This window comes from Paracoccus maritimus, assembly GCF_025195095.1.
Classification (GTDB): Bacteria; Pseudomonadota; Alphaproteobacteria; order Rhodobacterales; family Rhodobacteraceae; genus Paracoccus; species Paracoccus maritimus.
The window spans coordinates 1-54,998 of sequence record NZ_JANAVZ010000010.1; the positions used below are offsets into that span (position 1 = coordinate 1).

The following is a 54,998-nucleotide window of genomic DNA, read 5'->3' on the forward strand; positions in this document are numbered from 1 at the left end:
AGAGGCCTGAAAGGCGCCGCTCCTTGTGATCTGTCTGCAATTCAGCAAACGCGACCTAAATCCTCGCGCTTAATGCCTTTGGATGCCGACATGCGCTGACGTTTCCACACAGCCTAAGCCCAAACTACTTCGGAAGGCTAGGGCATCATTTCGCAGTCGCAGAACGAAGGCTTCGGTAGGGGCGGCCCATAGCATCGGTAATTGGGCTGCCTAACCGACAAGGTCGAGCTCCTGTTAGGATCGAATGATCCGGATGAAGGGAGTGAACCATGGAATACTATGCTGGACTGGACGTTTCGTTGCGGAGCTGCGCGCTGTGCATCATCGACGAGAAGGGGACTGTCCGCCTCGAGCGGGAGCTTCCCTGTGAGGTCGAAGCGATCGCCGATGCCTTGGCGAGGTTCACCAATCTGGTAACCCGGCTAGGCTTCGAAGCGGGGACGATGAGCCAGCATCTCTACTTCGGACTGCGGGACCGATCCGCCAACACGCCCTCAAACGCAACCTCATTGTGGAATATGCCGCTCTGGATCATGTGGGCGATAATCAGCGTCAGAAACAGAAAGATCGGCGGGCTAAGGGCGTCTGTGAATTGGTCTTCGGGTGGGCGCGTCAATTGCTGTTCCGCATATGTAATCATGGACATCGGATGCCTGATGCAGCGCCATAATGTTAAGGGATAAAAGACCAACCACGATACCACCTCATACAGCAACAGTTCCGCTGAGCGGAGAAGGTTCATGAAATCCATATGACGTCCGCTATTCCTTTGGCACATGTCTTGCACAGCGGCATGCACGAAGCCATTCCCCAGATCATCTGCGGCTGAAGGTCAGCGAGACGCAATGATCCGAAGAAACTGGATTCGGCGAAAAGATGCCGAGAAATGAAATCCCGCCCACCTGAGTGAGGCGGAGAGTTCGCGACACCTATTAGCCTCATTTCAGCTCCATCTCGCCCTCGACAAAAAAACGTTCGGAAGGTGCTGGCGGTGCTCAGCCTGAGTATCCCAACTCCGCAGTGTATATAATTCGGATATACACGCCACCTTGAGCAACGAACTTGCCGCAACCGCTGCCTGTTTCACAGCTTCGTGAAGCCAAGCTCTTCCGCAACAATGAGAGCCAACCCGTCCGCACTTCGGCAGGCTTCAACATGCCGGTGGACCCGGAGAAGATCTATTGTGATGGGGATCGGATTCTCATCGGGCCGGTGCATCGGGAGACTCTGCTTGAAGTGCTGCTTGGGGCCAGAACCGCTTGGCCCAGAGGATCAGCTTCGTGGCGTGGACGAGACGCTTCTCCCGCCCAGGAAAATCAAACTTTGAGCCTGTATTTGCTGGACATCAATTTCGTGTTCAATCTGTTAGCTCGGTAGGTTGCATGAGTTTGGATTGTCGTAGGCTGCACTATTGCTGCCGCTGGTGCATGGCGCAGCGAGCGGCCGCTTGCCGCCCACCTTCCGGGTGACTTCGCCAATGCAGCGTAAATTGAGCACGCGCGGCGAAAGGCGGGAAGGTCCCGCACTGCGGGCCTTCGGACCCCGCCGGGGTTAGCAAGTGCGGCGAACGACTGCTTTGGTGGTCCGCGCTGCAGCATTCTGATCCGAGGCTGAATGTCGGCAGTGGGCCGCTTGCGCTCTCATCCGTTGATCCCGTTTTCAGTGCGCCGTGACAGTTGCGCGCTTTGGCGAGACGCCGAGCGCCGCGGCCTGGTGTTGCAGGCGCACGATCACCTCGCGATAATCGGCATTGTGGCTATAGGCTTCGATCGCACGAAGAATGAGCCGCAGATCCTCTCCGGAGACCGAAGCGCGCAAGCCTTTCCGTTGACTGTCCAACATTGGAACCTCCTACTGGTGAAACACACTCAGCGAGTTCTACCAGAGGCCTATCGAGCGAATAGATGGCTTTCTGTATATGCCTATCGCGCAGTCCCTAGCCGTCCGCGGACCCGGACCAATAAAGTCGCCGGGAGTGCCTAAGTTACCAACCCCAACCGCCGCACTGTCGCGAGTCCGCGCGAGCCCTTCCACAGAGATACTGCAGTGCGGTGATACTTTTACCCCTTCAAAGTCGCAGCTTCCGCAACGTTCGGCATCCTGAATGTGAATACCGTCTTGGCGTCGTCAGATACGACATTCAGTGTGCCCCCGTGGCCCTGCGCGATCTCCGACGAGATAAAAAGTCCAAGACCTAGCCCTTCTCGGCTGGGCCTGTCATCGCCTCGCTCGAACGGAAGGAAGAGTGTCGGCAGCATCTCTTCCGCGATCTTCTTCCCGGAGTTTGCGACAGAGAGGACGAATTCCTTCTCGGTGGCTTGCGCTGTCACATGGATTGGCGCGCCCGGCGCACCATGCGTCACCGCGTTCGCAAGCAGGTTCGACAACAACTGTGACACGCGGGGTGGATCGCAATTGACCGGAACTCCCAAGTCGATCTCAAACTCGATTCGCTGGTCCCATGCGACGGCCTGAAGCTCGGCACCGATCTGGCGCAGCGAAGCTCCAAGCTCGGTGGTCCAGTTACGCTCGATGACTATTCCTGCACCAGTCCGCTTGCGAGCCTGATCCAGCAGATTTTCGATCAGAAGTCCCATGCGATTGACGGAAGCGCGCATGAGACTCACCAGCTCCTGATCTGCACTGCCGCCGACCCCACGCTCTAACATGCGCAGCCCTGAGGTTAGTGCGCTTACCGGATTGCGCAGATCATGCGCCAGGATGGCGATGAATTGTTCCTGGACGCCCGAGAGTCTGCGCTCCTGTGCCAAGCTGTCCTTGCTTTGTGAAAGCTCCTCATCGACATCCAGTATTTCGCCGATCATCTTGGCGAAGAGCCGAAACATCCCAAATACACGTTCGTTCTTCAGTTGCCGTGGCTCCGGATCGATGGCGCAGAGGGTCCCGAAAAATGACCCGTCCGCCTTGCGGATCGGAACCGACACATAGCTTCTGAATCCGTACCGGGCCGGGCAATGGTGACTGACATAGACAGGGTCATCGTGGACGTCGTCGATGAAGATCTCGTGGTCCAATTTCCTGACCTCGTGGCAAAGTGTACTTTCCACGTCCAGCTCGTCACCCGGTTTAAGGCCGAATGAGATTTGATCGACAGCGCGGCATGTGACCCAGCGGGATGGGGTCACCCGCGCAATGGCCGCAAAGCCCATTCCCGTCGCCAGTATGACCGTTTCAAGGAGTGTTGGCACCGTGCTGCTGCGACTGATTGCATCGATGTCCTCCTGGAAGTCATGCTTGTTATGCTCGGCAGCTATGGTCTTGCCCTCGTCCCAACGTGACCTCTGATATGCACACAATCAAAACCGGATACCGCTGACAAATGAATAGTCGGTTCGGCGATCTCGGCGATACTCGCGCCCTCTGGCGCCTGCAGCATGGCGATCAGCTGGGCCTGTTTCGTGCCGGGGCGCTGGGCGGCTGCGATGGCCTCGGGCTTGGCGTCCCGCAGCCCCGCCATGGTCTTGACCACGACCGGGTCGATCCCGACGGCCGCAAGGCCCTCGGGCGTCGCGATCAGCGTGGTGCCATGCCCATCGCCGGTCTCGCGCCAGATCGGTTCGTAGCGCGGGAGATTGGCCTCGACCTCTTCGATCCAGCCGAGCTTGATCATCCGGCCGATGGCCATTTTCGCGGCGGCACCATGCAGGCCCTCGGGCATCGGCAGGGCGAGATTGCCGGGCCGTGCGCTGGCGCGGGTCAGGATCAGTGTCTGTGTTTCGGTAAGTTTCAACATCGTTGGCTCCGTGCATCGCCGCCGCAAATCGCGGTCGGCTTCTACGGAGCCGGGCCCCGCTGCGCGGGGCTTGGTGGGTGTCAGTTGCCTGCCGGTCAGGCGGCGTGTTCGCCCTCGCCGAAGGCAAAATCGCTGATCTGCTTCAGCAGGTGGGCCTGATATTCGAGGCTGCCGACGTGGCTCCAGTTCACCCGCTCGGGATCGGCGCCGAAATGATCCGCGCTGAAAGCCTGCAGCCGGGAGAGCATGGCATCGATCTCGGCCTTCTTCGCGATGAAGGCAGCGAGGGCGGCGTCGTTGGTGTGGGCGGTCTGGCGGGTCATTCCGGTCTCCGGGTGCATCGTTTCGTTGATGCAGCATCGCTCTGCCGCGCCGTGAAGTGTAGATAATTCGGAGCAATAACATTGCCTTCTGATTGCGATCACCATCATATCCGGAGCGTCCCATGCAGGGCATGAGTGAGCGCGCCTATGCGGGTCATGCGGGCCTGTCGCGCGGGGCGATCCAGAAGGCGCGCAAGAGCGGCAGGCTGGTCTTGTTCGCCGACGGGTCCATCGACGCAGCGGCGTCCGATGCAAGGCGCGCGGCCACGACGGACCCGGATCAGCAGAACCGGGCGAAGGGCGGCACCGCGCGGCAGATGACGACACCGGAACGGGCCTCGCGCCCCGCCGACAGCCTCGCCGCGCCCTCAATCTCCGGCCCCGCCGACAGTTCCTCCTATCTGAAGGCGCGGACGGCGCTGACGGTCTATCAGGCGCAGGAACGCCAGATCGCCATCCAGAAGAAGAAGGGCGTGCTGGTCGACCGGGCGCGGGCCGAGACGCTGGTCTTCCGCCTCGCCCGGCAGGAACGCGATGCCTGGGTGACCTGGCCCGCCCGCGTGGCCGCGATCATGGCGGCGGAGCTCTCGGCCGAGATGGAAAAGACCACCGGGGAAGCGATCAGCATCGGCACCGGGGTGCTGCAGAGGGTGCTGGAAGCCCATGTCCGAGACCAGCTTGCCGCCCTCGCCGATCTCAAGGTCGCGCTTGACCCATAGCGATGGGACCGATGATGAGGATATCGCACCCGATCTGAGTTTCGACGGCGCCGAGGACATGTTACGCGCCTGGTCGCGCGGCATCCGGCCCGATCCCGATCTGACAGTGTCCGAATGGGCGGACAAACACCGCTGGCTGTCCTCGCGGGCGGCAGCCGAGCCCGGCCGCTACCGCACGGCGCGCACGCCCTATCTGCGCGAGATCATGGATACGCTCTCGCCCGGCCATCCGGCACAGCGGATCAGCTTCATGAAGGCCGCGCAGGTTGGCGCGACCGAAGCCGGCAACAACTGGATCGGCTTCGTCATCCACCATGCGCCCGGCCCGATGCTGGCGGTGCTGCCGACGGTCGAGATGGCCAAGCGCGCCTCGCGCGGGCGGCTCGATCCGCTGATTTCTGACAGCCCGGCCTTGCGAGAGAGGGTCAGCCCGGCGCGGTCCCGCGATGCCGGGAATTCGATGCTGTCCAAGGAATTCCCGGGCGGCATTCTGGTGCTGACCGGGGCCAACAGCGCGACAGGCCTGCGGTCCATGCCCGCGCGCTATCTGTTTCTGGACGAGATCGACGCCTATCCGCCCTCGGCCGACGAAGAGGGCGATCCGGTCACGCTGGCCGAGGCCCGCAGCACCACCTTCGCCCATCGCCGCAAGGTGTTTCTGGTCTCGACGCCGACCATCCGGGGGCTGAGCCGGATCGAGCAGGAGTTCGAGGCCTCCGATCAGCGGCGCTATTTCGTGCCCTGCCCGCATTGCGGCGCGATGCAATGGCTGGAATTCGAGCGCCTGCGCTGGGACAAGGGCCGCCCCGAGACCGCCGCCTATGCCTGCAACGCCTGCGATCAGCTGATCGCTGAGCATCACAAAACGGCGATGCTGGAGGCGGGCGAGTGGCGCGCAACGGCTGTTGCCGCCGATCCGCATCATGTCGGCTATCACCTCTCGGCGCTCTATTCGCCCATCGGCTGGAAGAGCTGGGAACAGATCGCGAGGGAATGGTTGGCGGCGCAGGGCAATGACGAGATGCTGCGCGCGGCGCGGAACACGCTTCTGGGCGAGACCTGGGTGGAACGCGGCGAGGCGCCGGAATGGCAGCGGTTGGCGGATCGGCGCGAGGTGTTTGCGGCGCAGATCCCCGAAGGCGGACTGTTCCTGACCGCCGGGGCCGATATCCAGAAGGACCGGATCGAGGTCGATATCTGGGCCTGGGGGCGCGGGCTGCAAAGCTGGCTGGTCGATCACGTCGTCATCCCCGGCGGGCCGGACAGCCCGGCGGCATGGGCAGAGCTGACGAGGCTGCTGTCGCGCACATGGCAGCACGCCAATGGCGCGGTGATGCCGATTGCGAAGCTGGCCATCGATACCGGCTATGAGGCAGCAGCGGTCTATGCCTGGGCCCGGGCCCAAGGCTTCGATCAGGTCGTGCCGGTCAAGGGCCTCGAAGGTTTCAACCGGGCCACGCCGGTCTCGGGGCCGACCTTCGTCGATGCGACCGTGGGCGGCAAGCGGTTGCGTCGCGGCGCCCGGCTCTGGTCGGTGGCCACGGCCACCTTCAAGATCGAGACCTATCGTTTCCTGCGGCTGGAACGGCCGACGGATGAAGAACGGGCGGCGGGCCAGCCCGATCCACCGAGCATGATCCATCTGCCGGACTGGGCCGACAGCGAATGGCTGAAGCAGCTGGTGGCCGAGCAGCTGGTTACGGTCCGCAACAAGCGCGGCTACGCCCGTCAGGAATGGCAGAAGCTGCGCGAGCGCAACGAGGCGCTCGACACCCGCGTCTATGCCCGCGCCGCCGCCTGGATCATGGGCGCCGACCGCTGGGACGAGCGCATGTGGCGGCAGTTGGAGGACCAGGCCGGGGTGGTGACGGCAGTTCCGGATGTCGGCGGCGGCGGTGCCAACGCCGCAGGTGCACAAGCACCGACGCCTGACCCGCCCGCGCGGCAGGCGGGCGCCCCGCCAACCACGCCACGCCGCAAGCGGCAGAGTTACACACCGCGTTTCATGAGGTGAGAGATGGACATCGACCGGATGCGGGCGCTTTTGACGGCGCTGCAGGAGGCCCGGTTCAGCGGGCTGCGCAGCGTCAGCTATGACGGCAAGACCCTGACCTATGGATCGGACATGGAACTGGCAGCCGCGATCAGCGATCTGGAATCCCGGATCGCGCGGGCGTCTGGTGCGACCCGCCGTCGGCGCTGGGGCATTGTCGCGACGAAGGGGCTCTGAGCCATGGCATTCGACGGCATCCGCCAGCGCCTCGGCGCGATCATCGGCGGGTTCGACGCGGCGCAGTCCCATCGTCGGTTGCGGGGCTTCAGGGCCAGCCGCGCGCATGTCAACACGCTGATCGCGGGCGCGGGCGAGACCATCACGGCACGCGCCCGTTGGCTGGCGCGCAACAATGGCTATGCCAGCGGCGCCGTGGAAGCTTTCGCCAGCAATGTCGTCGGTGACGGGATCAAACCGTCATCGTCGATTGCGAATGCGGCGCAGAAGGAGGCGCTGCAGAAGCTGTGGCTCGCCTGGACCGACGAGGCCGATGCCGAGGGTCTGACGGACTTTTATGGTCTCCAGCGCCGCGCCGCGCGGGAACTGTTTCTTGCGGGCGAGGTCTTCCTGCGGCTGCGCCCGCGACGCCCGGAGGACGGTCTGTCGGTGCCGCTGCAGCTGCAGATGCTGCCCTCGGAGATGCTGCCGATGGACCTGAACCGGGAATTGCCCGGCGGTGGGACCATCCGTCAGGGCATCGAATTCGACGGCATCGGGCGCCGCGTGGCCTATCACCTGCTGCGGCGCCATCCGGGCGATATGACCGATCCTGGGCTTGTGGGCGAAACGGTGCGCGTCCCCGCGCCCGAGATCGTCCATGTGCTGGACCCGGTCGAAGCCGGGCAACTGCGCGGCGTTTCCCGTTTCGCGCCTGCCATCGTGAAACTCTTCACGCTGGACCTCTATGACGATGCGGAGCTGGAGCGAAAGAAGACGGCGGCGATGTTCGCGATGTTCATCACCTCGCCCGCCCCGGAAACACTGCTGGAACCGGCGGAGGAGGATCTGGAGGTCGAGCCCGGTCAGGTCGTCCGCCTCGATCCGGGCGAGGATGTCTCGACACCCGCGACACCGGATTCCGGCTCGACCTATGAGCCGTTTCAATACCGGACAATGCTGCAGATCGCCGCCGCGCTGGGCATTCCCTATCCCTACCTGACCGGCGATGCCGCGCGCGGGAACTTTTCCAATACCCGCGTGGCGCTGCTGGATTTCCGCCGCCGGGTCTCGGCGATTCAGCACAGCGTGATCGTTCACCAGTTCTGCCGCCCGGTCTGGCAGCGCTGGCTGGATCTGGCCGTTCTGTCCGGCGCCGTCGATCTGCCGGGCTATGACCGCGACCGGCGCGCTTACCAGTCCGTCAGTTGGCTGCCGACGCGCTGGGACTGGGTCGATCCGATGAAGGACGCCTCGGCCGAGATCCTGCAGATCGAAGCGGGTCTCAAATCCCGCAGTCAGGCCATCTCCGAACGCGGCTACGACGCCGAACAGGTCGACCGAGAAATCGCGGCGGAACGCAAGCGCGAAGCGGCGCTGGGCCTCGATTTCCGCCGCCCCGGATCGCCCGCGCAGGGCCCGAAGGGCGAGGCTGATGGCGATGCTGGGACCAAGGATGACCGCGACGACGATCAGGATGACGCCGACACCACCGACGATGATGATGCCAAGGAGGACCGCTGATGCATCATGCCCAGATCGCCCAGCGCGCCTTCGATACGCCGCTGATGATCGCACCCGCCAAGGCGCTTGCCTTTCTCTCCGGCCTCGGATCCCGCATCACAGGGCAGAAGATCAGCTTTGAAGGTGTGACCGCGCCTGAACCCGATCTGTCGGCCGCGCGGCAAGCTGCCCGCCCCTCGCTGATCGGCGGCGATCTGGTCGGGCGGTATGGCGATGATGCTGATGCGCCCTTCCCGGTCATCGACGGTGTGGCGATGATCGCCATCGCCGGAACTCTGGTCCATCGCGGCGCCTGGATCGGCCAGAGTTCCGGCCTCACCTCCTATGAAGGCCTCGCCGCCCAGATCGACGCGGCGGTTCATGACTCCGCCATTCGCGGCATCGCGCTGGAGATCGACAGTTTTGGCGGCGAGGTGGCCGGGGCCTTCGATCTCGCCGATCGCATCCGCGCCGCACGGAATACGAAGCCTGTCCATGCCTTTCTGGCCGAACATGCGCTCTCGGCGGGCTACGCACTGGCATCGCAGGCAGATCGCATCACCCTCCCCCGCACCGGGGCGGCGGGCAGCATCGGGGTGATCACCATGCACACCGACATGTCCGGGGTGCTGGCGCAGAAGGGCGTCGCGGTGACGCTGATCCATGCCGGCGCGCGGAAAGCCGATGGCAATCCTTATGCCGCCCTGCCCGAGGGCATTCGCGAGAGGCTGCAGGCCGAATTGGAGGATCTGCGCATCCTCTTCGCCGAGACGGTGGCGGCAGGACGTGGCACAAAACTCAGCAAAGATGCGGCGCTGGCCACCGAAGCGGCTGTGTTTCGCGGCGCGGCTGCCGTCGAGGCCGGCCTCGCCGATGCCGTGGCCGATCCCCGTGCCGCCTTTCGCGCCTTCACTGAAAGCGTGAACCGCCCGGCTGTGCAGATCGGGCGGACACCAGCCACCCAGACCCTTTCTAACCCTCACCCTCAACAGGAGATGATCATGAGTGATCAGACGGATGAAGATGCCCGAACACCGGACCAACAAGCGCCGAACGCCGCCGCCCCCGGCGCAGAGGCCGCGCCGACGGCACAGGAACCGGCGGCAGTGCCGCCCGCGCCCGGCACCGCAGCTGCTGGGGCCCCGACCGATGCTGACGCCATCCGCGCCGAAGCCGCCGAAGTGGCCTCGATCTGCGCGCAGGCGGCAAAGCTGGGCGTCACCCTGGACGCGGCCGACGCGGTGCGGCGCGGCATAAGCCCCGACGCCCTGCGCGGCCAGATCCTCGACAGCCTCGCGGCCAAGAGCGACGCCAGCGGCATTCTGGCCACCGCGCCCGCGCCGACAAACAAGCCGAGCCCGCTCGTGGCTGCGGCCCGCAAATCCGCCGACAGCGCCCAGCGCTGATCGCCTGACCTCTTCCGGAGACCAAGATGCCCGTCCTGACCCAGCCGCCCTCCATGGGCGATGCCCTCAAATATGAGCTGAACCCCAATTATACCCGCGAGACCGTGACGCTGGCCGCAGGCACCGAATACCCGGCCGGTGCGGTTCTGGGCCGCGTCACCGTTGGCGGCCACTACACCTTCGCCAACCATGGCGGCAGCGATGGTGCAGAAACGGCCGCAGGCATCCTGCTCTATCCGGTCGATACCCGCCTGTCTGAGGCCACCGGCATCCTTCTGGTCCGGGGCCCGGCGATCCTGTCCCGCGACGCGCTCTTCTACGATGGCAGCGTCGATGACGCGGCCAAGATCGCAACCAAACATGCAGAACTGACCGCGCTGGGCATCGTCATCCGCGACAGCGCCTGACCGGCGGCTGCGACACTCTCTTTCTTATCCTTCCTTCCGACAAGGCTTCACCATGACCATCATCCGCAATCCCTTCGATGCCGGCGGCTATTCGCTGGCCGAGATGACGCAGGCCATCAATATCCTGCCGAACCTCTATACCCGCCTCGGCGAACTGGGCCTCTTCCGCTTCGAGGGTGTCTCCCAGCGCAGCGTCATAATCGAACAGATCGAGGGCGTGCTGAACCTGCTGCCCTCGGTGCCGCTCGGCGGTCCCGCCAGTGTCGGTTCGCGCGAAGGCCGCGCCATGCGCAGTTTCGCGCTGCCCTGGATCCCGCATGACGATGTCATTCTGCCCGCCGATATTCAGGGGGTTCCGGCCATCGGCGCAATTGACGAGGCCGATCCGCTGGTCGCGGTGATGACGCGGAAGCTCACTTTGATGCGCCGCAAACATGCCCAGACCCGGGAATATATGGAGATGAACGCGCTGCGCGGCATCGTGAAGGACGGCGCCGGGACGACCCTCTACAACTATTTCACCGAATTCGGCATCGCGCAGATCAGCGTCGATTTTGTTCTCGGCACCGCTGGCACAAACATTCAGGGCAAGGTCCGCGAGGTGTTGCGAGCGGTCGAAGACAATCTGCTGGGCGAAAGCATGTCGGGGGTCCACGCGCTGGTCAGCCGCGAATTCTTCGACAAGCTGATATCGCACCCGAAGACAGAGGAGGCCTACAAGTTCTACGCCGCGACCGGCGCCCAGCCGCTCAGGCAGGATGTCCGGCGCAACTTCCCCTTCGCGGGCATCCTCTTCGAGGAATATGCGGGCGCGGTGACACTCTCGACCAAGGCCAGCGAACGGCTGGTTCCGGCGAACGAAGGCATCGCCTTCCCGACCGGCACCATGGACACCTTCACCACCTATGGCGGGCCTGCGAACCTGCTGGAAACGGCAAACACCATCGGCCTGCCGCTCTATGCCCGTCAGCATCTCGATCCCAAGGGTCGCTGGATCGATCTGATGACCGAGGCCTCGATCCTGCCGGTCAACAAGCGCCCGCGCCTCGCGATCCGGCTGCACACATCGAACTGATGAACGCTTTTGCCGCGGCCATGGACCGGATCTTCGGCCATCCCGATATGGGCGTCACGGCGGTCTGGATCGCGGGCGGGACCAGCGAGGAACGCCAGATTCGCCTCATCCGCCGCGCGCCGGACCGGATCAACGAATTCGGATCGGCGCGCATCCTGTCCGAGACGCTGACCGCCGATATCCGGATCAGCGATCTCCCCGATCCCCGGCCCGGCGATCTGATCGTCATCGGCACTGAGAGCTTCGCCATCCAGGGCGAACCGATCCGCGACCGCGACCGGCTGATCTGGACCGTGGAGCTGGTGCCTGCGTGAAGCTGCGACTCGATATCGATCCCGATCTCGTCGCCATGATGCAGGCCGAAATCAAGGCAGGCGAAAAGGCCGTGACCGGCGCCATGCGCGAGGCAGGCGCGGGCCTGAAAACCGCATGGCGCGGCCAGATCACCGGGGCCGGGCTGGGGCGCAGGCTGGCGAATTCGATCCGGAATGCCACCTATCCGAAAGCGGGCGAGAGCTTGAACGCCACCGCGCTGGTCTGGTCCAAGGCCCCGGTGATCATCGGCGCCCATAACGCCGGGCCGCTGATCCGCTCGCGTGACGGCTTCTGGCTGGCGATCCCCACGGAGGCCGCCGGAAAATCCCTGCGCGGCGGGCGTATCACACCGGGCGAATGGGAGAGGCGCACCGGGCTGCGGCTCCGCTTCGTCTATCGCAGGCGCGGGCCAAGCCTGTTGGTCGCCGAAGGGCGGTTGAACACCAAGGGCCGCGTTGTGGCGTCACGGTCGAAGACAGGGCGCGGGCGGACCACTGTTCCGATCTTCCTGCTAGTGCGGCAAGTGACGTTACACAAACGGTTGTACCTACTGAACGACATCAACTCTTCAGTGGCCAAGATCACAAGAATCATAGCAAACAGCTGAGATCGTGGCAGACTGACTGCCACGCGACGAAAATCAAAGCCAGCCCATGGAGCATTGGATGTACAAGTTGATGCCACTTGTCTTGATCGCAGCTCTTTGCCCTCCAACTGCCGCGACGTCACAAGACATCACCACTGACACGCCGTTTCAATCTTTACCCAGAATGTTTGGCGAGAGGATCGACGAGCTACAAATCCACACAACGAACATGGGCATCCAGAATAAAGGAAATGAAGATTCGGGACTGTTTAGCGCGATGCCTTTTGACAGCGATATTCCCTCGAAAATCAATGCTTCAGAGTTTGCCCCGGTAATAGTTGCCGAAGGCGACATGATTCAGACAAAGGGGATTTTCCCCGGTCGCGAATTTTTCTACATTACGGACACTGGCAAGGACTCGCTGCGCAATGAATCTGGTAGAATATGGAGATTTGACCCTCGAACCAACGATATCGTGAAGTTCTTCGAGTCCTCCGATTTAATAAATCCAAAGTGGATTTTCTATCATAGTCGCGAAGGTAGTCCGGACCTTCTTATCGTGTCAGACTTGGGAGAAGAACCTATACCGAGAGCTCCGGGAACAGGGAGAGGTGCAAAAATTATTTCAATCCCGATTGTTGGTCAAGGGTTAGCAGGAGAGCCGACTATTCTCTTCGAAGGACCACCCTTTCGAAGCCCAGAAGGCGTAACGGTCATAGGCGAAACAGTTATTGTCTCTGACTGGGCTGCGGGTTCATTGACGACACGCCCGGAGGCCCCTGATGATGAATTCAATCAGGGTGCGGTATTCAAGCTTCCGCTTAATGGCGGAGAGCCAACAAAATTGTTCGAGGAACATAAGTGGGTGACGGTCATCGGAGCATGCCAATTTTTTGATGCAGATGGCAAGAGATACCTAAGAATAATCGATATTGACGGCGGAAGAATTCAAGGGATTGACCCGACGTTCCCAAGATCTGGAACTGTGAAGTACTTTATTGCAGAAGTTCTGAGTGAAGATCCGCTTTTACTTGGCCCTTTGACGGAGGCCGTGATGCTCGAAGATACCCCCATAGATCTTCGAGAATTTGTTGTCGATGGGAGCGAGATCCAATCGGTGTCGTCATCAACACCGGCCCGGGTGCTTGGGCGCATCGACGACCAGTCACAAAGCAATACGAGCGAACTAATCAAGACTGTACGCAGTCCAAACTCGCTTGAGAGAGTAGACCTCATAATCGAATATAAGGACCCAGAAACAGCATCGAATCGCATCTTGACTGTCTCCATCCCAAAAGGTCAACTTTTCGGCGCTGTACCACAAGACAACAAACACGCTGGGGCGCGGGTCGTTCAATTCTCAGGCGTGGAACGGAGCTTGAGCGCAAGCGCAGACGGGACCAGCCGCTCAGTATTTATCTTCCCGTCCATGGGCGGAATACCGGCGGTTCTATGGTCCGGCAATCCTTTCCAGCAACCAATGGGCGTACAATTTTCATCTGATGGAGAAAGCATTTACGTAACCGACCAAGCAGCGGGAGAAAATGGGATGTCGGTACTGTTCAAAGTGCCCTTGCCAAGGACATCAAGCCTAGAGATAATGTTTGCTCCGTGAATTGAGTAGGGATCACACACGATGTTTCTCTCCTCTATTTTGCTCTACGTTTCATCTATTGAAGAATCAGCCAAATTCTACAGCACCTTTCTTACCACTCCGCCACGTTTCGTTGAAGACGGTCCAGTGATTTATGCGATAGATGGGTTTGAACTAATTCTTCACCGAGAACCCGAGCCTGTTCCGGTTTCGCTATCCGGCTTTCGAAATGCTAAGTTTCGAGGTGCAGGTGTCATAATACACTTTTCGACACCAGACGTGATGCTTGAATATGATAAACTGGTCTCTGCAGGTGTGCATATATCAGCTCCGCCAACACTTACGAATTTTGGCAGGAGGCAGCTGTATTTTTACGACCCTGACGGATACAATATTTGCATTGAGCAGAACTTGCGCAAATAGAGCACGCACGGCGCTATTAAAATTCGAGATATCATGCCCTCCACCCGCGAGACAATCCTTACTGCGCTGCACGCGCGTCTTTCAACGCTGCCCGCCACGGCCCTACGCAGCGACGTACTGCCCGAACGTTTGCCACCTGATGGCCTGCTCATCCTACGCGATGGCGAACCTGGCGAGCCCGAGGTGACGCTGTCCCCTCTGAGCTATCACTACCAGCACCGCGCTGAGATCGAGGCGGTGGTTCAGGGCACCGACCGTGACATTACCTTCGACGCCCTCTGCGCCAGCATCGGAACGGCAATCGCCGCCGACCGCACCCTCGGAGGTCTCTGCGTCTGGGTCGAAGCGGAAGCGCCGCGCCCGGTCGATCTGCCTGTCGAGGGCGCGGCCAGCCTGAAGGCGGCGGGGATTCCGGTCATTTTGCATTACACCACCGCAGACCCGCTGGCATAAGCGGCTCTCAGCAGGTGCCGTAATAATTGCCCGAGAAGCGGCAATATTCGCGCGCGGAGCCACTGGCGATCATCGCGGCCCCGATGTCGCGACCGTCCGGCAGCCAGCATTGCCCGACGATGCGTCCGTAGCGGTCGACATCGCGGATGCGGCACTGGACAGACCGCCCGGAGACCAGCCCAGCCAATTGCGCCGTCGCGGCCGATCCACCGGCCCGTCCGATCTCCGGCGCATCCAGCCCCCAGACCCTGACACGGCTGCTTTGGGAGTTGATCCAGAACGTGTCGCCATCGACAACCCGCGTCACCTGACCGGCAAAATCGAACCGTGATGGCGTCGCGGGTGCCGCAACCTCCGTCGGCACGCATCCTGTCAAAACCATAGCCGCTATGACCGCGATGGTCGCCCGCCCTCCGGACAGCCAATCCGCCGCTCGCCGCAATCCCAACCCTACCATCCCGCTCCTCACGACCATTATCCAGACTCCGACCCATTCTGCGGCGCAGCGCCCGGACCCGCAACCGCGCGCCGCAAACCTCTGAACATGACACCTACCGAAAGGATCTTTCATGGCACGAGCCCAGGGGGCGCGGGCGCAGATGGCGCTGGCGTTCGAGACCGTCTATGGCACGCCGCCTGCGGGCGGCTTCACGAAGATGCCCTTTGCCAGCACCACGCTCGGGGCGGAACAGCCGCTGCTGAACTCCGAACTTCTGGGCTATGGCCGCGACCCGCTGGCGCCGATCAAGGATGCAGTGACGGCCGATGGCGATGTCGTCGTTCCTATTGATGCGGAGGCGTTTGGCTTCTGGCTAAAGGCAGCCTTCGGAGACCCGGTCACCACCGGCACCGGGCCATGGACGCACGAGTTCCGGTCCGGCGCCTGGTCGTTGCCCAGCCTCTCGATCGAGACCGGCATGCCCGAGGTGCCGCGCTTCGCCATCTATTCCGGCTGCGTGCTGGACCAGCTCAGCTGGCAGATGCAGCGCTCCGGGCTGCTGACAGCGACCGCCCGGCTGGTCGCGCAGGGGGAGACGGTCGGGACCGTCAGCGGCGCAGGCACGCCCGCCCCCATCGATCTGAAGCGCTTCGGCCATTTCAACGGCGCGATCACCCGCAATGGCGCGGCGCTGGGCAATGTCGTCTCGGCCCAGATCAGCTATGCCAACAATCTCGACCGGATCGAGACCATTCGCGCCGATGGCCGCATCGATGGCGCCGATCCCTCGATCGCCGCGCTGACCGGCTCCATCGAGGTCCGGTTCGCTGACAGCACGCTGGTGACGCAGGCCCTTGATGGCGATCCCTGCGCGCTGGAATTTTCCTATGCCCTGCCCTCGGGAGAGAGCTTCACCTTTACCGTGCATGCCGTCTATCTGCCGCGCCCCCGGATCGAGATCTCTGGACCGCAGGGCGTGCAGGCAACCTTCGACTGGCAGGCCGCGCGCGACAGCACACTGGGCCGCATGTGCACCGCCACCCTGATCAACGACCGTGAGGAATACTAATGCTGACACTGGACCTGACCAACGAACCCCGCTGGCACGATCTAGCCCCCGGCGTCCGGGTGCAGCTGCGCCCGCTGACCACCGCACTAATGGTCGCCACCCGCAGCGATCCGGATGTCGAGGCAGCGCCGGACGCGATCAGCGATGAGGAACGGGCGCTGATCTTCGCCAAGGCGCTGGCGCGACGCGCGGTGCTGGCCTGGGAAGGCGTTGGCGATGCGAGTGGCGACGTGATCGACCCGCGCCCTGAGGCCATCGATGCGCTCCTGGACATCTGGCCGATCTTCGAGGCGTTCCAGCTGGTCTATGTCTCGAAAGGCCTGCTACTGGAACAGGAAAAAAACGTCTCCGCGCCCTCGCCGACTGGTCCTTCGGTGGGGGCGAGAGCTACTGCGCGGCCTGCACGCAAAGCTGCGACGACTGCCCAGGCCGCGCAAACGAGCCGCTGACCTTCGAGGGCTGGCAGATCTGGGATCTGGCCGGCCGACTTGGCGGCCAGCTGCGGGTGCTGCCGGGCGCGGTGATCGGCTGGGATCTGAATGCCGCGCTGGGGCTGGCGGCGGCGCTGAGCATTCCAGCCCCAGCCGCCGCCGAACTGCTGCCCATCGTCGAGGCGGTGATGGTCCGGAAGATGAACGAACAGATGAAACGATGAAATGGCAGAGAAACGTGTGAGCGTCCGCCTCGCGGCGGTGGGCGGACGGCAGGTGCGCGCCGAGCTGGAAGGTGTGGGCGAGGCCGGATCGCGCGGCTTCGGGCGCCTGTCGCGCGAGATGGAGGCGGCGAATGCCCGCATGGCCGGGTTCACGCGGAAGGTCGGTGTCGCGGCTGCCGCAGCCGTCGCCGCTGCTACGGCCGCCGGCATCGCCATGGTCCGGTCCGGGCTCCAGACCGTGGACGCGCAGGCGAAGCTGGCTCAGTCGCTCGGAACGACTGTGGCCTCGATCCAGACGCTGGAGCGCGCCGGCGAACTGGCCGGCGTGTCGATGTCCGGCATCGAACAGGCGACCAAGGATCTGACGCGGCGTCTGAGCCAGGCAGCGGCGGGCGGCGGCCCGGCCGCCGATGCGCTGGAACGGCTGGGGCTGACCGCGAACGATCTGCTGGCCCTGCCGCTCGACCAGCGCGTCGGCGCGATCAATACCGCCATCGAAGCCTTCGTGCAGGTGGCCGAGCGTGCGGCCGTCGCGGGCCAGCTCTTCGGTGAAGAGGGTTCCATTGCCATGGCGCGCATCGACACCGCGACCTTGCGGCAGGCGACGGAAGATGTCCGAGCCTTCGGGGTCGTGGTCTCGGAACAGGATGCCGACCGGATCGAGCGGACGAACGACGCGATCTCCCGGCTGGCTCTCGTCTGGCGGGGTCTGTCGAACCAGCTGGCGGTGGCTGCCGCACCTGCCCTCGAAGCCGTCGCCGATGCCATGGCAGCGCTGGCCAGACGCACCGGGACGCTGGGGATGGCGATCTCTGGCCTCTTCAACCAGATCGGCAGGCTCTCCACCTATGCCGCTAGCTTCGCCGGTTTGATGGCGGGACGCTGGGTGGCCGGGCTGGCTGCGGCGGCACTCTCCGTTCGCGGTCTCGCCACCGCACTTGTTTTGCTGCGCGGGGCGCTGATCCGCACCGGCATCGGCGCACTGATCGTCGGGGCGGGCGAGCTGGTCTATCAGTTCACGAGATTGGTCAAAGGCGCCGGCGGTTTCGGCAACGCCATGACGCTGATGGGCGATGTGGCCAGGGCCGTCTGGGACGGCATCAAGGTAACTGCCATGTCCTTCGCTGACGATTTCCGCGCCATGCAATCGGAGATCGAGGCGATCTGGACGCGGCTGATGGCCTTCCTCGCCGGGAAATGGGCGGATTTTCTGGGAATGATCGCGCCGACCTTCAATAAGGTCGCCGAAGAGATCGGCTCGGACACGCGGATCGATGTTTTTGAAGCGCTGGGCCGGGCATCGATTCTGGAGCATTCGGCCAGTAACTCCGCCCATATGGCCGGCCGCTATCGCAACCGCGCCAGTTCCAGCCGTGCCTCGGCCTTCAATGGCGTCGGCCCGGCCATGGACGCGTTGCGCGCCGCGATGGCAGGCGGCGAGGATGATGCCGGTGGCGCGGCGCTGGAGGTGGCGACCGAAGCCGCCGGGCGTTACGAGGATGCGCTGGGCGAGGTGGAAACCGCCGCCATCGGCGCGGGCGCTGCTGCCGAGGAAGCCGGAGCCGCGAGCAAGGCAGCGGCAGAAGAGGCAAAACCTGCGACCGAGGCCACGGCCACCGGCTGGAAGGCCGTCACCGAGGCCCTGTCGGATTATGCGAAGAAAGCAAAGGACGTCGGTGCCGATATCGGTCAGGCACTGGTCAGCGCCTTTCAGAGCGCCGAGAACGCGGTCGGGGAATTCGTGAAGACCGGGAAGCTCGATTTTCGCGATCTGGTGACCTCGCTGCTGGCTGATCTCTCGAAGCTGGCCGCAAGGCGCTTTCTTCTGGGTCCGATTGCCAATGCGCTTTCGGGCGCGCTGGGCGGCGCAGGCGGGATTTTTGCCAGCATCATGCACACGGGCGGCATGGTCGGTGCGGCAGGTCCCGGCCGCATGGTCCCGGCACTGCCCTTTGCCGGGGCACCGCGCATGCATGCTGGTGGCATGGTCGGCCTCAGACATGACGAGGTACCGGCCATCCTGCAGCGTGGGGAGAGGGTGCTGTCCCGCCGCGAGGCGCAGGATTACGGCAATGGCGTCACGGTGAACATCAACACCCGCGACGCGGAAAGCTTCCGGCAGTCCCGCACCCAGATCGCGGCCGATATCGCCCGTGCCGTCTCGCTCGGTCGGCGTAGCCTCTGACACATCCACCACGAAAGAAACGCGCAAGATGGCATTCCACGAGGTCCGGTTTCCGGACACTATCAGCCGCAGCGCGCGTGGCGGGCCGGAGCGGCGCACCCAGATCGTCGAACTGGCGAGCGGCGACGAGGAGCGCAACGCCAGTTGGGCCAACAGTCGGCGGCGCTATGATGTCAGCTATGGCATCCGCCGCGCCGACGATCTGGCGGCGGTGGTGGCCTTTTTCGAGGCACGGAACGGCAGGCTTTATGGCTTTCGGTTCAAGGACTGGGCGGATCATCGGTCATGTCTGCCTTCCCGGACCCCGTCACCGACCGATCAGCAGATCGGCACAGGCGATGGTGTCACGACCAATTTCCAGCTGGTCAAACGCTATGCCTCGGGCGGGCAGTCCTGGACCCGGGCGATCACCAAGCCGGTCGCGGGCACCGTCCAGATCGCCCTGAATGGCGTCCCGCAGCCCGGCGGGTGGTCGGTCGATCATCAAACCGGCCTCGTCAGCTTCGACATCGCGCCGTCCTCTGGCATCCTCATCACCGCCGGGTTCGAATTCGACGTGCCGGTCCGCTTCGACAGCGACGCGCTGGATGTGACGCTGGATATCGAACGACTGGGCTCCATCACCTCCATTCCCCTGCTGGAGATCCGGCGATGAAGACAATCCCGCCCGCATTGCAGACCCATCTCGACAGCGGCACCACGACGCTCGCCTGGTGCTGGCGCATCGCCCGCGCCGATGGTCTGGCTTTTGGTTTCACCGATCACGACCGGGCGCTGGTGTTCGATGGCACAGAATTCGAACCGGAAAGCGGGCTGACAGCGAGCGAGATCCGGTCCGGCGCCGATCTCTCGGTCGATGCGCAGGACGCGGCAGGCGCGCTGCGCTCCGACCGGATTTCTGAGGCCGATATTCTGGATGGACGCTGGGACAATGCCGGGGTCGAGCTCTGGCGGGTCAACTGGCAAGCGCCGGGCCAACGGGTGCTGATGCGGCGTGGCGCCATCGGTCAGATAAGGCGCGGACGACATGCCTTCGTGGCCGAGATCCGGTCGATGTCCCATATCCTCGGCCAGACCGTCGGGCGGACATTTCAGGCCAGCTGCGACGCGGCGCTGGGCGATGCCCGCTGCGGCGTCGATCTGGAGGATCCGGCCTATCGGGGCGCGGGCACCGTGATCGACGGGTTGCGCGACCGGGCCTTTGCCGCCTCCGGGCTCGGTGGCTTTGCCCCCGGCTGGTTCCGCTTCGGCATGCTGGACTGGACCACCGGCCCCAATGCCGGACGGCGGGCCGAGGTTCTGGGTCATGACCGCAGCGATGGCATTGCCGTCCTGACACTGCTGGAAGCGCCGATCCGGGCGTTTGGCGCTGGTGACAGCTTCACCATCCACGCCGGTTGCGACAAGCGCGTCACCACCTGCGCCCGGAAATTCGGGAACGTCGTCAACTTCCGGGGCTTTCCGCACATCCCCGGCCAGGACACCATCCTGCGCTATGCCTCGCAGGACGGTGGTCATAACGGAGGTGTGCTGTGACCCGGCCGCAAAACGCCGCCGATCCCGACCGCATCATCGCCGCCGCGCGCAGCTGGCTGGGCACGCCCTATCACGATCAGGCCAGCCTGAAGGGCGTCGGCTGCGACTGCCTCGGGCTGGCGCGCGGCGTCTGGCGGGACGTGGTGGGCGACGAACCATTCCCGATCCCACCCTATAGCCGCGACTGGGGCGAGACGGGATGCACCGAGGTTTTGGCCGAGGGTGCGCGACGGATGATGATCGAGATCGATCCGCGCGACGCCATACCCGGTGCCCTCGTCCTGTTCCGGATGCGCCCCGGCGCCATCGCCAAACACGTTGGCATCCTGACCCCGCCTGACCGCTTCATTCACGCCTATGAGCGGCTGGGCGTCATCGAAGAACCCCAGACACCAGCCTGGCGCCGCCGCATCGGTTTCGCCTTCCTCTTCCCCAGCATCTGAGACTTTTCCATGGCAACTTTAGTTCTCGCCTCGGTTGGCGCCACGATTGGCGGCGGCTTTGGCGGCGCGATCCTCGGTTTTTCCGGCGCTGCCATCGGCGGCATGATCGGATCGACCATCGGCGCGGCCGTGGACAGCTGGATCATCTCCTCCCTCGCCCCGGCCCAGCGCATCGAAGGGGCACGGCTCGACAATCTGCGCATCACCGCCTCGACCGAAGGAGCGGTCATCCCACGCGTCTTCGGCCGCATGCGCATGGGTGGGAACATCGTCTGGGCCACCGATTTCCGCGAGGAGACCCGCACCAGCCGTCAGGGCGGCGGCAAAGGTGGCGGGCCGAAGGCCGAGACCACCGAATATCTCTATTATGCGTCTTTCGCCGTGGCACTGGCCGAGGGCGAGATCACCGGCATCGGCCGCATCTGGGCCGATGGCAAGCCTTTGGACACATCCGGCCTCACCTGGCGCTGGTATCCGGGGTCAGAGACGCAGGAGCCGGACCCCTTCATCGTCGCCACGATGGGGACTGATGCGACGCCGGCCTATCGCGGCACCGCCTATGTCATCTTCGAAGATCTGCCGCTCAACGACTATGGCAATCGCCTGCCGCAGCTGAGCTTCGAGGTCTTCCGGCCGCTGGCCGATCCTGACACGGCCGAAGGCCTGACCCGCGCCGTAACCCTGGTCCCGGCCTCGGGCGAGTTCACCTACGCAGCGGAACCGGTGCGAAAGGGAGGCGGAGGCACCACCTCGGCCGAGAACCTGAATGCGACGCCGGGCAGCCCGGACATGATCGTGGCGCTGGACAGGTTGCAGGCCATGGCCCCGAAGGTCGAAAGCGTCAGCCTCGTCGTGGCTTGGTTCGGCAATGATCTGCGTTGCGGGCATTGCACCATTCGGCCCGGCGTCGAGGTGGCCGAGAAGGCAAGCAGTCCGAAGACATGGTCCGTGAATGGCATCGCTCGCGATCAGGCGCATCTGGTCAGCCGTGACGCCGAAGATCGTCCCATCTATGGCGGCACGCCCGCCGATTTCGCGGTGGTGCAGGCGATCCGGGAGATGAAGGCGCGCGGGTTGCGCGTCACCTTCTATCCCTTCATTCTGATGGATGTCCCACCGGGCAACGCGCTGCCGGACCCCTATTCGGACCATGCCGCCGGGATGGGCCAGCCCGCCTTCCCCTGGCGTGGACGGATCACCTGTTCGCCCGCCGCCGGTCAGGCCGGAAGCGTCGACAAGACAGCGACAGCCGGGGATCAGGTGGCAGCGTTCTTCGGCAGCGCCAGTGTGGGCGATTTCACCATTAGCGGCGCCGAGGTGCGCTGGACCGGCGATCCGGGCGACCACGGGCTGCGGCGCATGGTGCTGCATTACGCCCATCTCTGCGCGACAGTCGGCGGGGTCGATGCCTTCCTGATCGGATCGGAGATGCGCGGACTGACCACGATCCGATCCAGCGGCAACAGTTATCCGGCCGTCGCGGCGTTTCGGGCGCTGGCCGCCGATGTGCGCGCCATCCTCGGACCCGCCAGGAAGATCAGCTATGCCGCCGACTGGTCGGAGTATTTCGGGCATCAGCCATCCGATGGCAGCGGTGATGTGGTCTTCCATCTCGATCCGCTCTGGGCGGACCCGGCCATCGATTTCATCGGCATTGACAACTACCTGCCGCTCTCGGACTGGCGCGACGGATTCGATCACCTGGATGCGCAAGAGGGCTGGCCCGCGATCCATGACCGGGCCTATCTGCAGTCGAACATTGCCCGTGGCGAGGGCTATGACTGGTTCTATGCTTCGAGCACGGACCGCGCGGCACAGGTCCGGACCCCGATCACGGACGGTGCCTATAACAAGCCATGGGTCTTCCGGTCGAAGGATCTGCGCTCTTGGTGGTCGAACCGGCATTACGACCGGCCGGGCGGCGTCGAGATTACGACACCGACGCCATGGCTGCCGCAATCGAAGCCGATCCGTTTCACCGAACTCGGCTGCCCGGCCATTGACCGCGGCACCAACCAGCCCAATGTCTTCTACGACCCGAAGTCATCCGAAAGCTTCGTGCCGTACCATTCGCGCGGCTGGCGGGATGACGCGATTCAGCGCGCCTATCTTGAGGCGACATATCTGTTCTGGGGTAAGGCCTCGAACAATCCGGTCTCGACGCAATATGCGGGCCGCATGGTCGACGTTTCCGAATGCGCCGCCTGGACCTGGGATGCCCGGCCCTATCCCTTCTTTCCCGCTCTCAGCGATGTCTGGACAGATGGCGCGAACTGGCGCCTCGGCCATTGGCTGACCGGACGGCTGGGTGCGGTGTCATTGGCGGCTCTCGTCCGCCATCTCTGCCTCCTCGCGGGACTGCCGGAAGCCCGCATCGACGTCTCAGGACTCTGGGGCGCCGCCGAGGGCTATGCCATCACCGCGCTGGAAAGCCCCCGCGCCTCGATCACCACACTGGCACGACATTTCGGCTTCGATGCGGTCGAGAGCGAGGGTGTCATCCGTTTTGTCATGCGCGGCCGGGCACCGGTCAATACCATCGCCCATGACAATCTGGTCGCGGGCAACACGGACGGCGAGGCGATCGAACTGACCTGGGCGCAGGAGACCGAGCTGCCGCAGGCGCTCAAATGGCAGGTGGCCCGGGCCGATGAGGATTATGACGCGGCGCTTGTCGAGACGTCCCGCATTACCGTCGACACCAGCCGCATCGCCTCTGAGAGCTTTCCGATGGCCGTGCCGCCCGAAGAGGCCGAACGCCGCTGCCGTCGGGCATTGCAGGAAGCCTGGGCGGGTCGGGAAAGCGCGGTGTTTCGATTGCCGCCCTCAAAGCTGTCGCTTGACCCGGCCGATGTCATCGCCCTGACCCACGACGGACGCCAGCAGCAGTTCCGCCTGACGGCAGTGGCCGATGCCGAAGCGCGTGGCATCGAGGCTGTGCGCCAGGATCGGGAGGCCTATGATCTGCCGCCCGGCGCCGAGCGACCGGCGACCCTGCCCCGCGCCGTCACATTCGGACCGCCGGAAGTCATCCTGCTCGATCTTCCGCAGCTTCGGGACGATGTTCCCGCGCATCAGCCCCTGATTGCGGCCACCGCAAAACCATGGCCCGGCGCGCTGGCCGTCTATCGCAGCCCCGGCGACGACGGGTTCGAATTGCTGACGACGGTGCGCCGCCGGGCCAATCTCGGGCGGCTTGCCTCGGACCTCTGGGCCGGTCCCACTTCCCGCTTCGACATGGGCAATGTCCTCATCCTCGATCTCGCAAGCGGGCAGTTGGAGAGCGTCAGCGATCTGGCGCTGCTCGGCGGCGCCAATGCGCTGGCGGTGGAAAGCGTGCCGGGGCGCTGGGAGATCGTCCAGGCGGGCCATGCCGAGTTGATCGCGCCGGGGCGATACCGCCTGACCCGGCTGCTGCGCGGCCAGCGCGGCACGGAACATGCCATGGGCCATCCCGCCCCGGCCGGGGCGCGGGTGGTTCTGCTGAACGAGGCCCTGACCCCGCTGCCGATCCCGGAAGCCGATCTCGGCATTCCGTTCAACTGGCGCATCGGTCCCGCCCGCCATCCGGTCAGCAGCGACACCTTCGCCGCCCTTACCTTCGCACCCGAGGGCGCTGGGCTGCGACCGTTTGCGCCAGTGCATGTCACCCAGCCATGGCGACAACCACATAGCCCTGGCGATCTGACGATCCGCTGGAAACGCCGGTCCCGCGACTTGGCCGCCGACAGCTGGCAGGGGATCGAGGTGCCCCTGGGCGAAGAACAGGAAAGCTATGAGGTCCGGATCATGGACGGCAGCACTGTGCAGCGGACCCTGACCAGTAATGCGCCCTCGGTCCTATACACCGCCGCACAGCAGATCGCCGATTGGGGCACAGAACTGGCGCCGGGCGACAGCCTGACCATCCGCATCTGCCAGCTCTCGGCCCGTATCGGGCGTGGCACCGCCGTCACCACCACCCTTTATCTGTAAGCGAACTCGGAAGATCACCAAAAATGTCCGACAGCACGACAAACCTGCTGCTGCCATATCTGATGGCGGCGCAGGCCCAGAAACACGTCACCCATAACGAGGCCCTGCGTCTGCTCGACGGGCTGGTGCAGCTCACGGTCAAAAGCCGGGTTCTGGCCGCGCCACCGGCAAGTCCGGCCGACGGCGACCGTTACATCGTTGCCCCCGGCGCGACGGGCGGCTGGGCGGGCTGGGATCTGAACGTGGCCCTCTGGACCGATGGCGCCTGGCTGCGCATGCCGCCGCGTGACGGCTGGCGGGCATGGGTGGAAGACGAGGTGGTTCTGCTGGTCCGGACTGGCGCAGGCTGGGAACCGGTGATCCCGACTACCCTCGACGATATGACCCGGCTCGGCATCGGCATGGCGGCCAGCGCTGGTTCGCCCTTTTCGGCCAAGCTGAACAGCGCCCTTTGGACAGCCCTCTATGCCGCCGATGGCGGCAGCGGCGATCTGACCCAGACCCTGAACCGGGAAACGGGCAGTGACGATACCGGGCTGATCCTGCAGACCGGGTTTTCCACCCGGGCGCTGATCGGCCTCTTCGGATCGGATCAGCTGCGCATTGCGGTCTCGCCAGATGGGTCGAGTTTCCGCGATGCGCTGGGCGTCGATCCGGCGACGGGCATCGTGGACCAACCGGACCTGCCGCGTTTCAAGGCCTGGACGAATTACGACAACTATGTCGCCACCGACAGCTGGACGACGCTCGGGATCAATGTGGCCGAATACAATGACCAGGGCTGCTTTGACGCGGGCACCAATCGCTTCGTCGCGCCGGTCGCGGGGACGTATCTTTTCGGCGCGTCGCTTCTCTTCAAGATCAATGCCAGCAGCAATGCCCGGATGCGCGGACGGCTGGTGCTGAACGGGTCGACGGAAATCCGGGGCTCGTTCGGCGAGATATCCAGCGCGCATGTGTCCGAGGCCACCACCCTCTGGCTGCAGACCATGGTCCCGCTGGATGCGAGCGATACCGTCGCACTGCAGGGCACGTTCCGGGCGGCGGATGGGTATTTCGCGGCCGACCACACCACATTCTGGGGAGCGAAGATCGGATGACACCGAAACGTCTCGATGACATGTTGCAGATGAGCGAGAGCGAATTCGAGGAACTGCTGGCGCGCGCCGCGCAGGAAGGCGCACGCAGGGCGCTTGTGGACGCGGGTCTCGATGGCAGGGAAGCGGCCCTCGATATCCGCGATCTGCGCGCGCTGCTGGAAGGCATCCGCCTGATGCGCCGCACCGCTGCCCAGACCATCATCCGCATGCTGACCGCCGGGCTGATCCTGACACTGCTGGCAGGGATTGCCTTGAAGCTGAAACTCTTCGGCGACGGCGGCTGAGCCGCTGGACGGTAATAGCCGCCTCACCCCTCGCAGACCCATTCACCCCATCGTCCGCCATCCCGGCGGGCTTTTTCATATCCGGAGGATCATGATGACCACCCGTTTCTATCGCCATTGGCGCGATGTGCCAAATGACAGCTGGCGCTGGCCGAACTTCTCGCCAGCCGAGATCGCCTGCCGGGGCACCGGATCGATCCTGATCCACGAGGCGGCCCTCGACCGGCTGCAGGCGCTGCGCACCCGCCTCGGCAAGCCGCTGATCGTGAACTCGGCCTATCGCAGCCCCGAGCACAATGCCCGGGTGCGTGGTGCAAAACGCTCCAAGCATCTGCAAGGCACAGCCTTCGACATCTCCATGGCCAACCACGATCCGTCGGTCTTCGAGAAAGCGGCGCGGGCGGAAGGGTTTCTGGGCTGCGGCACCTATCCCCGATCCGGCTTCATGCATATCGATCTCGGCCCTGCCCGGCGCTGGGGCGAGCCTTTTCCGGCCCGCGCCATCCCCTTCGCCGAAGACCAACCGCCTGCGCGGGAACATCTGGCGGACAGCCGGACGATGAAGGGCAGCGGCGCGGCAGGACTGGCCACCGTCGGTGCAGCAGGCATCGAAATCGCGCAAGACACGCTCGGCGATGCGCAAACCGCGATCCAGCCGCTGATCCCGTATCTCGACAGCCTGCGCTGGGCCTTCATCGCCCTGGCCCTTGCCGGGATTGGCCTCACCGTCTGGGCCCGGCTCGACGACTGGAACCGGGGGCGGCGGTGATGGGCGCCCTCGCTGCGCTGCTGGCGTCGCGCTGGGCGCGGCGTCTGGCCATCGGGATCGCGCTGATCGGCGCGGTCCTGCTTTTCCTCGTCAACCTGCGGCGGGCCGGTGAAACCGCCGGTCGCCACGCCGAACGCCTGAACCAGATGGAGCGCCAGAATGACATCCAACGCCGCATGCTGGAGGCGTCCAGCACCCGCCCTCGTAATCGCGACGATCTCGCTGACCGCCTGCGCGACGGGCGGTTCTGATCCGGCCAGCGCGGTCTGTCCGCCGGTCGTAGCGTACGATCAGCCGGTGCAGGAGCGGGCGGCTGCGGAGCTGGAGGCCATGCCCGAGGATGCCGTGCTGGTCGGGATGATGGCGGATTATGCCGTCATGCGGGCGCAGGCGCGGGTCTGCGAGGCGGGATGAACGTCGGCCTGACGGCTTCTGATCCTCCCGGTGCGACCCATGATTTAACGATGTCAAAAAGCGGCAGGGATTCGCTGTGCGGGGATCGTCGCACAGATGTAACCGGGCTGTCTCGTCGGGAAATGGGCACAATTGTGCACCTCAAGATGAACAAAAATACAGAACATTTAGCGAACATTTGATTTGAGCGATCCGGTCGGCCTCGTTAGATTGCTCGGCAGAAGGTCGCCCAGACTGGGTTCTGCCGGTCGCGCGAGACGCTTGCGGTATCTGGGAATACTGGGCAATCTGTGAAAGTGCTTCCGCTGGAAGCAAATACAAGGAGGACGCAAATGAACCATACTATGGCGTCATCACGCCGTGGGTAGCTTGGCGTTTTCAAACAGCTACGGCCCTGCGATTGCGCCGATCTCTCCCCGCAAAGAGATGGGCGCCTATGAGGCCCTGTTCTTGGAACAGGGCGCAACCTTCAAGACGTTGGCCGAGCGCTTCGCGGCCGATCCTGATGCCCTGCCATCAGATTTTGTTGAACCGGCGAGAGCCGAGCAAGCCGCGCAGAAGGTGTTCGAGACGCTTCACAAAGCTGGCGTCGAGCAGTTCGGCATCCGCATCAATAAAGCTGGCGATTATCCGGAAAAACTGCGCCATGCGAAATATCCTGTCGAGCTTCTGTACTATCAAGGGACTTGGGAGCTCAGCGAGATGCGCAGCCTCGCCGTTGTCGGAAGCCGGAATCCCAGTGAAGACGGTGTGCTTCGAGCTGGTCGCTTGGCGCGCGAACTTGTCAGTCGTGGATTTGCTGTCGCGTCAGGGCTGGCCACAGGGATCGATGCAGCCGCACATACAGCTGCGATAGATGCCGGCGGTGTAACGATCGGCGTCATTGGCACCCCTTTGGGCGACTACTACCCCAAGGAAAACCGTGAGCTGCAGGATCTTATTTCCAGGGAACATCTACTGATCTCACAGATACCGGTCCTGCGTTACCAGGTTCAGCCCTTCCAACAGAAGCGGCACTATTTCCCGGAGCGAAATGCTACTATGAGCGCGCTGACCGAGGGTACAATCATCGTTGAAGCCGGCGAGACCTCAGGCACGTTGACGCAAGCACGAGCTGCACTTTACCAAGGGCGCAAGCTCTTCATTCTGGAAAGCTGTTTTCAGAACTCTGCGATTACTTGGCCTGCCCGGTTCGAAGAGCAAGGCGCCGTTCGCGTCAAAAGCCCCGACGATATCTGGAAGGCGCTTGATTAAATGCGCCTTTCCCGTATCGACGACGCGAGCAGGTCTGTTCATCATCATCTGACAGAAGATGATGAATGCTACTATTTCCTCGAATATACTTCTGGCCGGGATTACAAATTTTCAAAGGCAAACAATGCCATATCCAACCTGAAGAAGAAGCCCAGCAATCGTAATCGGCCAGACTACAAGTACAAGCTTGAAGTAATTCGGGCAGCATCAAATGAGTTCCGAGGCGCTCTGAATCCTCAATGGCTTCAAAAGGCTACTCTCGTGCCAATTCCCGGCTCGAAAGCAAAAGACCACCCTGATTACGACGACAGGATGGAGCAAGTTTGCATGGGGATTAGAGCCGGGCTGGACGTTCGAAATCTGGTCGTGCAGCGTGAATCAACTGTCGCGTCACATGAAGCGGATGGCGGACCACGCGTGACTGTTGATGAACTGCTGGATCTCTATCAGATAGACGAAAATCTCGCGCACCCTGCCCCAGATAGCATCGCAATTTTTGATGATGTCCTGACTGCTGGCGTACATTTTCGAGCCATGAAAAACACGCTTGCCCACCGATTTCCAGGAACACCGATTGTCGGCATGTTCATCGCACGCCGCATTTTCCCGCCCGATTGACTGCCGCACATCAAAGCCGCCAACCGTCTGGCTTTGGCGGTGTCACCGTGTATCTTCTGAAGCAGACTGACCCGCAGGTTCCGATATGGCCGAAACACAGATCGAATGGACCGATGCAACTTGGAATCCCGTCGCAGGGTGCAACATCCTCAGCGAAGGATGCAAAAACTGCTATGCGATGGAGATGGCGCGCCGCTTGGAGGCGATGGGCGTCGAGAAATACCAAGGTCTGACGCGCCGGAGCGGCAAGCGCGTCATCTGGAATGGCGTCGTCCGTGAGGATCGTGCCGCCTTGGAAATTCCCTTGCGTTGGCGCAAGCCACGCAAGGTTTTCGTCAACTCCATGAGCGATCTGTTCCATGACGCTGTAAGCGACGACTTTATCCTGGCGGTTTGGGAGGTCATGCGTCGGACGCCGCACCATCACTATCAGATTCTGACAAAACGCCCGGACCGGATGCTCGCGGTCGTATCTTCGTTAATTGAGGTAGTTTTGCCCAACGTCTGGCTGGGGACGAGTGTTGAGTCTGCGTCCGTACGGCACCGTATCGATGATCTTAAAAAAATCCCTGCAGCTATTCGGTTTATTTCCTTCGAACCTCTCATTGGCCCCGTGGGCGAAGTTAATCTCAATGGTATCCATTGGGCCATCGTCGGTGGCGAAAGTGGCCGCGCCGCACGCCCGCTGCGCGAAGAATGGATTGATGATATTCACGATCAGTGTGCAAAGTATGATACAGCCTTTTTCTTCAAGCAGTGGGGCACGTGGGGTGCGGACAACAAGAAGAGATCCAAGAAAGCCAACGGCAGGGAATACAGAGGACGCACCTGGGACGAAATGCCTGCCTCTGCACCAGCTTGAGTCTCGGGAATAGTCATGGCCGAGAAGCCTTATGCCTGGCTAACCGGAGCTGAACTCGACAACCACACAAGGCGCAAGCACAAGGTAATTCGCGAGTATTTTTCGGACTACCTCCGGATCCGCTGCCAGCACCCCCAGCAAAGCGTATTTAGGCTGGCCGTCGTTGACGGCTTTTCAGGGGGCGGCAGGTACAAGGACGGTGAGCCGGGATCGCCCATCATCTTTCTTGAGGTGCTGAAGGAGGCCGTTCATGCTTTCAACATAGAGCGCGCGGCCAACGGTCTCAAGGCGCTGGATCTGGATTGTCTCTTGATTTTCAACGATGCCAAGCGGGATGTCGTTGAAATGCTCAAGACAAATGTTGCTCCACTTGAAGCTGATATCAAAAGCACGTCGCCGCGCCTCCACGTTCGTATTGAGTATCTCAATCATAAATTTGCCAAGGCCTATCCGATCATCCGGCAACAGCTGGCCAACAGTCCGTATCAGAACGTCATTTTCAATCTCGACCAGTGTGGGACCAGCCATGTCTATCAGTCGACCATTGTCGACATCATGCGCTCTTTCGCATCTGCCGAGATCTTCTTCACCTTTATGATCAGTTCGCTGATCGCTTTTTTGCAGAAACAGGACGAGGAACGGCTTCTGCGGCAACTTCGACCGCTTGGTTTAAGCAGGGCGGATATAGGAGATTTGGGCGGGCTCAAGTCGAAGCGTGAATGGTTAGGAACAGCCGAGAGAATCGTTTTCCAGACCTATCAGGCCTGTGCGCCCTACGTCAGCCCATTCTCGATCAACAATCCAGAGGGCTGGGAGTACTGGCTGATCCATTTCGCTAACTCTCATAGGGCACGCGAAGCCTATAATAACGTCCTGCATGCAAACAGCACCGCACAAGCGCATTTCGGGCGTTCCGGCTTGAAGATGCTGACATACAATCCTGAGCATGAAGGTAAGCTCTATTTATTCACCGAAGATGGCCGGGAAGATGCGCGCAATCAACTGTTGCTGGATATTCCGGGCCGCGTTTCTCTGTTCGGGGATATACTGCCTGTTCAGTTATTCAGGGAAGGAATCTACAATGAGACGCCCGCTCACTCAGATGACGTGAACTATGCCTTGGTAGAAAACCCCGACCTTGAGGTGATCACCCCGCGAGGGGGAAAACGGCGAGCAGCGGGGCAAATCAAGGCTAATGATTTCATCAAGCTGAAGCCACAACCGAGCTTCTTTCCGCTTTGGCAGCCAATGAAGAGGTTATGAGCTCTGCCGTGCGCAAAGAGGTGGTCGCGCCCACTTTAGCAACGAATCTTAGGATCAGGGTGAGGTCGGCAGCAGCAGTGTGAGCTTACAAGAGCCCAAGACTTCATCGCCATCCGCTTAGCCTCAAGTGAAATATGGAACCGAAGCGAAGCATGCAGATATCTCTGGTAAACTCAACGTCGACGGCGCGCAAACTTTCAGCGCTCATCCGCAAGCATGACAAAATTTCGGTCGCGGTTGCTTGGGGCGGTATCACGGCCGTCGCAGAGGAACTCCTCGCCCATAGCGACAAGTTTGAGTCAGTTCTTCTGGGTGTCGACTTCTCTGCAACGGAGGCCGCGCTCATCGATCGCCTCGTCGATGTTCCTAACGCCTTTGTCGCAAGGAATCGACCGGGCTGCTTCCATCCTAAGATATTTTACTTTGAGACGGGGCAAAAGGCTGAAGCAATCGTCGGCAGTGCCAATTTCACGAGGGGCGGGTTGGGTCCGAATTTCGAGGTTGGCGTCCACGCGAAGGGGGCGAGAGACAATCCCTTTTTCGTACAGGTACGCAACCAAATCAACGCCTACGCGCCGCTTCGCCTCACCATTACGTCCGTGCTTGCCGATAGCTATCGTCGTCAGGCCAAGGCAGCTGCAGGCAAGTCGAGGCCGAAGAACCCCATCCTGCCGGATGATCGAAAAGGGTGGACGCGGGTTAACTCGCCGCTCGCTACAATGGAATGGTCTGAGTTCGTTAAGTTCGCCCGTCGCGATGAGTATCATGACTTCAAGAAGCGCATGCTCCTCATACGCTCCATTCAACAGATCTTATCGCGCACTCCCTCCTTCGCGAATGTGTCGGCTGCTGAGGCCAAGGGTATCGCGGGTGTGCTCGGCAAAAATGAAGCCGAGGCAGAGGGCTTGACCAATCTTGATTGGGGCTGGTTCGGCTCGATGGGAGGAGCCGGTACATTTGCTAAACTGATCGGCATCAAAGACGGCGCTCTTGCTGCCGCGCTAGATGCGATACCCCGCCGTGGTAACGTCACCGAGATCCAATTCAACGACTATATCGTGGCCTTCACAGCCGCATTTTCGAATTCCTCACGGGTGGCGCGGCTGGCACCGGCAACCCGGTTGCTCGCCATGAAGCGCCCTGATGTTTTCGTTTGTGTAAACGGCGGCAACAGGTCGGGCCTCGCCAAGGCGCTCAACTTCGCGCCGACAACGATCAAGCTCGAAAACTATTGGGACCGCGTGATCGAGCCTATTAGGCAAGCACCTTGGTATACAGTCGAGCGGCCAGCCGGGCGTGACACCGAGCTTTGGGACGCCCGCGTCGCCATGCTTGACGCCATCTATTATAAGCCGACCAATGAATGACTGCATCTTCTGAAGACAAGCGGTACCCGTCTCATCCAGCGTTGATGTGGCGTTGATGTAAACTGGGGATGTGGATGTCTGACTGTTTCCGTCAGCATACAAGTATTTGATCTTGCTTGATTTTTTGGTTGCGGGGGTAGGATTTGAACCTACGACCTTCAGGTTATGAGCCGATCAGAAGGGAAAATCGGAAACCTAACGAATTCAGCATCTTACAAAGTAACCGTTTGATTTTTCGCGATTTCCATTCCGGCGTTCGACCGCATTGAGCGGCTTTTGACAGCACAACCTGCACGAAAACTGCAGCCAAAGGTTGATGTGGCGTTGAGGTGAGCAATTTTCAGTACCATCCATTTCGCTATATGATCACGCAGAACGTGATCCCGCACGAACGCAGCGACGAAAGTGCAAGTTTGACTTGACAAAATTTCGTCCGGCTCTCCATCGATTTGGCTAAGATCAGATTGTCGCCCCGAGGCCAGGGTAACGATGATCGGTCGCGCAAAGCGAATGGTCGCCCAATGCTTCGATGACGCGGCAGTTCGCTATTTTGCCTCCCGCGCATTGCGTCAGAATACGTTGCAGTTCGACCTTGAGCGCGCCCAGCCGCGCAAGACGACTTTCAACCTCGGCCAGTTGCGCGATGACGATGGCGTCGGCCGCCGCGCAGGGCTGGTCAGGCTGGTCCGACAGGCTGAGCAGGTCACGGATCGCCTCCAGCGTGAAACCCAGATCGCGCGCGTGGCGGATGAAGGCCAGCCGTTCCAGCGCCTTTTGACTGTAAAGCCGCTGGTTTCCCGCACTGCGTTCAGCCTCGGGCAAAAGACCGATCTGCTCGTAATAACGGATCGTCGGCACCTTCACACCGGCAGACGCACCCAACTTTCCAATCGTCAGCATGAGATTCCCCTTGAAGCTCTAGTTACTAGAGACATTAGGTTCTCGAATCGATGAAGGCAACTTCCGGATCCGGGGCGAGGATAACGACATGACAACTACAGATCCCAACAGCGGAACAGCCTGCGACTGGACAGTCTCGGGCATGGATTGTGGATCCTGTGCGACCAAGATCAAGGATGCCGTGACACGCCTGCCGGGCGTCAGCGGCGTTGAAATTGGCATCATGACGGAACGGCTTCGCCTGACGCTGGACGAAACACAGACCGATCGCGACAAGGTCGAAAAGGTGGTGAAATTGCTTGGTTATGGAATCGCGCCGCGCGCGGCAGGGGCGAAGAAGGACTTTGTCATGCCCGCCATGAGCGATGCGCCGGCAGATGGCCATGACCATGACCATGACCATGATCGGAATGATGCCGCCGCAGCGGCGCGTGACGACAGCGGTCATGGCAGCCCTGGCCATGTGCATGACGACCCTGCCGACCGCGGCAAGCGATGGTATCAGACCCGCAAGGGCAAGCTGGTAATCTTTACCGCGATCCTTCTGGGTGTCGCCTGGATCATCGAATTGCTGGCGCCGCAGGTCGGCAAATGGGCTTTCGTCGCGGCCTGTCTGATCGGCGTGGCGCCGGTTGCGAAACGCGCCTTTGCAGCTCTGCGTCTGGGTCAGCCCTTTACAATCGAAAGCCTGATGACGGTCGCGGCCATTGGCGCCTTGTTCATCGATGCTGCGGAAGAGGCGGCATTGGTAGTGTTCCTGTTCGCGGTTGGCGAAGTGCTGGAGGGTGTGGCAGCCGGCAAGGCGCGCGATGGCATCCGCGCGCTTGCCGATCTGGTTCCCAAGACAGCGCTGCTGTTGGCAAACGGGACAACGCAGGAAGTCCCGGCATCAAGCCTTGCTGTCGGGCAAATGGTGCTTGTCCGTCCGGGCGACCGCATCCCCGCAGATGGCGAGATTGCCGAGGGCACCTCGGGCGTAGATGACAGCCCCGTTACCGGCGAAAGTGTTCCTGTCACCAAGGGGCCGGGCGACCCGGTCTTCGCCGGCTCGATCAATACCGAGGCCGCGCTACGCGTGACCGTCACCAAAGCTGCAGAGGATAACACAATCGCCCGCATCATCCGGCTGGTGGAAGAGGCTGAGGTCGCGCGCGCGCCGACTGAACGCTTCATCGACCGCTTCAGCCGCTGGTACATGCCCGCTATCGTTACTGTCGCGGCGCTGGTTGTTCTGGTGCCGCCGCTGGCATTTGGCCAACCTTGGGACACTTGGATCTATCGCGGTCTGGCGCTGCTGCTGATCGGCTGCCCCTGCGCGCTGGTCATCTCGGTTCCGGCCTCAATCGCCTCGGCGCTGTCCACGGGCGCACGGCGCGGGATGCTGATGAAGGGCGGTGCGGTGATCGAGGCGGCGGCCAATGTATCCCGTGTCGCCTTCGACAAGACCGGCACCCTGACTCATGGGCGTCCGGTGGTGACGGATGTTGTCGCTTTCGGCGCGACGACCGAGGCCGAGTTGCTGGCAGTGGCGGCGGGGGTCGAAACCGGCTCCAGCCACCCGCTGGCCGTCGCCATCCTGACCAAGGCCGATGAGGCGGGCATCGAAGCGCTGCCGTCACGCGATGCGAAAGCACTGTTGGGCAAAGGGGTGATCGCCACGGTTGGCGACGCCTCCGCTTGGGTCACCTCGCCGCGGTATGCGCTGGAAAATGGCGGGATCGACCAGTCTGACCTGCAGCTTGCCACGGCATTTGAGGAAGATGGCAAGACCGCTGTCGCCGTCTTCCGCGAAAAGACCCCGCTCGGCCTGATCGCCATGCGCGATGAGCCAAGACAGGACGCAGCCGAAGCGATTCGTCAACTGACAGAGATGGGCGTGACCTCCGTCATCCTGACCGGGGACAATCCGCGCACGGCGGCCGCGATCGCCGGCGGGCTGGGCATGGAGTTTCGGGCCGACATGATGCCTGAAGACAAGCTAACCGCGATCCGTGAAATGGGCGAGCAAGGCGGCGTGATGATGATCGGGGACGGCATCAACGACGCGCCGGCACTGAAACAGGCAAGCATCGGCGTGGCCATGGGATCAGGCACGGATGTGGCGCTGGAAACCGCAGATGCCGCGATCCTTCGCGACCGGGTCACGGACATCCCCGCGCAGATCCGGCTTGCCCGCACGGCCATGGGAAATATCCGCCAGAACATCACCATCGCGCTGGGGCTTAAGGCGGTGTTTCTTGTGACCTCGGTTCTGGGGATCACCGGGCTGTGGATCGCGATCATGGCCGATACCGGGGCGACGGTTCTGGTTACGCTGAACGCGCTACGGCTGTTGCGCTTCAATCCTGAACGCGAGGCATGACGCCGTGATTTCCGCTTTCGGTTGGGCGGTGCTTGCCCTGCTTGCCGCTTACCTCATGCTTTTCTTTTTCGGCAATGCCATGGCGGCGCGAGCCGCCGGGCGGCCGGTCTGGCTGTTCTCGCGGGCGAAACGGCGCGACTGGTGGGCGGCGCTGGGCTTTCGGGCGGCCTTCGCTTTGGCGCTTCTGGGGCCACTGCTGTGGGGTGCCTTTCCCACGCTGCATAACCTTGACCCCTTCTGGACCGAAGGACAGGCGCTGGCGCTTGGCGGGGTCGGTGTGTTTCTGGCCGGCATCGGCGCGATGGTTGCCTTTGCTGCGCAGATGTCGATGGGCGCTTCATGGCGGGTGGGTGTCGCTGAAGGTGCCACGGGTGCGCTTGTCTCGGGCGGGCTCTATCGGTTCAGCCGCAACCCGGCCTTTTTCGGGCAGTTCATCCTGCTTCTTGGCACAGCCCTTGCCATTCCTTCGCTGCCGACACTTCTCGCGCCGCTGCTGTTTCTGTGGTCGGCCACGGCGCAGGTCCGGTCCGAGGAGGACGTCCTTCGGCAAGCCCTGGGGGCAGAGTATGACGCATACGCGGCATCTGTTCCGCGCTGGATCGGGCTACCATAATCTCTTCTCGACCAATTACCTGAATCACACGATCAATTATGCCACTTGCGAATGTCCGGACGGATCACAGCTCGACCCGTTTCAGCCGCAGCGCATTGGCGATGACAGAAACCGAGGACAGCGACATGGCCGCTGCAGCGATCATCGGCGACAGCAGCAGGCCAAAGATCGGATAGAGCAGCCCCGCCGCAACCGGGATGCCGGCGGCATTGTAGATGAAGGCGAAGAACAGGTTCTGTCGGATATTGCGCATGGTGGCCACGGCGAGCTTGCGGGCGCGGACAATGCCGGTCAGGTCGCCGCCCAGCAGGGTCAGCCCTGCGCTATCGACCGCCACATCGGCGCCGGTGCCCATGGCGATACCGACATCCGCCGCAGCCAGCGCTGGTGCGTCGTTTACCCCGTCCCCCGCCATGGCGACCTTGTTCCCCTTACCGCGCAGCCCGTCGATCAGATCCTTCTTTCCCTCGGGCAACATCCCGGCGCGGACCTCGTGGATGCCCAAGCGGCTTGCCACGGCCAGCGCCGTGCGCTCATTGTCGCCGGTTGCCATGATCACCTTGATGCCCAGATCGTGCAGGTCACGTATTGCCGCCTCGGCGGTGGATTTGATCGGGTCGGCCACGGCGACCAGACCGGCCAGCCCGCCATCCAGCGCCACGAACATGGCGGTCTTGCCCTCGCCGCGCAGGCGATCGGCGGTCTTCTCGCCCGTGTCGCAGTCGATGCCGAGCGATGTCATCAGCGCATTATTGCCAAGCGCCACATCCCGGCCATCGACCTTGCCGATCACCCCCTTGCCGGTGATGGCCTCGAACTCCTCGCCATTGCCAAGGCTCAACCCACGCGATTTCGCGCCTTCGACAATCGCCTCAGCCAGCGGGTGTTCGGAGGCGCGTTCCAGCGCAGCGGCAGCAGCCAGCAACTCATCCTCGGGCACGTCGCCGAAGCTGGTCACATCGGTCAGGGCCGGCTTGCCTTCGGTCAGCGTGCCGGTCTTGTCGACGATCAGCGTGTCCACATCTGCCATCAGTTCCAGCGCCTCGGCATTCTTGACGAGCACGCCGGCCTGCGCGCCGCGCCCCGCCGCCGTGGTGATGGAAATCGGCGTCGCCAGCCCAAGCGCACAGGGACAAGCGATGATCAGCACCGAAACCGCCGAGGCAATGGCGAATACATAGGACGGGCTGGGGCCAAAGATCAGCCAGACGACAAAGGCCAGAATGCCGATCACCACCACCGCCGGCACAAAAATCGCCGAAACCCGGTCGGCCAGCCCCTGAATCGGCGCTTTGGAACGTCGCGCGCCGGCGACCATCTGGACGATCTGCGACAGGACCGTGTCGGCGCCGACATCGGTGGCGCGGATCGCCAGCGTGCCGTTCTTATTAATCGTGCCGCCGGTCACGCGGTCGCCCTCGGTCTTCTCGACCGGCACCGGCTCGCCGGTGATCATGCTTTCATCGACGGAAGAGCGGCCCTCGACCACCTCGCCATCGACCGGCACGCTGTCGCCAGGCCGCACGCGCAGCATGTCGCCCGCCATGATGTTTTCCAGCGGTGCATCGTATTCCGTACCATCGGGCAGGATACGTCGGGCAGTCTTGGGCGCCAGATCCAGCAGCGCCCGGATCGCATCGCCGGTGCGTTCCCGAGCCCGCAGTTCCAGGACCTGCCCGACGAAGACCAGCGCCACAATGACCACGGCTGCTTCGTAATAGGTGCCGACGACCTCGCCCATTCGGTATTCCTCGGGAAAGATTCCCGGCAGGAAGGTGGCGGAGAGCGAATAGAGATAGGCCGCGCCGACACCCAGCGAGATCAACGTCCACATGTTCGGCGAGCGATTTTTGAAGGAATCCAACCCGCGCTGAAAGAAGGGCCGCGCCGCCCAGAGCACGATGGGCGTGGCCAGCAGGAACTCCAGCCAGACGGCGGTGCGGTGCCCGATCCAGTCGCGGACCGGAATGCCCACCATCTCGCCCATCGTCAGGATCAACAACGGCACCGCAGCGGCCACGCTGACCCAGAGCCGCCGGGTGAAATCGGTCAGTTCATGGCTGGGTTCGTCCGAGGGAATCATCGGCTCCAAGGCCATGCCGCAGATCGGGCAGGCGCCGGGTTCGTCGCGGACGATCTCGGGATGCATCGGGCAGGTCCATTGCGTGCCCGCCGGGGCGGTTTTTTCGACCTTGGCCGCCGCGCCCGAGGCGTAGAACCACGGATCGCCGTCGAATTTAGACTGGCACCCGTCCGAGCAGAAATAGAAGGTCTGTCCCTCATAGTCGCGGTGCCGGGCCTCGGGCTTTATCTTCACCTGCATCCCGCAAACCGGATCGATGGCCTTGCCGGAATCAGCCTGTGCCTGTGCGCCACCGTGTGTCCCGTGATCGTGATGCCCATGCGAATGATCGTGCTTGTGGTCCATGACTCTCTCCCGGCAGATACCTATAGGGGGTATATCAGGCTTGCTCTATACCCCTTGAGGGTATAGCACAAGCCGCGGATGTTGAAGATCGGAGCCCTCCTTGGCGCATGACAAGCAGAACCGAGACGCGATCCTGAAGCGGCTTTCCCGCCTGAACGGTCAGGTGCAGGGCGTCTCGCGCATGGTCGAGGATGGGCGCTATTGCGTCGACATCCTGAACCAGACCGCCGCCATCCGGTCTGCCCTGCGCGGCGTCGAACGCTTGCTGATCGAGGATCACGCGCGAAGCTGCATGGAAGACGCGATCCAATCCGGCGATCAGGACCGTCAGCGGGTGATGTTCCGCGAGGTCGTCGAACTGATGGAAAAGGTGCGCGACTGATGCGGTTCCTGCTGTCGGCGCTGCTTGTCGTCATGCTGGCGGTGACGATGCCACTGGCCCTGACCGGCGCCGCCTCGGCGGAGGCATCGTCGATGGCCTCGACGGCCGAAACATCCGCGTCGCCAGTCGCGCATGAATGCTGCACCACGCAGCCGGATTCTCCACATGGCGACTGTGCGGCCTGTGCCGACATCGGCAATGCCGAAATCACGTCCAACGCGGCCCGCTTGTCACGCCGAATCCGACACTTTCCCCCGCTGCAAGATATGAAAACCGCCAGGCCGCGCTTGCCGCGGCCCCCTCCGCGATCCGCTGCTCTCTGACGCCACATGGCCCGAGGGGCCACAAGCCGATCAACTGCGCGACGAGAGGGGCGAATGACCCTACGGCGCGTAATATCCTGAAGGACATCAGAAATGAGCAATCCCAATTTCTCGCGTCGCGGGGCGATCCTTGCGGTCGCAGCGATGCTGTCGACAACCTCTACACTTGCCTTTGCCACCATCGGTTCGGACGAAAAGCCGAACCTGCTGAGCATCACCAAGGACCCCGGCTGCGGCTGCTGCGGCGCCTGGGCCGATCTGGCCATCGAGGCGGGGTTCGAGGTCGAGACGACCGAAACCAGCGATTATGTCGGCATGAAGCGCGACGCCGCTGTGCCCGAAAACCTGTGGTCCTGCCACACGACCCGGATCAGCGGCTATATCGTCGAGGGCCATGTGCCCTTCGCGGCCATAAGGCAGCTTCTGGAAAAGCGCCCCGACATCACCGGGATCGCCGTGCCGGGGATGCCCGCCGGATCGCCGGGAATGGGCGGCGGGGTCGAGGCCACCGCCGAGGTCATCGCCTGGGGCGGCATTGCCGGCGATGGGCGCGCCTTTCCGCTGGACGGGTAGCAGATGACGCGCAACGCACTCATCCTCATCGCAGCGGTCGGGCTGGCCGCTGCGATCCTGATCCTCTGGCGCGGCAGCGCGGCGACTGAGACAGCCGCGCAGGATCAGGCCGTGATCGCGCTTGGCCAGCGGCTCTACGCCGAAAACTGCGCCAGTTGCCACGGCGCCGATCTGGAAGGCCAGCCGGACTGGCAGACCCCGCTGGAAAATGGCCGCTATCCGGCGCCCCCGCATGACGAGACCGGCCACACATGGCATCACGCCGACCCGCTGCTGGAACGGATCATTCGCGACGGCACGGCCGCCGTGGTCGGCGATGGGTATGAAAGCGACATGCCCGGTTTCGGCGATGTCATGAGTGACGCCGAAATCGCCGCAGTTCTGGCCTATATCAAATCGACCTGGCCCGAACGGGAGCGCGCAATCCAGAGCCGCATGACCAGCAACAGCGCGCCTTGACAACCCGGCGTGTCACCAAGATAGCCAAGGAGTTTCCCATGCAGAAAAGAACCGCCGCCATATCCTTGACGCTTCTGGTCCTCGCCGGATGCGCGGCTCAGGCGCCCGACGTCGCAGCCGAGGCCGCGTCCCCCTATCCGATCCCGGACGAAGTCGTCGCCGTCGCCGGCCCCAATCAGGACCTGACGACGGCACGGCTTGACCCGGCGGACGATTGCTACTGGTATTATCACGCCGGGCCGGTCGAAACGACGCTGGTGCCGCTGCGCGCCGCGAACGGCAACCAGATCTGCAACGTGCGCGCGTCCTGACGCCAGGCATTACCGGAAGGCACGCGACTAGCTGACGGCCGACACGCTGCCTACCGGCGAATAGAGATATGCGGTCGCGCCGATCTGGACCCGCGGATACAGTTCGTTGATGTGGGCCATGACCATGCGGACGCAGCCGGAACTGGCGCGGCTGCCGATCGAGGTTGGAAACGGCGTGCCGTGAATGCGCAGATAGGTATCGCGGTCGCCGAGATAGAGATACAGCGCACGCGAACCCAGAGCGTTCCGAGGGCCGGGTTCCATGCCGTCCTCATATTGCGCATAGACCTCGGGTTCGCGCTCGATCATGTTGCGCGTCGGGGTCCAATGCGGCCATTCGGCCTTGCGTTTGATCGTATAGGTGCCCGGCTCGTAAAGATCGCCCCTGCCGATGGCCACGCCGTAACGCATCGCCGTGCCGCCCTCTTCGATGTGATAAAGGTATCGGGCCACCGCATCGACATGAATGTCGCCCGGCACCAGCCCTGCGTTCGCAGTGACTCGCTGCGGCAGGTAACGCGCGTGCAGTCCCCAGGGATTGGGACCACCGGCCTCGACCTCGGCATCCCAAGCGGCCTTTTGCGCCGTGTCGGGCCAGGTTGAGGCCATGACCGGCGTGGCGGCGGCCGCCGAAAACAGCGCCGTCGTCGTGCGGATGAAATGTCTGCGTGTCAGCATGTGATTGCTCCTTGTCCTTTCCTTGTATCTTCAGATGGAAGCGGCAAGCGCAGCGACTTCTGCGATTGCCGTGCCGAATCTTCAGCGCCCATCGACCTCTGGCGTCGCCGCTGGCCCGCCTTCCAGATCGGCGATCAGCGCCTTCATCTCCGCGATTTCCAGAGTCTGCGCCTCGATGATGCTGTCCGCCAGCGCCCGGACGCGAGGATCCGAGATATCCGCACGGGTGGATGTCAGGATCGCAATGGAATGATGCGGAATCATCGCCTTCATCCAGGCGGTATCATCGACCGTTGCCTGACTGCGGACCAGAAACAGGCCAAGCGCAAATGCCAGAATCGAAACGCCCGCGACGATCAAATTGGCACGCGGACTGCGATACATCCCCAGCATGAAGGCCAACATGATCAGCGCCATGGCACCGCCCATGTAGAGCGCCATCCACATCCGGGTCTGGCTGAAAAAGACGTGATCGATCGCCCAGCTGTTCAGATACATCAACCCGAACATGATGACCGTCGAGGTGACGATCATCGCCGCAAAACGGCCATAGCTTCCGCCGCTCAGGCTTCCGTGGCTGTTGTGTTGATCAGAATGATCCATGACGTTGTCCTTTCGTGAAATATGTCAGTTGCGCCGCGCGGCGGCGACAAGTTCGGCCAGTTTCGCTGACGAAATGGCGCCAAAGCGCGAATCCGATCCGGCGATGAAGGTGGGTGTGCCGACAAGCCCCATCGCCTCGGCCAGCGCATTGGACTTCTGGATATGTTGGGCAATCTCCAGGCCGCCCATATCGCGCTGCAACTGCTGAGTGTCTAAACCCATGGATCGCGCGACACGCAGGACGCTGGCCCTTTCGGCCCGGGGTTTCTGACTCAACAGGACGCGATGAAAGTCGGCGTAGCGGCCCTGCTTGCGTGACGCCAGCGCCGCGCGGGCCGCGAAAACCGAACCCTCGCCAAAAACCGGCCATTCCCGCATCACCATTCGCAAGCCGGAATCGGCTCCTAACACAGCATCCACCACCGGCATCATCGCGCGGCAGAATTGGCAGTTGTAATCGAAGAACTCGATCAGTGTCGCATTGCCCTCAGGATTGCCAAAGATCGGCGCATTCGCGTCATGTTCAAGCTGCCTGCGGAATTGGGGTGGCAGCGAATGCCCGGCCCACGCCAGACGAGGAGCAATGGCCATCGTCGGAGCCGCGAGTGCCAGGGTCAGGATCATGCGTCGCTGATACATGGTGCTTCCCCCCTCACGCCGAGACCGAGAAAGTCGTCATCATGCCGCTGGCAAGATGCGGCATGTGGTGACAATGCAGCATCCACTCCGCCGCCTCGCCCGCATCCAGCGCCACCGTGACCATTGACATGGGCGGCACATAGACCGTGTCGCGCAAAGCACCGGCGAACCGCTTGCCATTGAGGGCGACGACCTGAAAATGATGGCCGTGCAGATGCATCGGATGGCCCATCATCGACATGTTGTGAAACATGATCTCGACCCGCTGACCCGATTTGGCCGCAACCGGAATTCGGTCCTCGAACACACGGTCATTGATGGTCCAGCGATAGGGCTGCATCTGCCCGCCCAGCATCACCATGGGTGAGGCATCGGCAGCACGTTCCGTCAGCGGAGCAACGGCCCGCAAGGCGGCTTCCTGCGCAAGGTCGATATCGAATGCAGGTGCCGCATCGTCGGCCATTCCGAGAATGACCGGCACGTTGGCGCCAGAAGTGGCAAGGATAAGGCCGGTGCGCTCATGCGCGCCTTCGCGCAGAGCAAGGATCGGCCAGGCGCCGCCTCCGGCGGGCAGGTCAAGTTCGATATCCAGGCGCTGACCCATGGCCAGACCGAAGCGTGTTCCCGGCAAGGGCTGCACCGGCTGGCCATCCACCGCGACAAGCCGGCCTGGTACCTCGCCGCTGTCGATCCAGAACACCGTGGCAGCAGCCCCATTGATGACCCGCAAAAGGATGTGGCCACCCTTTTCCACCTGCACGACCTCGGGGTCGCCCAGGGTGCGGTCATTCGCCAGATAAGCGTCGAAATCGAAATCGTTGAGGTCCATCTGCATCCCGGCCATACCGGACATGGACATGCCGCCCATTTCCGACATCCCGTTCATGGCCATACCATCGCCCATGTCATGACCGGCATGAGGATCGGCTGGTTGCGACATTTCGGCTTCGGCGGCCTCTTCATGCCCCTTTCCCGAGCGAATTTCGTCCAGCACCTCTTCCGGCGAGCGGAATGAAAAGTCATGCAGGAACATGGTGACCTCTTGCCGATCAGCTCGCCGATCCCCGGGGCGGCGGACGATCAGGGGTGCGGCCAGTAACTGCATCTCCTGAATGGGCACATGGCTGTGCATCCAGTGCGTGCCTGCTGCGGCCTCAAAATCATAGCCACGCGTCTCTCCTGGCTGCAGCAGCGGCATCGGCATATCGGGAACGCCGTCCTGCGCGTTCGGCGGGATCTGTCCATGCCAATGAATGATCGTCGGCTCGGTCAGATCGTTGGTCAGGTCCAGAAGGAAACGCTGGCCGGGGTCCAGAATCAGCCCGGGCGTTCCGTTGCCGTTGATCAGCCCGAAAACAGTGGCGGCGCGGCCATCGATGTCAAGCGTGCGCGTCGTTGCCTGCAATGCCAGCGCGGCTGGCTGCGCAAAGCCCGCGCGCGGGATGACAAAAGCTGCGGCCATGGCAGCGGATGCGGTCAGAAAGCCGCGGCGATTCAGTGTGCAAGTCATATGAATAATCCATCAGATCCCGTAGGGCGAACCATGTTCGGCACCTTCAAAGGTGCGGCAAGCAAGTGTTCAGATGGATTTCGGAGGGCGGTATCCGGGGCCGACCAGACGGCCCTCACGTGTCACTGCTATAGAGTGCCATTTCAGCGAATGCTCGGTCTCAACAGGCGCAAGTTGCGCGGCAGCAAGCCAGGGCGTAGGTGTGCCGACACATACAATCGCACAGGCATCGGTCATATCGTGCCGAGAAGGCTCTCCTGAATAACCGTGCTCATGCCCGGTTGTATCGCCGGGATGGCTGATCGAAGCGACAACGTGATCGGTTGGCAGTCCGGCTGGGCCAGCACTTTGCCCATGCTCCGTCGTGCCCGCCAACACGAGCAGAACAACAAGCACAGAACATATCGCGCGGCACATCATGTGGTTGAGTTGGAACCTATGAAACTAGCTTGACAATAAGCAGGACAGGCTCTCGTTGCAATTCAAGGAGTAATCAACAGAGGGTGTAGGTTTTTCCCTTCTGAGCCATTGACCGGCAGCCCTCCCCCTAGGTTCTGCCACCTTCCGCCTCCCTGCCGGTCCTGGCGCTGATGTATGACTTGCCATACGCGCGAGGCTGAGCCTCATGTGGGATGCAAGAAGGAGGCGCTGGGCATGGTGAAGCGATTGAGGTTAAACGAAAAAACGGTGCGGGAGGCGGCACCGGAACCGGGCCGGGACTATCAGATTTTTGACAGCGAGGTGCGGGGGTTTGCCATCTGCATCTACCGTTCCGGCAACCGGGCCTTCACGCTGGATTACCGCCATGCCGGACGCCAGCGGCGGATGACGTTGGGGCGCTGGCCGGAATGGTCGACGGCTGCCGCGCGGGAACGGGCCAAGGAGTTGCGCCGCGATATCGATGCCGGGGGCGATCCGCTGGGCGCGAAGAAGGACGGGCGTGAGGCGCCCCGGTTCAAGGATCTGGTTGACCGCTATACCGAGGTGCATCTGCCCAATCTGGCGAAGACCAATGCGTCCGATCAGCGCTCCATGCTGACCAAGCTGGTCGGGCCGGACTGGAACAACAGGCTCATCACGGAAATCACGCCCTATGATGTCGAAAAGCTGCTGAACCGGATCGCCGAGGGCCGGTGTCGTCCCCATAAGGCAAAGCCGAACAACCGGGCAAGGAAGCTGCAGGGCGCAAAGCCGACGCCGGTGCGCGCCAACCGCGTCGGTGAGGTGCTTCGAAAGATGTTCACCTATGCGCAGGGCTGGGGCTGGCGGGAGGATAACCCGGCCTCTGGCTTCCGCCGCCGGATCGAGAATCCGCGCGAGCGGTTTCTGTCGCAGGACGAAATCCGGAAGCTTGCTACCGCGCTGGACGCGGCCGAGGATCGGCGCGCAGCGGATATCATCCGGCTCTGTATGCTGACCGGCGCGCGGGTCGGCGAGGTCCGGCAGGCGCGGTTCGAGCATTTCAACCTTGAACATCTGAGCTGGTCAAAGCCCGCCAGCATGACCAAGCAGCGCAGGATTCACCGGCTGCCGATCTCGGACGAAGCCGCAGCCATTGTTCGCCAAAGGCAACTGCTGGTGCCGCGCGGCTGCTCATACCTGTTTCCGGGCGATGTGCCCGGCCAGCCTGTGAAGGAAATCCGCCGCTTCTGGCATCAGATCCAGAAGCAGGTGAACATTCCCGATGTCCGCATTCACGACTTGCGCCACACCTTCGCCTCGCTACTGGTCAGTGGCGGTGCGTCACTGGAAATGATCGGAAAGCTCTTGGGTCACAGCCAGACGCAGACCACTGCGCGCTATGCCCATCTGATGGACTCGCCGCTGCGCGCCGGGGTCGATGCCGTGGCCAGCGCCTTCCGGCCAAAGCCGGTGCTGGTGCATGATGCCGGGGCGCAAGATGATCAGGCGCGCAAAAGCGCCTGACCAAACGTCGGCCTCTCGCAACGGGCGCTATGGGGTTTCCCGCAGCGCCCGCCAGATCGGGGTCAGTCGCCTTCGGATCGTACTCTCATCAGGTATCTCGCGACCCGGAGAGGTCTTTGCGAACCAGTCCTGAACTTCCGCAACCCATTCACCCTGCGTTGCAGGCAGGCCATCCTCGTGCAGACGGACCATCTGCGAGATATAAAGACCTTCCCAGTCATAGCGGGATGGCGCACCGCCCGGATCTGCCGCGCGCTTGGCGAGACCGTGGGCAATCTCGAACTCGTAAACCTCACTCGCGAGGATCAGCAGGTCGGAGGGTTCGACGGTGATGTGATTTTCGGGATCCGCGATCATCACCCAGTCCTTCTGGCCAATTGGTCGAACCCGCCGGATCACGCGGCGTTGCGGCCCGCTGGCCCAGCGCCGGAACATGCTGAGGATATCGACCACGGGCACCACGACCAGCCCTGACAGAATCGTCCCGTTCTGCTGGATCGGCTCGATCGCCATGACGACCTCGGGCTTTCCGTTGATGGCCCAACCCGCCAGATCGTCGAGGCTGCAATCCCATCTGATCGCAACTTCCTGAACCGTGAAAAACGTGCGTTGCGGCAATCCCATCTTCTTTCGTCTCCCTGCTCGTAGGCGCTGGGCTGCCCTTCTTCCGATCCCAAAGCGCCTTGCCTCAATCCTCTCGCGCGCAGACACAGCTTTCCCGATCACGGGCCTTGCAAAGGCTCGCGTCGCTCGACCGCATCCGGCGTGATTGGCCGACTTCTTCACCACCAGAACGAGACTTGTCCAGACGATTTCACTGGGGACAACCGACTCTTTGTTCTTGACATGTTCCAGCCCCAACAAAGGCTGAATCTGACACCGGCGACCGGCAGAACCGGTTCTGCCGGTCGCCGGATTTTGCCTCTTGACAGCCTGTCTCGCAGTGCATGCGCATCGCCAAACCCAGCAAAACATGGGGTGGCATAACCTCCGGGAGGTTACGCCACCTTCCGCCTCCCTGCCGGGCCTTTTTATGTGATTGTTCTTCTCCCCGTCAGCGGCCCGGTCCGGGCGATGCAAGATGGAGGCAAGAGCATGACACAACCCATGAGTGCGGAACCGAAGGTTGAACCGCGCCTGCTGCGCGGCTGGATCAGCCGCTACGATCTGGCGCAGGAGCTTGGCCTCACGGTCGATACGCTGGGGCGCTGGGAGCGGCGGCGGAAGGGTCCGGCCTGTGTCCGCGCCGGTCGCAAGATCTTTTACCGGATGAGCGTGGTGCAGGACTGGCTGCAGTCGCAGGAGATGCCGCGGGTCACCGACGCGAAACCCGGCAAGGCGCGGGGGCGGAAATGAACGCTATGTCCCAGATTCCCGATGCCGCTATCGATCATAGCTCTACGACCGATACTGCCTGCCCGCCGGACTGGCCCGCCCAGCGCCTCTCTGAGGCCCGGGGCATTGTCGCCGATTTCGTCCATCACCCGGACAGCCTGATCATCCTCGCCTGTCGCGCCATCGCGGCGCATAGCCCCGAGGAACAGGAACGCCGCGAAGCCCTGGCCCTCGCCAGGCTGCTGATCGCCCTGTCGACCCGCAAACCGAAAGGCGGTGACTCGTGACCCGCCGTACACCCGAGGCCGATATCCAGCGCGCCATTGTCCACACATTGCGGATCGTCCTGCCCCGCGATGCCATCATCCACCATTCCGCCAATGAGGTCGGGTCGGGTGGCAAGGCCGCACGGCAGCGCCAGGCGATCCTGACCGGCATGGGCGTGTTTCCGGGCTTTGCCGATCTGGTCGTCCTGACTGGCGGGCAGGTGTTGTTTCTGGAGGTCAAAAGCCCGTCCGGCCGCCTCAGTCCGGCCCAGAGAGCGTTCCGCGACATGGTGAAGGCCCAAGGGTTCGGCTGGGCGCTGGTCCGCTCCGTCGAGGACGCGCTGGGCGCGCTCGCCGATCACGGCATCACGACGCGCGCCCAAGCGCTAAACCCGCGACGGAGGGCCTGCGCATGAGCCACTATGCGACCAACTGGGCCATCCTGCAGCGTGGGCTGAAGCCCGCCACCAAGATCGTGCTCTGGCATCTCTGCGACCGCCACAATCCGGATTTTGGCTGCTTTCCGACGCAGGCGCGGCTGGCGGCCGATTGCGAGATGTCGGTGTCATCCCTGAACGACCATCTCCGGGCGCTGGAAGAAGCGCGGCTGATCCACCGGGTTCGCTGTAACGATCCGCAGACGCATCGACGCCAGGCGACGCGCTACATCCTCGGCTTCGAAGATCGGTTTCCAGATGGCGATGACAGCGACGGTCCATGTCCGGATTCCGGAGATGGAGCCATCTCCGAAAAATCGCCAAAGCCATCTCCGAATTTGGCCGGTTTCCATCTCCGAAATTCGGAGACTAACCCTGTAAGAGAACCATTAAGGGAACCAGTAAAGGAGGAGGAGGGCGCGCGAGCGCGCGATGATCGATTTGAAGAGTTTTTTGAAAGGCTGATCGACGCGCTGGGTTTGGACACCGATGCGGGGCTTCCCGGCTGGTGGCAGGGATGGCCACCCCGCGAACATGTCCGTCGCTGGATTACCGATCTCGGCCTGACCGAGGACCGGATCGTCGCGGTGGCCCGCGACAGCCGCAGCACGCATCCCAATCCGCCGGACGGCCCGAGAGCACTGGACAGGGCCATGGAACGGGCGGCACGGAGCGCCGAGGCGAGGAAGCCCGCTGACGGCGACAAGCGGAGCAAGCGCGGCAACAAGCCTGCCGACGCGCCACGTGCCAGCATGGACGAGATCGCGGATTTCTATGCCGGGCTGGTGAACGGGGATGGCTATCTGCCCTCCAATGCCATCTCGAACACCGTGCGCAATGCCATGCTGGAACGCGGCCTGGTCACGACCGAGCGGCTGCGAGAACGGGGCGTGGCATGAGCATCCATTCCCGCTTCCCGAACCGCAGCACCACAGGCACCCGAACCAAACGCGCGCTGGGCGTCCAGCAGGTGCTGGAATGGGCCTTTCGCATGGAGAAGGCCCGGCTGGAACTGCCCGGGCCGCCCGACCCCGAACGCGGCGAAGGTTTTGGCTTCGGCCTCGAATACGTGCTGATGCAACGCGCCGCGCTGGGCTGCCGCATCGATGGCGGAAGGTACAAGCCAGACAGTTCCACCCACCAGGACGCCGAAGTCATCGCGGCTTGTGTCGCCGGACTGCCAACCTCACTCGGTGGCTTGCGCATGGCGATCCGCATCGCCGAACTGGCCCGGGCCGGCATGACACCGGATTGGATGCCCGGCGCTGTACCACGCTGCGTCCCAATCGAGATGAAGCGCAATCAGCACGGCGAACGCGCGATCACCATCCCGGTGGGCACGACCCGTGTGCTGTCGCGCGGCAAGTGGCGGACGGTCGAACTCCGCGCCTGCCCGGTGACCTTCTCGCCGCATCCGGACCAGATCGCCGCCGCACGTCGCCACTACGAACATTGGTGGCTGGCGCTGGGCTGGGTGCGTGACGGGCTGATCGCGGGCGGCATGCTGCGGAGCATCGAGGTGACGGAGGTAATGCCGAGGCGCGAGCCATGGGCGAGCCCGTCGAGCCGCGAACAGATCGGCAACAAAACAGTTTGACATTCGTGCCCCTGTTGACTCATAACCCAAACATCGAAGACGAGCGCCCGGAGAACAGGCGCTCTTCCGGTCAGACCCTCCATCCCTACCCCCTTGCCATGGTTCCTCCTGGGCCGCGTCCGCATTCGGGGGGGCGCAGCGCAGAAGTTTGCCAGCGTCAGGCGATTTCACCGGGGAATCCAGATGGAATCCACCTATCCAGTTTGAGAGCCGTTTCGACCAATAAAACAAGGCTTTGATCACCAGGCGAGGGTGGATTCCTTCTGGATTCCGGCGGAATCCAGGAAGCCACCTTCGGAATCCACTTCGGGGAATCCAGGCGGAATCCATCGAGGCAGAAGCCACCGGGAGCCACCCGCCCCAAAGCCACCCAAAACCACAGGACCAACCTGCCCCATGGACCTCACCTTCGCGCCGCGCCAGATCGAGTTCTGGCCGATCGAGCGCCTGCGCCCCTATGCCCGGAACGCGAAGATGCACGGGCCAGATCAGGTGCCGCGCATCGCCGCCAGCATGGCCCGCTTCGGCGCGGCTTCCCCGAAGTCGCAGAAGGACTGATTGGCATGGGCTACAGGCTTGCGGCAGGATTGTTTACGGCGCCGGAAGTCGGCGCGCCCCACCGCCGGGAACGGCTGTTCATCCTCGCCATCCGGAAAAGCGACGAACTGGCCGACCCCGCGCGCCTGCTCCGGCACCCGGTCGAGCGGCGACAATCGCAGCGAGAACCTGCGCCTCTGGCCGACGCCCCGGGCCAGCGCCAACGAAAACCGGCAGACCAGACCGACGCCGTCGCAGGCGGCGGGCAAGCACGGGATGAACCTCGCGACCACGGCCACGCAATGGCCGACGCCGCTGGCGGCGGACGGCAACAAACCGAGCGCAGGCAACCGCAAATCGGCCGATCTGACCCATGCGAGCCAGATGTGGATGACGCCGACGGCGCGGGATCACAAGGATGGGGCAACGACGCTGGAGAACACCCCTGTCAACGGCCTGCTTGGCCGCCAAGTCCCCACGATGCCAACGGCTGGAAGCGATATCTCAGATCAGCGCCGGACGCTGAACCCGCCATTCGTCGAGGCGCTGATGGGCTGGCCAACAGGGTGGACAGGCTCCGCCTCTGTGGCAATGGCGTGGTCCCCTGGTTGCAGCGTATGCGCTCCGAACCTTGGCGTATCAGCTGCAGAAGGAGGGATGATGCGGCACCAGATCAGGCCGAGCTCAGCTTATAGACCCGGCCCCTTTCGGGGAGTTTTTCGGAGGTCACATCCAGCCCCAGCTTCTTCTTCAGCGAACCGGAAATGGCGCCCCTGATGCTATGGTGTTGCCAATTCGTCGCTTCGGCGATCTCGGCAATACTTGCGCCCTCCGGCGCCTGAAGCATGGCGATCAGCTGGGCCTGTTTGGTGCCGGGGCGCTGGGCGGCGGCGATGGCCTCGGGCTTGGCATCGCGCAAGCCCGCCATGGTTTTCACCACGACCGGGTCGATGCCGACGGCCGCAAGGCCTTCGGGCGTGGCGATCAGCGTGGTGCCATGCCCGTCGCCGGTTTCACGCCAGAGCGGTTCGTTACGCCGAAGATTGGCATCGACCTCTTCGAGGAAGCCAAGCTTGATCATCCGGCCGATGGTCATCTTCGCTGCAGCCCCATGCAGCCCCTCGGGCAGCGGCAGTGCGAGATTGCCGGTCCGGGCGCTGGCGCGCGTCAGGATCAGGGTCTGGGTGTCGGTGAGTTTAGTCATGGATGGCTCCGTGCATTGCCGCCGCGTGCTGCGGTCGGCTTCTACGGAACCGGACCCCGCTGCGCGGGGCATAACAGTCGTTTCTGGCCGACCAATCAGGCGGCGTGTTCGCCCTCGCCGAAGGCAAAATCGCTGATCTGCTTCAGCAGGTTCGCCTGATGTTCGAGGCTGCCGACATTGGCCCAACTCACCCGCTCGGGATCGGCGCCGAAATGATCGTCACTGAAGGCCTGCAACCCGGGCCAGCATGGCGTCGATTTCGACTTTCTTGGCGATGAAGGCGGTCAGGGCGGCTTCATTGCTGCGGGCGGGTTTGCGGGTCATTCCGGTCTCCGGGTGCATCGTTTCGTTGATGCAGCATCGCTCTGGCGCGGCCTGAAGTGTAGATAATTCTCAGTAATATCATTGCTTTATAATCAACAGGGAGAGCCGCGATGCAGGGCATGAGCGAACGCGCCTATGCGGCCCATGTCGGGCTGTCGCGCGGGGCAATCCAGAAGGCGCGCGAAAGAGGGCGGCTGGTGCTGTTTGCCGATGGTTCATCGATGCGGCGGCGTCTGATGCCCGGCGCGCGGCAACCACCGATCCCGATCAGCAGAACCGGTCGAAAGGCGGCACCGCGCGACAAATATCGGCACCGAAACGGACGTCGCGCCCCGCGGAGAACCTCTCCGCCCCGTCGATCTCCGGTCCGAGCGACAGTTCCTCCTATCTGAAGGCCCGGACGGCGCTGACGGTCTATCAGGCGCAGGAACGCCAGATCGCCATCCAGAAGAAGAAGGGCGTGCTGGTCGACCGTGCACGGGCCGAGACGCTGGTCTTTCGCCTCGCCCGGCAGGAACGTGATGCCTGGGTGACATGGCCCGCCCGCGTCGCTGCGATCATGGCGGTGGAATTGTCGGCCGAGATGGAAAAAACCACCGGGGAATCCGTGAGCATCGGCACCGGGGTGCTGCAGAGGGTGCTGGAAACCCATGCCCGAGCTTGAACAGCCTCCCGACCGATATATTTGCCGCCGCGCCCGCGCAGTCCCTTCGGCAATGGTGGGGCGAGATTGCCCACACGGGTGCACGACCTGGGCAGGATTAATCTCCGGGTGTCGGAAAGTTTCGTCATGACTGGCTCTGTTTGCCGCCGCCGCAGGTTACGGTCGGCTTCTACGGAGTTGGATCCCACCGCGCGGAGCATAGCGGTTGTTTCGGGCCTTCGCCTTACTTCCGTTCAGCACCATCAGGATCGCTCTGACGGGCATAAACGTAAAAGAATATCTGTCAATTTCATTGCCTTAAGGCCGAGCGCGTGAGCCGTGACGCAGGGTATAAGCGAACGTGTTCAGGCAGAGCGCAGGGCCGAAGCCGTATTGCGCACTCTATGACTCACCCGATCACTCTGAACGCCTCACCTTCTGATGCCGGCACATGACTTGTCTCAACCTTCATGATGGTCCAATGAATGCAGGGGGGTTCGTCATGCCTGAATTTCTTGTCTCTCAGGTGCGTGTCGGTCGCGTGAAGCCGCTCCGTGCCGAAGCCATTCCGAGTGGCATCCGCAAGTACAGTGTCGCAGGACCGATTGCCGCGGCAGTCTGTGGACTGGATGGTGATGAGCAGGGCGACCGGCGCAATCATGGAGGCCCCGACAAGGCCATCCACGCCTATGCCGCCGCCCATTATCCAGCCTGGCGCAACGATCTTCCTGAGCTTGCGGCAGAATTTCAACCCGGTGCCTTCGGGGAAAATCTTGTCGTCCACGGCGCAGTCGAGGCCGATATCTGTCTGGGCGATCAGTCGACGCTTGGCGAGGCATTGCTGGAGGTGAGTCAAGCGCGCCAACCCTGTTGGCGGCTGAACCTGCGCTTCCAGCGGCACGACATGGCACGTCGCGTGCAGGAATCCGGGCGCACTGGCTGGTATTTCCGTGTTCTCAAACCCGGGCACATCGCGCCGGGGCAGACGGCGCGGCTGGTCGAACGACCGCATCCGGAATGGAGCCTCGATCGGGTCTGGACCCTTCTTTATCGGGACCGAAACAACCGCACGGCATTGACCGCCTTCGCCGCACTGCCCGGCCTGCCCGAACGGTGGCGGAACATGGCCGAAGCGCGGCTGGCCAATGGGCGCACCGAGGATTGGACGCGCCGGCTGGAAACGCCGGCATGAGTGCAGAACCCGAGGAGCGCCCCGGCCGACCCTTGCCCATCGTCATCTCGATTCAGAGCCAGATCGCATGGGGCCATGTCGGCAATTCCGCCGCTGCCTGGCCGATGCGTGCCTGCGGGGTCGAAGTGATCGAAGTGCCGACTGCGCTACTGTCGAACCATCCGCACTATCCCTCGATGCGCGGCCGCCTGCTGGACCCGGATCTGGTCGACGAGATCCTGTCGGGCCTTGCCGAGCGCGGGATCCACCAGCGCGCAACGGCCATTCTGTCGGGCTTCATGGGCCAGGCCGGGACTGCCTCGGTGGTGGCCGCGTTTGTGCGGCAAGCCAAGGACGCGAACCCGGATCTGCTTTACGCCTGCGATCCGGTGATTGGCGACGCCGATCTGGGCTTTTTCGCCGATGCGGCGCTACGCAGGGCTTTCGCCGAAGATCTCGTGCCGCTGGCCGATCTGATCCTGCCGAACGCGTTCGAACTGGAAGCGCTTTCCGGCGTCGCCATCGACGGCCCGGATGCCGTTGCCGCCGCCCGCGCCGTTCTGGGCACGCCTGCCGTGGTCGCGACATCGGTGCCGGTCGAGGGCTGGCCAGACCGGCTTGGCACGGTGACGGTCAGCGACGCCGGCCGCAGCATCATCAAGATGCCTAGGCTGCCGGTCCGGCCGGCCGGCACCGGCGATCTGCTGGCGGGCCTGACAGTGGCACGGCTGGCCCTCGGGGTCGATCTCGACACAGCCGTGGCTCGGGCGGTCGCGG

Annotated in this window: 62 protein-coding genes and 2 pseudogenes (1 of these 64 running past the window's edge); 49 read left to right on the top strand and 15 right to left on the bottom strand. The window is 62.9% G+C overall.

Annotated elements, in window-relative coordinates; translation table 11 throughout:
• The first annotated feature begins 269 nt into the window (after window positions 1–269).
• Together MU516_RS15570 and MU516_RS15575 are read left to right on the top strand one after the other, a co-directional pair.
• Entirely contained in the window at window positions 270–683 is a 414-nt protein-coding gene (locus tag MU516_RS15570; protein WP_260278199.1) for a hypothetical protein, read from the top strand.
• A gap of 379 nt (window positions 684–1,062) precedes the next feature.
• Window positions 1,063–1,377: an AbrB/MazE/SpoVT family DNA-binding domain-containing protein gene (locus MU516_RS15575; protein ID WP_260278200.1), complete on the top strand. Its 315-nt coding sequence runs from the start codon at window positions 1,063–1,065 to the stop codon at window positions 1,375–1,377.
• 282 nt (window positions 1,378–1,659) lie between these two features.
• On the opposite strand, the gene MU516_RS15580 is transcribed toward MU516_RS15575, so the two are convergent.
• The 4 genes from MU516_RS15580 to MU516_RS15595 form a co-directional block, all read right to left on the bottom strand.
• On the bottom strand, window positions 1,660–1,839 hold the full coding sequence (locus MU516_RS15580) for a hypothetical protein (RefSeq protein WP_260278201.1): 180 nt from the start codon (window positions 1,837–1,839) through the stop codon (window positions 1,660–1,662).
• Between the two features lie 221 nt (window positions 1,840–2,060).
• The gene (locus MU516_RS15585) at window positions 2,061–3,209 is read right to left on the bottom strand and encodes a GAF domain-containing sensor histidine kinase (RefSeq protein WP_260278292.1); all 1,149 of its coding nucleotides are present in this window, start codon (window positions 3,207–3,209) and stop codon (window positions 2,061–2,063) included.
• Between the two features lie 62 nt (window positions 3,210–3,271).
• The gene (locus tag MU516_RS15590) at window positions 3,272–3,754 is read right to left on the bottom strand and encodes a DUF3489 domain-containing protein (protein WP_260278202.1); all 483 of its coding nucleotides are present in this window, start codon (window positions 3,752–3,754) and stop codon (window positions 3,272–3,274) included.
• Window positions 3,755–3,849: 95 nt separating this feature from the next.
• Window positions 3,850–4,077 (bottom strand): hypothetical protein, encoded by a 228-nt coding sequence (locus MU516_RS15595; protein WP_260278203.1) that lies wholly within the window; start codon window positions 4,075–4,077, stop codon window positions 3,850–3,852.
• A gap of 122 nt (window positions 4,078–4,199) precedes the next feature.
• Between MU516_RS15595 and MU516_RS15600 the strand changes: the two genes are divergently transcribed.
• The 4 genes from MU516_RS15600 to MU516_RS15615 are packed head-to-tail and all read left to right on the top strand — an operon-like array spanning window position 4,200 to window position 8,529.
• On the top strand, window positions 4,200–4,796 hold the full coding sequence (locus MU516_RS15600; protein ID WP_260278204.1) for a hypothetical protein: 597 nt from the start codon (window positions 4,200–4,202) through the stop codon (window positions 4,794–4,796).
• Window positions 4,741–6,810, top strand: coding sequence for a phage terminase large subunit family protein (locus MU516_RS15605; RefSeq protein ID WP_260278205.1), 2,070 nt, complete (start codon window positions 4,741–4,743; stop codon window positions 6,808–6,810). The genes MU516_RS15600 and MU516_RS15605 overlap by 56 nt, the downstream gene beginning before the upstream one ends.
• Window positions 6,811–6,813: 3 nt before the next feature.
• Complete coding sequence (locus tag MU516_RS15610) at window positions 6,814–7,026, top strand: phage head-tail joining protein (RefSeq protein ID WP_260278206.1); 213 nt, start codon at window positions 6,814–6,816, stop codon at window positions 7,024–7,026.
• A gap of 3 nt (window positions 7,027–7,029) precedes the next feature.
• Window positions 7,030–8,529: a phage portal protein gene (locus tag MU516_RS15615; RefSeq protein WP_260278207.1), complete on the top strand. Its 1,500-nt coding sequence runs from the start codon at window positions 7,030–7,032 to the stop codon at window positions 8,527–8,529.
• Here MU516_RS15615 and MU516_RS15620 read toward each other — a convergent pair.
• Window positions 8,478–8,813 (bottom strand): hypothetical protein, encoded by a 336-nt coding sequence (locus MU516_RS15620; RefSeq protein ID WP_260278208.1) that lies wholly within the window; start codon window positions 8,811–8,813, stop codon window positions 8,478–8,480. The two genes, MU516_RS15615 and MU516_RS15620, sit on opposite strands and share 52 nt — an antisense overlap.
• Here MU516_RS15620 and MU516_RS15625 point away from each other — a divergent pair.
• The 8 genes from MU516_RS15625 to MU516_RS15655 are packed head-to-tail and all read left to right on the top strand — an operon-like array spanning window position 8,784 to window position 14,767.
• Window positions 8,784–9,914: a S49 family peptidase gene (locus MU516_RS15625; protein ID WP_260278209.1), complete on the top strand. Its 1,131-nt coding sequence runs from the start codon at window positions 8,784–8,786 to the stop codon at window positions 9,912–9,914. The two genes, MU516_RS15620 and MU516_RS15625, sit on opposite strands and share 30 nt — an antisense overlap.
• Window positions 9,915–9,940: 26 nt before the next feature.
• Window positions 9,941–10,321, top strand: coding sequence for a head decoration protein (locus MU516_RS15630; RefSeq protein WP_260278210.1), 381 nt, complete (start codon window positions 9,941–9,943; stop codon window positions 10,319–10,321).
• A gap of 52 nt (window positions 10,322–10,373) precedes the next feature.
• Window positions 10,374–11,396, top strand: coding sequence for a major capsid protein (locus MU516_RS15635; protein ID WP_260278211.1), 1,023 nt, complete (start codon window positions 10,374–10,376; stop codon window positions 11,394–11,396).
• Window positions 11,396–11,710: a head-tail joining protein gene (locus MU516_RS15640; RefSeq protein ID WP_260278212.1), complete on the top strand. Its 315-nt coding sequence runs from the start codon at window positions 11,396–11,398 to the stop codon at window positions 11,708–11,710. Before MU516_RS15635 ends, MU516_RS15640 begins: the two co-directional genes overlap by 1 nt.
• A complete protein-coding gene (locus MU516_RS15645) occupies window positions 11,707–12,318 on the top strand; it encodes a DUF6441 family protein (RefSeq protein ID WP_260278213.1) in 612 nt (203 codons plus the stop codon). The genes MU516_RS15640 and MU516_RS15645 overlap by 4 nt, the downstream gene beginning before the upstream one ends.
• A 58-nt stretch (window positions 12,319–12,376) precedes the next feature.
• Window positions 12,377–13,912: a hypothetical protein gene (locus MU516_RS15650; protein ID WP_260278214.1), complete on the top strand. Its 1,536-nt coding sequence runs from the start codon at window positions 12,377–12,379 to the stop codon at window positions 13,910–13,912.
• 21 nt (window positions 13,913–13,933) lie between these two features.
• The gene (locus MU516_RS19480) at window positions 13,934–14,314 is read left to right on the top strand and encodes a VOC family protein (protein ID WP_425606868.1); all 381 of its coding nucleotides are present in this window, start codon (window positions 13,934–13,936) and stop codon (window positions 14,312–14,314) included.
• A 33-nt stretch (window positions 14,315–14,347) separates the two neighbouring features.
• Window positions 14,348–14,767: an acyl-CoA transferase gene (locus MU516_RS15655; protein ID WP_260278215.1), complete on the top strand. Its 420-nt coding sequence runs from the start codon at window positions 14,348–14,350 to the stop codon at window positions 14,765–14,767.
• A gap of 7 nt (window positions 14,768–14,774) precedes the next feature.
• Here the strand turns inward: MU516_RS15655 and MU516_RS15660 are convergent, their stop codons facing one another.
• Window positions 14,775–15,131: a thermonuclease family protein gene (locus MU516_RS15660; protein WP_260278216.1), complete on the bottom strand. Its 357-nt coding sequence runs from the start codon at window positions 15,129–15,131 to the stop codon at window positions 14,775–14,777.
• A 205-nt stretch (window positions 15,132–15,336) separates the two neighbouring features.
• Here MU516_RS15660 and MU516_RS15665 point away from each other — a divergent pair, with 205 nt between their 5' ends.
• The 17 genes from MU516_RS15665 to MU516_RS15750 all read left to right on the top strand — a co-directional run bounded on the left by MU516_RS15665 (window position 15,337) and on the right by MU516_RS15750 (window position 33,000).
• Window positions 15,337–16,275 (top strand): phage tail tube protein, encoded by a 939-nt coding sequence (locus tag MU516_RS15665; RefSeq protein ID WP_260278217.1) that lies wholly within the window; start codon window positions 15,337–15,339, stop codon window positions 16,273–16,275.
• Window positions 16,275–16,724 (top strand): hypothetical protein, encoded by a 450-nt coding sequence (locus MU516_RS15670; protein WP_260278218.1) that lies wholly within the window; start codon window positions 16,275–16,277, stop codon window positions 16,722–16,724. Before MU516_RS15665 ends, MU516_RS15670 begins: the two co-directional genes overlap by 1 nt.
• Before the next feature lie 56 nt (window positions 16,725–16,780).
• Window positions 16,781–16,930 (top strand): DUF7697 family protein, encoded by a 150-nt coding sequence (locus MU516_RS15675; protein ID WP_260278219.1) that lies wholly within the window; start codon window positions 16,781–16,783, stop codon window positions 16,928–16,930.
• A 1-nt stretch (window position 16,931) separates the two neighbouring features.
• Window positions 16,932–19,115 (top strand): phage tail tape measure C-terminal domain-containing protein, encoded by a 2,184-nt coding sequence (locus MU516_RS15680; protein ID WP_260278220.1) that lies wholly within the window; start codon window positions 16,932–16,934, stop codon window positions 19,113–19,115.
• 28 nt (window positions 19,116–19,143) lie between these two features.
• A complete protein-coding gene (locus MU516_RS15685; RefSeq protein WP_260278221.1) occupies window positions 19,144–19,770 on the top strand; it encodes a DUF2460 domain-containing protein in 627 nt (208 codons plus the stop codon).
• Window positions 19,767–20,651, top strand: a complete 885-nt coding sequence (locus MU516_RS15690; protein WP_260278222.1) for a DUF2163 domain-containing protein — start codon at window positions 19,767–19,769, stop codon at window positions 20,649–20,651. Before MU516_RS15685 ends, MU516_RS15690 begins: the two co-directional genes overlap by 4 nt.
• A complete protein-coding gene (locus MU516_RS15695) occupies window positions 20,648–21,094 on the top strand; it encodes an NlpC/P60 family protein (RefSeq protein WP_260278223.1) in 447 nt (148 codons plus the stop codon). The genes MU516_RS15690 and MU516_RS15695 overlap by 4 nt, the downstream gene beginning before the upstream one ends.
• A gap of 9 nt (window positions 21,095–21,103) precedes the next feature.
• A complete protein-coding gene (locus MU516_RS15700; RefSeq protein WP_260278224.1) occupies window positions 21,104–25,069 on the top strand; it encodes a baseplate multidomain protein megatron in 3,966 nt (1,321 codons plus the stop codon).
• A gap of 23 nt (window positions 25,070–25,092) precedes the next feature.
• A complete protein-coding gene (locus MU516_RS15705; protein WP_260278225.1) occupies window positions 25,093–26,169 on the top strand; it encodes a DUF2793 domain-containing protein in 1,077 nt (358 codons plus the stop codon).
• A complete protein-coding gene (locus tag MU516_RS15710; protein WP_260278226.1) occupies window positions 26,166–26,453 on the top strand; it encodes a DUF6127 family protein in 288 nt (95 codons plus the stop codon). The genes MU516_RS15705 and MU516_RS15710 overlap by 4 nt, the downstream gene beginning before the upstream one ends.
• Window positions 26,454–26,547: 94 nt before the next feature.
• Window positions 26,548–27,222: a YcbK family protein gene (locus MU516_RS15715; protein ID WP_260278227.1), complete on the top strand. Its 675-nt coding sequence runs from the start codon at window positions 26,548–26,550 to the stop codon at window positions 27,220–27,222.
• Window positions 27,222–27,473, top strand: a complete 252-nt coding sequence (locus tag MU516_RS15720) for a hypothetical protein (RefSeq protein WP_260278228.1) — start codon at window positions 27,222–27,224, stop codon at window positions 27,471–27,473. Before MU516_RS15715 ends, MU516_RS15720 begins: the two co-directional genes overlap by 1 nt.
• A gap of 532 nt (window positions 27,474–28,005) precedes the next feature.
• Window positions 28,006–28,890 carry a DNA-protecting protein DprA gene (locus tag MU516_RS15730; protein WP_260278230.1) on the top strand — a complete coding sequence of 295 codons (885 nt, stop codon included), beginning with the start codon at window positions 28,006–28,008 and terminating at the stop codon, window positions 28,888–28,890.
• Window positions 28,891–29,508: a hypothetical protein gene (locus MU516_RS15735; protein WP_260278231.1), complete on the top strand. Its 618-nt coding sequence runs from the start codon at window positions 28,891–28,893 to the stop codon at window positions 29,506–29,508.
• Between the two features lie 85 nt (window positions 29,509–29,593).
• Window positions 29,594–30,370 carry a DUF5131 family protein gene (locus tag MU516_RS15740; RefSeq protein WP_260278232.1) on the top strand — a complete coding sequence of 259 codons (777 nt, stop codon included), beginning with the start codon at window positions 29,594–29,596 and terminating at the stop codon, window positions 30,368–30,370.
• Window positions 30,371–30,385: 15 nt separating this feature from the next.
• Window positions 30,386–31,633 (top strand): three-Cys-motif partner protein TcmP, encoded by a 1,248-nt coding sequence (locus MU516_RS15745; RefSeq protein WP_260278233.1) that lies wholly within the window; start codon window positions 30,386–30,388, stop codon window positions 31,631–31,633.
• A gap of 152 nt (window positions 31,634–31,785) precedes the next feature.
• A complete protein-coding gene (locus tag MU516_RS15750) occupies window positions 31,786–33,000 on the top strand; it encodes a phospholipase D family protein (protein WP_260278234.1) in 1,215 nt (404 codons plus the stop codon).
• Between the two features lie 459 nt (window positions 33,001–33,459).
• On the opposite strand, the gene MU516_RS15755 is transcribed toward MU516_RS15750, so the two are convergent.
• Window positions 33,460–33,900 (bottom strand): MerR family transcriptional regulator, encoded by a 441-nt coding sequence (locus tag MU516_RS15755; RefSeq protein ID WP_260278235.1) that lies wholly within the window; start codon window positions 33,898–33,900, stop codon window positions 33,460–33,462.
• 88 nt (window positions 33,901–33,988) lie between these two features.
• Between MU516_RS15755 and MU516_RS15760 the strand changes: the two genes are divergently transcribed.
• Together MU516_RS15760 and MU516_RS15765 are read left to right on the top strand one after the other, a co-directional pair.
• Window positions 33,989–36,262 (top strand): heavy metal translocating P-type ATPase, encoded by a 2,274-nt coding sequence (locus MU516_RS15760; RefSeq protein ID WP_260278236.1) that lies wholly within the window; start codon window positions 33,989–33,991, stop codon window positions 36,260–36,262.
• Window positions 36,263–36,266: 4 nt separating this feature from the next.
• Entirely contained in the window at window positions 36,267–36,875 is a 609-nt protein-coding gene (locus tag MU516_RS15765) for a methyltransferase family protein (RefSeq protein ID WP_260278237.1), read from the top strand.
• 64 nt (window positions 36,876–36,939) lie between these two features.
• On the opposite strand, the gene MU516_RS15770 is transcribed toward MU516_RS15765, so the two are convergent.
• The gene (locus MU516_RS15770; RefSeq protein WP_260278238.1) at window positions 36,940–39,303 is read right to left on the bottom strand and encodes a heavy metal translocating P-type ATPase; all 2,364 of its coding nucleotides are present in this window, start codon (window positions 39,301–39,303) and stop codon (window positions 36,940–36,942) included.
• Between the two features lie 100 nt (window positions 39,304–39,403).
• Here MU516_RS15770 and MU516_RS15775 point away from each other — a divergent pair, with 100 nt between their 5' ends.
• The 5 genes from MU516_RS15775 to MU516_RS15795 all read left to right on the top strand — a co-directional run bounded on the left by MU516_RS15775 (window position 39,404) and on the right by MU516_RS15795 (window position 41,351).
• Window positions 39,404–39,685, top strand: coding sequence for a metal-sensitive transcriptional regulator (locus tag MU516_RS15775; RefSeq protein WP_101459771.1), 282 nt, complete (start codon window positions 39,404–39,406; stop codon window positions 39,683–39,685).
• Complete coding sequence (locus tag MU516_RS15780) at window positions 39,685–40,008, top strand: hypothetical protein (RefSeq protein ID WP_260278239.1); 324 nt, start codon at window positions 39,685–39,687, stop codon at window positions 40,006–40,008. The genes MU516_RS15775 and MU516_RS15780 overlap by 1 nt, the downstream gene beginning before the upstream one ends.
• Before the next feature lie 93 nt (window positions 40,009–40,101).
• Entirely contained in the window at window positions 40,102–40,581 is a 480-nt protein-coding gene (locus tag MU516_RS15785) for a DUF411 domain-containing protein (RefSeq protein ID WP_260278240.1), read from the top strand.
• Between the two features lie 3 nt (window positions 40,582–40,584).
• Window positions 40,585–41,040, top strand: coding sequence for a c-type cytochrome (locus tag MU516_RS15790; protein WP_260278241.1), 456 nt, complete (start codon window positions 40,585–40,587; stop codon window positions 41,038–41,040).
• 38 nt (window positions 41,041–41,078) lie between these two features.
• Entirely contained in the window at window positions 41,079–41,351 is a 273-nt protein-coding gene (locus MU516_RS15795) for a hypothetical protein (RefSeq protein WP_260278242.1), read from the top strand.
• Between the two features lie 27 nt (window positions 41,352–41,378).
• Here MU516_RS15795 and MU516_RS15800 read toward each other — a convergent pair whose 3' ends face one another.
• From MU516_RS15800 to MU516_RS15815, 4 genes are all read right to left on the bottom strand, one after another.
• Entirely contained in the window at window positions 41,379–42,029 is a 651-nt protein-coding gene (locus MU516_RS15800; protein WP_260278243.1) for a L,D-transpeptidase, read from the bottom strand.
• Between the two features lie 81 nt (window positions 42,030–42,110).
• Window positions 42,111–42,632 (bottom strand): DUF305 domain-containing protein, encoded by a 522-nt coding sequence (locus MU516_RS15805; RefSeq protein ID WP_425606869.1) that lies wholly within the window; start codon window positions 42,630–42,632, stop codon window positions 42,111–42,113.
• Window positions 42,633–42,656: 24 nt separating this feature from the next.
• Window positions 42,657–43,271, bottom strand: coding sequence for a DsbA family protein (locus tag MU516_RS15810; RefSeq protein WP_260278244.1), 615 nt, complete (start codon window positions 43,269–43,271; stop codon window positions 42,657–42,659).
• Between the two features lie 13 nt (window positions 43,272–43,284).
• The gene (locus MU516_RS15815; protein ID WP_260278245.1) at window positions 43,285–44,781 is read right to left on the bottom strand and encodes a multicopper oxidase family protein; all 1,497 of its coding nucleotides are present in this window, start codon (window positions 44,779–44,781) and stop codon (window positions 43,285–43,287) included.
• Window positions 44,782–45,435: 654 nt separating this feature from the next.
• On the opposite strand from MU516_RS15815, the gene MU516_RS15820 reads away from it, so the two are divergent.
• Window positions 45,436–46,707: a tyrosine-type recombinase/integrase gene (locus tag MU516_RS15820; RefSeq protein WP_260278246.1), complete on the top strand. Its 1,272-nt coding sequence runs from the start codon at window positions 45,436–45,438 to the stop codon at window positions 46,705–46,707.
• A gap of 27 nt (window positions 46,708–46,734) precedes the next feature.
• Here MU516_RS15820 and MU516_RS15825 read toward each other — a convergent pair whose 3' ends face one another.
• The gene (locus MU516_RS15825; RefSeq protein WP_101459780.1) at window positions 46,735–47,331 is read right to left on the bottom strand and encodes a hypothetical protein; all 597 of its coding nucleotides are present in this window, start codon (window positions 47,329–47,331) and stop codon (window positions 46,735–46,737) included.
• A 483-nt stretch (window positions 47,332–47,814) separates the two neighbouring features.
• Between MU516_RS15825 and MU516_RS15830 the strand changes: the two genes are divergently transcribed.
• From MU516_RS15830 to MU516_RS15860, 7 genes and pseudogenes are all read left to right on the top strand, one after another.
• The gene (locus MU516_RS15830; RefSeq protein ID WP_260278247.1) at window positions 47,815–48,063 is read left to right on the top strand and encodes a helix-turn-helix transcriptional regulator; all 249 of its coding nucleotides are present in this window, start codon (window positions 47,815–47,817) and stop codon (window positions 48,061–48,063) included.
• 5 nt (window positions 48,064–48,068) lie between these two features.
• On the top strand, window positions 48,069–48,329 hold the full coding sequence (locus MU516_RS15835) for a hypothetical protein (protein WP_260278248.1): 261 nt from the start codon (window positions 48,069–48,071) through the stop codon (window positions 48,327–48,329).
• A complete protein-coding gene (locus MU516_RS15840; RefSeq protein ID WP_101459782.1) occupies window positions 48,326–48,724 on the top strand; it encodes a VRR-NUC domain-containing protein in 399 nt (132 codons plus the stop codon). Before MU516_RS15835 ends, MU516_RS15840 begins: the two co-directional genes overlap by 4 nt.
• The gene (locus MU516_RS15845) at window positions 48,721–49,644 is read left to right on the top strand and encodes a helix-turn-helix domain-containing protein (RefSeq protein ID WP_260278249.1); all 924 of its coding nucleotides are present in this window, start codon (window positions 48,721–48,723) and stop codon (window positions 49,642–49,644) included. The genes MU516_RS15840 and MU516_RS15845 overlap by 4 nt, the downstream gene beginning before the upstream one ends.
• Window positions 49,641–50,342 (top strand): hypothetical protein, encoded by a 702-nt coding sequence (locus MU516_RS15850; protein ID WP_260278250.1) that lies wholly within the window; start codon window positions 49,641–49,643, stop codon window positions 50,340–50,342. The genes MU516_RS15845 and MU516_RS15850 overlap by 4 nt, the downstream gene beginning before the upstream one ends.
• 396 nt (window positions 50,343–50,738) lie before the next feature.
• Window positions 50,739–50,882 (top strand): annotated as a pseudogene (locus MU516_RS15855) (ParB N-terminal domain-containing protein); the annotation flags it as partial.
• Window positions 50,883–50,905: 23 nt separating this feature from the next.
• Window positions 50,906–51,574 carry a class I SAM-dependent methyltransferase gene (locus MU516_RS15860; RefSeq protein ID WP_260278251.1) on the top strand — a complete coding sequence of 223 codons (669 nt, stop codon included), beginning with the start codon at window positions 50,906–50,908 and terminating at the stop codon, window positions 51,572–51,574.
• Here the strand turns inward: MU516_RS15860 and MU516_RS15865 are convergent.
• Together MU516_RS15865 and MU516_RS19485 are read right to left on the bottom strand one after the other, a co-directional pair.
• Window positions 51,553–52,083, bottom strand: coding sequence for a DUF3489 domain-containing protein (locus tag MU516_RS15865; protein WP_260278294.1), 531 nt, complete (start codon window positions 52,081–52,083; stop codon window positions 51,553–51,555). The two genes, MU516_RS15860 and MU516_RS15865, sit on opposite strands and share 22 nt — an antisense overlap.
• A 95-nt stretch (window positions 52,084–52,178) precedes the next feature.
• Window positions 52,179–52,319 (bottom strand): hypothetical protein, encoded by a 141-nt coding sequence (locus tag MU516_RS19485; protein ID WP_425606870.1) that lies wholly within the window; start codon window positions 52,317–52,319, stop codon window positions 52,179–52,181.
• A gap of 198 nt (window positions 52,320–52,517) precedes the next feature.
• Between MU516_RS19485 and MU516_RS15875 the strand changes: the two are divergent.
• From MU516_RS15875 to pdxY, 3 genes and pseudogenes are all read left to right on the top strand, one after another.
• Window positions 52,518–53,071: pseudogene (locus tag MU516_RS15875) on the top strand (hypothetical protein).
• Between the two features lie 481 nt (window positions 53,072–53,552).
• Window positions 53,553–54,242: an MOSC domain-containing protein gene (locus MU516_RS15880; protein WP_260278252.1), complete on the top strand. Its 690-nt coding sequence runs from the start codon at window positions 53,553–53,555 to the stop codon at window positions 54,240–54,242.
• On the top strand, window positions 54,239–54,998 hold the 5' portion of the coding sequence (gene pdxY / locus MU516_RS15885; protein ID WP_260278253.1) for a pyridoxal kinase. It continues 134 nt past the right edge of the window; only the first 760 of its 894 coding nucleotides appear in the window; it begins with the start codon at window positions 54,239–54,241; its stop codon lies beyond the right edge, outside the window. The genes MU516_RS15880 and pdxY overlap by 4 nt, the downstream gene beginning before the upstream one ends.

Excerpts from the sequence above, each read along its gene's own strand:
- MU516_RS15570 (WP_260278199.1), top strand. The coding sequence starts at position 270 with ATGGAATACTATGCTGGACTGGACGTTTCGTTGCGGAGCTGCGCGCTG.
- MU516_RS15590 (WP_260278202.1), bottom strand. The coding sequence starts at position 3,754 with ATGTTGAAACTTACCGAAACACAGACACTGATCCTGACCCGCGCCAGC.
- MU516_RS15595 (WP_260278203.1), bottom strand. The coding sequence starts at position 4,077 with ATGACCCGCCAGACCGCCCACACCAACGACGCCGCCCTCGCTGCCTTC.
- MU516_RS15600 (WP_260278204.1), top strand. The coding sequence starts at position 4,200 with ATGCAGGGCATGAGTGAGCGCGCCTATGCGGGTCATGCGGGCCTGTCG.
- MU516_RS15605 (WP_260278205.1), top strand. The coding sequence starts at position 4,741 with ATGTCCGAGACCAGCTTGCCGCCCTCGCCGATCTCAAGGTCGCGCTTG.
- MU516_RS15610 (WP_260278206.1), top strand. The coding sequence starts at position 6,814 with ATGGACATCGACCGGATGCGGGCGCTTTTGACGGCGCTGCAGGAGGCC.
- MU516_RS15615 (WP_260278207.1), top strand. The coding sequence starts at position 7,030 with ATGGCATTCGACGGCATCCGCCAGCGCCTCGGCGCGATCATCGGCGGG.
- MU516_RS15625 (WP_260278209.1), top strand. The coding sequence starts at position 8,784 with ATGATCGCCATCGCCGGAACTCTGGTCCATCGCGGCGCCTGGATCGGC.
- MU516_RS15620 (WP_260278208.1), bottom strand. The coding sequence starts at position 8,813 with ATGGACCAGAGTTCCGGCGATGGCGATCATCGCCACACCGTCGATGAC.
- MU516_RS15630 (WP_260278210.1), top strand. The coding sequence starts at position 9,941 with ATGCCCGTCCTGACCCAGCCGCCCTCCATGGGCGATGCCCTCAAATAT.
- MU516_RS15635 (WP_260278211.1), top strand. The coding sequence starts at position 10,374 with ATGACCATCATCCGCAATCCCTTCGATGCCGGCGGCTATTCGCTGGCC.
- MU516_RS15640 (WP_260278212.1), top strand. The coding sequence starts at position 11,396 with ATGAACGCTTTTGCCGCGGCCATGGACCGGATCTTCGGCCATCCCGAT.
- MU516_RS15650 (WP_260278214.1), top strand. The coding sequence starts at position 12,377 with ATGTACAAGTTGATGCCACTTGTCTTGATCGCAGCTCTTTGCCCTCCA.
- MU516_RS19480 (WP_425606868.1), top strand. The coding sequence starts at position 13,934 with ATGTTTCTCTCCTCTATTTTGCTCTACGTTTCATCTATTGAAGAATCA.
- MU516_RS15655 (WP_260278215.1), top strand. The coding sequence starts at position 14,348 with ATGCCCTCCACCCGCGAGACAATCCTTACTGCGCTGCACGCGCGTCTT.
- MU516_RS15665 (WP_260278217.1), top strand. The coding sequence starts at position 15,337 with ATGGCACGAGCCCAGGGGGCGCGGGCGCAGATGGCGCTGGCGTTCGAG.
- MU516_RS15670 (WP_260278218.1), top strand. The coding sequence starts at position 16,275 with ATGCTGACACTGGACCTGACCAACGAACCCCGCTGGCACGATCTAGCC.
- MU516_RS15680 (WP_260278220.1), top strand. The coding sequence starts at position 16,932 with ATGGCAGAGAAACGTGTGAGCGTCCGCCTCGCGGCGGTGGGCGGACGG.
- MU516_RS15685 (WP_260278221.1), top strand. The coding sequence starts at position 19,144 with ATGGCATTCCACGAGGTCCGGTTTCCGGACACTATCAGCCGCAGCGCG.
- MU516_RS15690 (WP_260278222.1), top strand. The coding sequence starts at position 19,767 with ATGAAGACAATCCCGCCCGCATTGCAGACCCATCTCGACAGCGGCACC.
- MU516_RS15700 (WP_260278224.1), top strand. The coding sequence starts at position 21,104 with ATGGCAACTTTAGTTCTCGCCTCGGTTGGCGCCACGATTGGCGGCGGC.
- MU516_RS15705 (WP_260278225.1), top strand. The coding sequence starts at position 25,093 with ATGTCCGACAGCACGACAAACCTGCTGCTGCCATATCTGATGGCGGCG.
- MU516_RS15710 (WP_260278226.1), top strand. The coding sequence starts at position 26,166 with ATGACACCGAAACGTCTCGATGACATGTTGCAGATGAGCGAGAGCGAA.
- MU516_RS15715 (WP_260278227.1), top strand. The coding sequence starts at position 26,548 with ATGACCACCCGTTTCTATCGCCATTGGCGCGATGTGCCAAATGACAGC.
- MU516_RS15720 (WP_260278228.1), top strand. The coding sequence starts at position 27,222 with ATGGGCGCCCTCGCTGCGCTGCTGGCGTCGCGCTGGGCGCGGCGTCTG.
- MU516_RS15735 (WP_260278231.1), top strand. The coding sequence starts at position 28,891 with ATGCGCCTTTCCCGTATCGACGACGCGAGCAGGTCTGTTCATCATCAT.
- MU516_RS15740 (WP_260278232.1), top strand. The coding sequence starts at position 29,594 with ATGGCCGAAACACAGATCGAATGGACCGATGCAACTTGGAATCCCGTC.
- MU516_RS15745 (WP_260278233.1), top strand. The coding sequence starts at position 30,386 with ATGGCCGAGAAGCCTTATGCCTGGCTAACCGGAGCTGAACTCGACAAC.
- MU516_RS15750 (WP_260278234.1), top strand. The coding sequence starts at position 31,786 with ATGCAGATATCTCTGGTAAACTCAACGTCGACGGCGCGCAAACTTTCA.
- MU516_RS15755 (WP_260278235.1), bottom strand. The coding sequence starts at position 33,900 with ATGCTGACGATTGGAAAGTTGGGTGCGTCTGCCGGTGTGAAGGTGCCG.
- MU516_RS15760 (WP_260278236.1), top strand. The coding sequence starts at position 33,989 with ATGACAACTACAGATCCCAACAGCGGAACAGCCTGCGACTGGACAGTC.
- MU516_RS15770 (WP_260278238.1), bottom strand. The coding sequence starts at position 39,303 with ATGGACCACAAGCACGATCATTCGCATGGGCATCACGATCACGGGACA.
- MU516_RS15780 (WP_260278239.1), top strand. The coding sequence starts at position 39,685 with ATGCGGTTCCTGCTGTCGGCGCTGCTTGTCGTCATGCTGGCGGTGACG.
- MU516_RS15785 (WP_260278240.1), top strand. The coding sequence starts at position 40,102 with ATGAGCAATCCCAATTTCTCGCGTCGCGGGGCGATCCTTGCGGTCGCA.
- MU516_RS15790 (WP_260278241.1), top strand. The coding sequence starts at position 40,585 with ATGACGCGCAACGCACTCATCCTCATCGCAGCGGTCGGGCTGGCCGCT.
- MU516_RS15795 (WP_260278242.1), top strand. The coding sequence starts at position 41,079 with ATGCAGAAAAGAACCGCCGCCATATCCTTGACGCTTCTGGTCCTCGCC.
- MU516_RS15800 (WP_260278243.1), bottom strand. The coding sequence starts at position 42,029 with ATGCTGACACGCAGACATTTCATCCGCACGACGACGGCGCTGTTTTCG.
- MU516_RS15805 (WP_425606869.1), bottom strand. The coding sequence starts at position 42,632 with ATGGATCATTCTGATCAACACAACAGCCACGGAAGCCTGAGCGGCGGA.
- MU516_RS15810 (WP_260278244.1), bottom strand. The coding sequence starts at position 43,271 with ATGTATCAGCGACGCATGATCCTGACCCTGGCACTCGCGGCTCCGACG.
- MU516_RS15815 (WP_260278245.1), bottom strand. The coding sequence starts at position 44,781 with ATGACTTGCACACTGAATCGCCGCGGCTTTCTGACCGCATCCGCTGCC.
- MU516_RS15820 (WP_260278246.1), top strand. The coding sequence starts at position 45,436 with ATGGTGAAGCGATTGAGGTTAAACGAAAAAACGGTGCGGGAGGCGGCA.
- MU516_RS15825 (WP_101459780.1), bottom strand. The coding sequence starts at position 47,331 with ATGGGATTGCCGCAACGCACGTTTTTCACGGTTCAGGAAGTTGCGATC.
- MU516_RS15830 (WP_260278247.1), top strand. The coding sequence starts at position 47,815 with ATGAGTGCGGAACCGAAGGTTGAACCGCGCCTGCTGCGCGGCTGGATC.
- MU516_RS15835 (WP_260278248.1), top strand. The coding sequence starts at position 48,069 with ATGTCCCAGATTCCCGATGCCGCTATCGATCATAGCTCTACGACCGAT.
- MU516_RS15845 (WP_260278249.1), top strand. The coding sequence starts at position 48,721 with ATGAGCCACTATGCGACCAACTGGGCCATCCTGCAGCGTGGGCTGAAG.
- MU516_RS15850 (WP_260278250.1), top strand. The coding sequence starts at position 49,641 with ATGAGCATCCATTCCCGCTTCCCGAACCGCAGCACCACAGGCACCCGA.
- MU516_RS15860 (WP_260278251.1), top strand. The coding sequence starts at position 50,906 with ATGGGCTACAGGCTTGCGGCAGGATTGTTTACGGCGCCGGAAGTCGGC.
- MU516_RS15865 (WP_260278294.1), bottom strand. The coding sequence starts at position 52,083 with ATGACTAAACTCACCGACACCCAGACCCTGATCCTGACGCGCGCCAGC.
- MU516_RS15880 (WP_260278252.1), top strand. The coding sequence starts at position 53,553 with ATGCCTGAATTTCTTGTCTCTCAGGTGCGTGTCGGTCGCGTGAAGCCG.